This window comes from Duganella sp. GW821-FHT07G03 (genome assembly GCF_059418605.1).
Map to the genome: position 1 here is coordinate 57059 of NZ_JBWKQE010000007.1, position 55470 is coordinate 112528.

At 62.9% G+C, this 55470-nt stretch carries 56 protein-coding genes, 3 tRNA genes, 1 other RNA gene and 1 riboswitch (2 of these 61 only partly in view); of the genes, 33 read left to right on the forward strand and 27 right to left on the reverse strand.

Annotation, left to right across the window (positions count from 1 at the left end; translation table 11 throughout):
* The 3 genes from AC07OK_RS11400 to AC07OK_RS11410 all read left to right on the forward strand — a co-directional run.
* A protein-coding gene (locus tag AC07OK_RS11400; protein ID WP_494690416.1) for a YncE family protein crosses the window boundary here: on the forward strand, nt 1–308 show its end. The gene continues 1384 nt to the left of window position 1, outside the view; the window shows 308 of its 1692 coding nt (coding positions 1385–1692); its start codon lies beyond the left edge, outside the window; it ends in the stop codon at nt 306–308.
* A gap of 12 nt (nt 309–320) precedes the next feature.
* Nucleotides 321–1445, forward strand: a complete 1125-nt coding sequence (locus AC07OK_RS11405; RefSeq protein WP_494690417.1) for a DUF418 domain-containing protein — start codon at nt 321–323, stop codon at nt 1443–1445.
* 105 nt (nt 1446–1550) lie between these two features.
* Nucleotides 1551–2675, forward strand: coding sequence for an acyltransferase family protein (locus tag AC07OK_RS11410; RefSeq protein ID WP_494690418.1), 1125 nt, complete (start codon nt 1551–1553; stop codon nt 2673–2675).
* Here the strand turns inward: AC07OK_RS11410 and AC07OK_RS11415 are convergent.
* Nucleotides 2672–3559, reverse strand: a complete 888-nt coding sequence (locus AC07OK_RS11415) for a winged helix-turn-helix domain-containing protein (RefSeq protein ID WP_494690419.1) — start codon at nt 3557–3559, stop codon at nt 2672–2674. The two genes, AC07OK_RS11410 and AC07OK_RS11415, sit on opposite strands and share 4 nt — an antisense overlap.
* Before the next feature lie 169 nt (nt 3560–3728).
* Between AC07OK_RS11415 and AC07OK_RS11420 the strand changes: the two genes are divergently transcribed.
* On the forward strand, nt 3729–4292 hold the full coding sequence (locus AC07OK_RS11420; protein ID WP_494690420.1) for a YceI family protein: 564 nt from the start codon (nt 3729–3731) through the stop codon (nt 4290–4292).
* Between the two features lie 151 nt (nt 4293–4443).
* Here AC07OK_RS11420 and AC07OK_RS11425 read toward each other — a convergent pair whose 3' ends face one another.
* Nucleotides 4444–5379 (reverse strand): DMT family transporter, encoded by a 936-nt coding sequence (locus AC07OK_RS11425; protein ID WP_494690421.1) that lies wholly within the window; start codon nt 5377–5379, stop codon nt 4444–4446.
* A gap of 112 nt (nt 5380–5491) precedes the next feature.
* Between AC07OK_RS11425 and AC07OK_RS11430 the strand changes: the two genes are divergently transcribed.
* Nucleotides 5492–6901 (forward strand): aminotransferase-like domain-containing protein, encoded by a 1410-nt coding sequence (locus AC07OK_RS11430; protein ID WP_494690422.1) that lies wholly within the window; start codon nt 5492–5494, stop codon nt 6899–6901.
* Here the strand turns inward: AC07OK_RS11430 and AC07OK_RS11435 are convergent.
* Nucleotides 6884–8986: a TonB-dependent receptor plug domain-containing protein gene (locus tag AC07OK_RS11435; protein WP_494690423.1), complete on the reverse strand. Its 2103-nt coding sequence runs from the start codon at nt 8984–8986 to the stop codon at nt 6884–6886. The genes AC07OK_RS11430 and AC07OK_RS11435 overlap by 18 nt on opposite strands.
* Nucleotides 8987–9323: 337 nt before the next feature.
* On the opposite strand from AC07OK_RS11435, the gene AC07OK_RS11440 reads away from it, so the two are divergent.
* Genes AC07OK_RS11440 through AC07OK_RS11450 form a run of 3 tightly spaced genes read left to right on the forward strand, consistent with a single transcriptional unit; the run spans nt 9324 to nt 13589 of the window.
* A complete protein-coding gene (locus AC07OK_RS11440) occupies nt 9324–10661 on the forward strand; it encodes a sensor histidine kinase (RefSeq protein WP_494690424.1) in 1338 nt (445 codons plus the stop codon).
* 13 nt (nt 10662–10674) lie between these two features.
* Entirely contained in the window at nt 10675–11052 is a 378-nt protein-coding gene (locus AC07OK_RS11445; RefSeq protein WP_494690425.1) for a response regulator, read from the forward strand.
* The gene (locus tag AC07OK_RS11450; protein ID WP_494690426.1) at nt 11049–13589 is read left to right on the forward strand and encodes an EAL domain-containing protein; all 2541 of its coding nucleotides are present in this window, start codon (nt 11049–11051) and stop codon (nt 13587–13589) included. Before AC07OK_RS11445 ends, AC07OK_RS11450 begins: the two co-directional genes overlap by 4 nt.
* A gap of 20 nt (nt 13590–13609) precedes the next feature.
* Here AC07OK_RS11450 and AC07OK_RS11455 read toward each other — a convergent pair whose 3' ends face one another.
* From AC07OK_RS11455 to AC07OK_RS11475, 5 genes are all read right to left on the reverse strand, one after another.
* Entirely contained in the window at nt 13610–14077 is a 468-nt protein-coding gene (locus AC07OK_RS11455) for a RidA family protein (protein WP_494690427.1), read from the reverse strand.
* A gap of 278 nt (nt 14078–14355) precedes the next feature.
* The gene (locus tag AC07OK_RS11460) at nt 14356–15114 is read right to left on the reverse strand and encodes a penicillin-insensitive murein endopeptidase (RefSeq protein ID WP_494690428.1); all 759 of its coding nucleotides are present in this window, start codon (nt 15112–15114) and stop codon (nt 14356–14358) included.
* Nucleotides 15115–15322: 208 nt separating this feature from the next.
* Complete coding sequence (locus AC07OK_RS11465; RefSeq protein ID WP_494690429.1) at nt 15323–15790, reverse strand: hypothetical protein; 468 nt, start codon at nt 15788–15790, stop codon at nt 15323–15325.
* A 7-nt stretch (nt 15791–15797) separates the two neighbouring features.
* Nucleotides 15798–16514 carry a hypothetical protein gene (locus AC07OK_RS11470; protein WP_494690430.1) on the reverse strand — a complete coding sequence of 239 codons (717 nt, stop codon included), beginning with the start codon at nt 16512–16514 and terminating at the stop codon, nt 15798–15800.
* Between the two features lie 338 nt (nt 16515–16852).
* On the reverse strand, nt 16853–18685 hold the full coding sequence (locus tag AC07OK_RS11475) for a sel1 repeat family protein (RefSeq protein WP_494690431.1): 1833 nt from the start codon (nt 18683–18685) through the stop codon (nt 16853–16855).
* Nucleotides 18686–18928: 243 nt separating this feature from the next.
* Here AC07OK_RS11475 and AC07OK_RS11480 point away from each other — a divergent pair, with 243 nt between their 5' ends.
* Both AC07OK_RS11480 and AC07OK_RS11485 read left to right on the forward strand, forming a co-directional pair.
* Nucleotides 18929–19201 carry a BrnT family toxin gene (locus AC07OK_RS11480; RefSeq protein WP_494690432.1) on the forward strand — a complete coding sequence of 91 codons (273 nt, stop codon included), beginning with the start codon at nt 18929–18931 and terminating at the stop codon, nt 19199–19201.
* On the forward strand, nt 19161–19454 hold the full coding sequence (locus AC07OK_RS11485; protein ID WP_494690433.1) for a BrnA antitoxin family protein: 294 nt from the start codon (nt 19161–19163) through the stop codon (nt 19452–19454). Before AC07OK_RS11480 ends, AC07OK_RS11485 begins: the two co-directional genes overlap by 41 nt.
* A 280-nt stretch (nt 19455–19734) precedes the next feature.
* On the opposite strand, the gene AC07OK_RS11490 is transcribed toward AC07OK_RS11485, so the two are convergent.
* Together AC07OK_RS11490 and AC07OK_RS11495 are read right to left on the reverse strand one after the other, a co-directional pair.
* The gene (locus AC07OK_RS11490) at nt 19735–21744 is read right to left on the reverse strand and encodes a di-heme-cytochrome C peroxidase (RefSeq protein WP_494690434.1); all 2010 of its coding nucleotides are present in this window, start codon (nt 21742–21744) and stop codon (nt 19735–19737) included.
* Nucleotides 21745–21968: 224 nt separating this feature from the next.
* A tRNA-Lys gene (locus tag AC07OK_RS11495) sits at nt 21969–22044 on the reverse strand.
* A gap of 150 nt (nt 22045–22194) precedes the next feature.
* On the opposite strand from AC07OK_RS11495, the gene AC07OK_RS11500 reads away from it, so the two are divergent.
* The gene (locus AC07OK_RS11500; RefSeq protein ID WP_494690435.1) at nt 22195–22467 is read left to right on the forward strand and encodes a DUF6447 family protein; all 273 of its coding nucleotides are present in this window, start codon (nt 22195–22197) and stop codon (nt 22465–22467) included.
* A 121-nt stretch (nt 22468–22588) separates the two neighbouring features.
* On the opposite strand, the gene AC07OK_RS11505 is transcribed toward AC07OK_RS11500, so the two are convergent.
* The 10 genes from AC07OK_RS11505 to AC07OK_RS11550 form a co-directional block, all read right to left on the reverse strand.
* Nucleotides 22589–22664 (reverse strand) — tRNA-Lys (locus AC07OK_RS11505).
* A 29-nt stretch (nt 22665–22693) separates the two neighbouring features.
* Nucleotides 22694–22769 (reverse strand) — tRNA-Lys (locus AC07OK_RS11510).
* A gap of 57 nt (nt 22770–22826) precedes the next feature.
* A complete protein-coding gene (gene ybgF, locus AC07OK_RS11515) occupies nt 22827–23582 on the reverse strand; it encodes a tol-pal system protein YbgF (protein WP_494690436.1) in 756 nt (251 codons plus the stop codon).
* Between the two features lie 107 nt (nt 23583–23689).
* Nucleotides 23690–24220, reverse strand: coding sequence for a peptidoglycan-associated lipoprotein Pal (gene pal, locus AC07OK_RS11520; RefSeq protein ID WP_494690437.1), 531 nt, complete (start codon nt 24218–24220; stop codon nt 23690–23692).
* A 29-nt stretch (nt 24221–24249) separates the two neighbouring features.
* A complete protein-coding gene (tolB, locus tag AC07OK_RS11525) occupies nt 24250–25524 on the reverse strand; it encodes a Tol-Pal system beta propeller repeat protein TolB (protein WP_494690438.1) in 1275 nt (424 codons plus the stop codon).
* Nucleotides 25524–26408, reverse strand: a complete 885-nt coding sequence (gene tolA, locus AC07OK_RS11530; protein WP_494690439.1) for a cell envelope integrity protein TolA — start codon at nt 26406–26408, stop codon at nt 25524–25526. The genes tolB and tolA overlap by 1 nt, the downstream gene beginning before the upstream one ends.
* Nucleotides 26409–26456: 48 nt before the next feature.
* Nucleotides 26457–26894, reverse strand: a complete 438-nt coding sequence (locus AC07OK_RS11535; RefSeq protein WP_217945598.1) for an ExbD/TolR family protein — start codon at nt 26892–26894, stop codon at nt 26457–26459.
* A 15-nt stretch (nt 26895–26909) separates the two neighbouring features.
* Nucleotides 26910–27602, reverse strand: coding sequence for a protein TolQ (gene tolQ, locus AC07OK_RS11540; RefSeq protein WP_116989447.1), 693 nt, complete (start codon nt 27600–27602; stop codon nt 26910–26912).
* A 9-nt stretch (nt 27603–27611) separates the two neighbouring features.
* The gene (ybgC, locus tag AC07OK_RS11545; protein WP_494690440.1) at nt 27612–28025 is read right to left on the reverse strand and encodes a tol-pal system-associated acyl-CoA thioesterase; all 414 of its coding nucleotides are present in this window, start codon (nt 28023–28025) and stop codon (nt 27612–27614) included.
* A gap of 198 nt (nt 28026–28223) precedes the next feature.
* Entirely contained in the window at nt 28224–28973 is a 750-nt protein-coding gene (locus AC07OK_RS11550; protein WP_494690441.1) for an SDR family oxidoreductase, read from the reverse strand.
* Nucleotides 28974–29135: 162 nt separating this feature from the next.
* Nucleotides 29136–29261, forward strand: a riboswitch (ZMP/ZTP riboswitch).
* A 98-nt stretch (nt 29262–29359) separates the two neighbouring features.
* Between AC07OK_RS11550 and glyA the strand changes: the two genes are divergently transcribed.
* The 16 genes from glyA (at nt 29360) to AC07OK_RS11630 (ending at nt 42715) form a co-directional block, all read left to right on the forward strand.
* Nucleotides 29360–30607: a serine hydroxymethyltransferase gene (glyA, locus tag AC07OK_RS11555; protein ID WP_217945594.1), complete on the forward strand. Its 1248-nt coding sequence runs from the start codon at nt 29360–29362 to the stop codon at nt 30605–30607.
* A 56-nt stretch (nt 30608–30663) separates the two neighbouring features.
* Entirely contained in the window at nt 30664–31134 is a 471-nt protein-coding gene (gene nrdR / locus AC07OK_RS11560) for a transcriptional regulator NrdR (protein WP_043479966.1), read from the forward strand.
* A gap of 105 nt (nt 31135–31239) precedes the next feature.
* Nucleotides 31240–31794 carry a type IV pilus modification protein PilV gene (pilV, locus tag AC07OK_RS11565; protein WP_494690442.1) on the forward strand — a complete coding sequence of 185 codons (555 nt, stop codon included), beginning with the start codon at nt 31240–31242 and terminating at the stop codon, nt 31792–31794.
* Entirely contained in the window at nt 31791–32732 is a 942-nt protein-coding gene (locus AC07OK_RS11570; RefSeq protein ID WP_494690443.1) for a PilW family protein, read from the forward strand. The genes pilV and AC07OK_RS11570 overlap by 4 nt, the downstream gene beginning before the upstream one ends.
* A 3-nt stretch (nt 32733–32735) precedes the next feature.
* Nucleotides 32736–33242, forward strand: a complete 507-nt coding sequence (locus AC07OK_RS11575) for a pilus assembly PilX family protein (protein WP_494690444.1) — start codon at nt 32736–32738, stop codon at nt 33240–33242.
* A 9-nt stretch (nt 33243–33251) separates the two neighbouring features.
* Entirely contained in the window at nt 33252–35414 is a 2163-nt protein-coding gene (locus tag AC07OK_RS11580) for a pilus assembly protein (RefSeq protein ID WP_494690445.1), read from the forward strand.
* Nucleotides 35411–35866 (forward strand): type IV pilin protein, encoded by a 456-nt coding sequence (locus tag AC07OK_RS11585; protein WP_494690446.1) that lies wholly within the window; start codon nt 35411–35413, stop codon nt 35864–35866. The genes AC07OK_RS11580 and AC07OK_RS11585 overlap by 4 nt, the downstream gene beginning before the upstream one ends.
* 10 nt (nt 35867–35876) lie before the next feature.
* Complete coding sequence (locus AC07OK_RS11590) at nt 35877–36434, forward strand: GspH/FimT family pseudopilin (protein ID WP_494690447.1); 558 nt, start codon at nt 35877–35879, stop codon at nt 36432–36434.
* 7 nt (nt 36435–36441) lie between these two features.
* Entirely contained in the window at nt 36442–37539 is a 1098-nt protein-coding gene (gene ribD / locus AC07OK_RS11595; protein WP_494690448.1) for a bifunctional diaminohydroxyphosphoribosylaminopyrimidine deaminase/5-amino-6-(5-phosphoribosylamino)uracil reductase RibD, read from the forward strand.
* Between the two features lie 10 nt (nt 37540–37549).
* On the forward strand, nt 37550–38185 hold the full coding sequence (locus AC07OK_RS11600) for a riboflavin synthase (protein WP_494690449.1): 636 nt from the start codon (nt 37550–37552) through the stop codon (nt 38183–38185).
* Between the two features lie 87 nt (nt 38186–38272).
* The gene (locus tag AC07OK_RS11605) at nt 38273–38950 is read left to right on the forward strand and encodes a cupin domain-containing protein (protein ID WP_494690450.1); all 678 of its coding nucleotides are present in this window, start codon (nt 38273–38275) and stop codon (nt 38948–38950) included.
* Nucleotides 38951–39535: a TetR/AcrR family transcriptional regulator gene (locus tag AC07OK_RS11610; protein WP_494690451.1), complete on the forward strand. Its 585-nt coding sequence runs from the start codon at nt 38951–38953 to the stop codon at nt 39533–39535.
* A gap of 210 nt (nt 39536–39745) precedes the next feature.
* Complete coding sequence (gene ribBA / locus AC07OK_RS11615) at nt 39746–40855, forward strand: bifunctional 3,4-dihydroxy-2-butanone-4-phosphate synthase/GTP cyclohydrolase II (RefSeq protein ID WP_494690452.1); 1110 nt, start codon at nt 39746–39748, stop codon at nt 40853–40855.
* Between the two features lie 26 nt (nt 40856–40881).
* Nucleotides 40882–41370, forward strand: a complete 489-nt coding sequence (gene ribH, locus AC07OK_RS11620; protein WP_494690453.1) for a 6,7-dimethyl-8-ribityllumazine synthase — start codon at nt 40882–40884, stop codon at nt 41368–41370.
* Nucleotides 41371–41454: 84 nt separating this feature from the next.
* Nucleotides 41455–41925, forward strand: a complete 471-nt coding sequence (nusB, locus tag AC07OK_RS11625) for a transcription antitermination factor NusB (protein WP_070272937.1) — start codon at nt 41455–41457, stop codon at nt 41923–41925.
* A 250-nt stretch (nt 41926–42175) separates the two neighbouring features.
* A complete protein-coding gene (locus AC07OK_RS11630; RefSeq protein ID WP_494690454.1) occupies nt 42176–42715 on the forward strand; it encodes a hypothetical protein in 540 nt (179 codons plus the stop codon).
* Between the two features lie 87 nt (nt 42716–42802).
* On the opposite strand, the gene AC07OK_RS11635 is transcribed toward AC07OK_RS11630, so the two are convergent.
* Nucleotides 42803–43693: a transglycosylase SLT domain-containing protein gene (locus AC07OK_RS11635; RefSeq protein ID WP_494690455.1), complete on the reverse strand. Its 891-nt coding sequence runs from the start codon at nt 43691–43693 to the stop codon at nt 42803–42805.
* A 493-nt stretch (nt 43694–44186) separates the two neighbouring features.
* Here AC07OK_RS11635 and ubiD point away from each other — a divergent pair, with 493 nt between their 5' ends.
* Together ubiD and ffs are read left to right on the forward strand one after the other, a co-directional pair.
* Nucleotides 44187–45671, forward strand: a complete 1485-nt coding sequence (gene ubiD, locus AC07OK_RS11640; protein WP_494690456.1) for a 4-hydroxy-3-polyprenylbenzoate decarboxylase — start codon at nt 44187–44189, stop codon at nt 45669–45671.
* A gap of 15 nt (nt 45672–45686) precedes the next feature.
* Nucleotides 45687–45785, forward strand: an RNA gene (ffs, locus tag AC07OK_RS11645) — signal recognition particle sRNA small type.
* A gap of 55 nt (nt 45786–45840) precedes the next feature.
* On the opposite strand, the gene AC07OK_RS11650 is transcribed toward ffs, so the two are convergent.
* Nucleotides 45841–46494, reverse strand: coding sequence for a DUF2987 domain-containing protein (locus tag AC07OK_RS11650; protein ID WP_494690457.1), 654 nt, complete (start codon nt 46492–46494; stop codon nt 45841–45843).
* A gap of 162 nt (nt 46495–46656) precedes the next feature.
* Between AC07OK_RS11650 and dnaX the strand changes: the two genes are divergently transcribed.
* Genes dnaX through AC07OK_RS11670 form a run of 4 tightly spaced genes read left to right on the forward strand, consistent with a single transcriptional unit; the run spans nt 46657 to nt 51351 of the window.
* On the forward strand, nt 46657–49164 hold the full coding sequence (dnaX, locus tag AC07OK_RS11655) for a DNA polymerase III subunit gamma/tau (RefSeq protein WP_494690458.1): 2508 nt from the start codon (nt 46657–46659) through the stop codon (nt 49162–49164).
* A 37-nt stretch (nt 49165–49201) separates the two neighbouring features.
* Nucleotides 49202–49528 (forward strand): YbaB/EbfC family nucleoid-associated protein, encoded by a 327-nt coding sequence (locus tag AC07OK_RS11660; protein ID WP_020705779.1) that lies wholly within the window; start codon nt 49202–49204, stop codon nt 49526–49528.
* An 18-nt stretch (nt 49529–49546) separates the two neighbouring features.
* The gene (gene recR, locus AC07OK_RS11665) at nt 49547–50137 is read left to right on the forward strand and encodes a recombination mediator RecR (protein WP_116989468.1); all 591 of its coding nucleotides are present in this window, start codon (nt 49547–49549) and stop codon (nt 50135–50137) included.
* Nucleotides 50134–51351, forward strand: a complete 1218-nt coding sequence (locus AC07OK_RS11670) for a CaiB/BaiF CoA transferase family protein (protein ID WP_494690459.1) — start codon at nt 50134–50136, stop codon at nt 51349–51351. The genes recR and AC07OK_RS11670 overlap by 4 nt, the downstream gene beginning before the upstream one ends.
* On the opposite strand, the gene AC07OK_RS11675 is transcribed toward AC07OK_RS11670, so the two are convergent.
* From AC07OK_RS11675 to AC07OK_RS11695, 5 genes are all read right to left on the reverse strand, one after another.
* A complete protein-coding gene (locus AC07OK_RS11675; protein ID WP_494690460.1) occupies nt 51348–52019 on the reverse strand; it encodes an FkbM family methyltransferase in 672 nt (223 codons plus the stop codon). The genes AC07OK_RS11670 and AC07OK_RS11675 overlap by 4 nt on opposite strands.
* Nucleotides 52016–53032 carry a phytanoyl-CoA dioxygenase family protein gene (locus tag AC07OK_RS11680; protein WP_494690461.1) on the reverse strand — a complete coding sequence of 339 codons (1017 nt, stop codon included), beginning with the start codon at nt 53030–53032 and terminating at the stop codon, nt 52016–52018. The genes AC07OK_RS11675 and AC07OK_RS11680 overlap by 4 nt, the downstream gene beginning before the upstream one ends.
* A gap of 11 nt (nt 53033–53043) precedes the next feature.
* Nucleotides 53044–54120 (reverse strand): radical SAM protein, encoded by a 1077-nt coding sequence (locus AC07OK_RS11685; protein WP_494690462.1) that lies wholly within the window; start codon nt 54118–54120, stop codon nt 53044–53046.
* Nucleotides 54107–55027 carry a hypothetical protein gene (locus tag AC07OK_RS11690; RefSeq protein WP_494690463.1) on the reverse strand — a complete coding sequence of 307 codons (921 nt, stop codon included), beginning with the start codon at nt 55025–55027 and terminating at the stop codon, nt 54107–54109. Before AC07OK_RS11690 ends, AC07OK_RS11685 begins: the two co-directional genes overlap by 14 nt.
* A 69-nt stretch (nt 55028–55096) precedes the next feature.
* A protein-coding gene (locus AC07OK_RS11695) for a putative bifunctional diguanylate cyclase/phosphodiesterase (protein WP_494690464.1) crosses the window boundary here: on the reverse strand, nt 55097–55470 show its 3' end. Its footprint extends 1816 nt past the window's final position; the window shows 374 of its 2190 coding nt (coding positions 1817–2190); its start codon lies off the right edge, out of view — the gene reads right to left on this strand; its stop codon occupies nt 55097–55099.

Below are 55470 nucleotides of genomic sequence, written 5' to 3' on the forward strand. Positions count from 1 at the left end.
CGGGTACATTAAACCTGAGCGGTGCCCTGGTCTCACTGAGCCAGTCGCCGGAACTGGAAACCTTGGCGCTGTCGGCTACGCCGGGTGGCTATCCCGACTACAGCGCCAGCTATTCGTCCAGCTACAAGCGCTACACGGGCGAATTGATGTTGTATGCCGGCGACCTGGCCTTGCCGGTGCTGGACGGGCAGCAGAGTTATGCCCGCAATATATTCCATAGTGCGGCAGGTAATCACGTAGCGCTTGTGCAAACGGGCGGGGCGGGACAAAACTCCAGCGGTCTGAAGTTCTACCTCGTGTATCGCTAGGCAGCGGACGTCGTGAAGAGCACTGTGGCTGCGGCCGCCGGCGGCTTGGGTGAGCGCATTGATGCGATCGACATCTTGCGCGGGGTGGCGTTGTTGGGCGTGTTGTCGGTGAACCTGGTGTCGGAATTCCGGGTGTCGATTTTCCAGCAGTTCCTGCCGCCCGATCCGGGCCTGGGCATGCTGGATACCTTAGTTGAAGGACTGGTCCGCGTCGGCTTCGAGATGAAGGCCTTCGCCGTGTTTTCCTTCCTGTTCGGCCTTGGGCTGGCGGTGCAGTTCGAGCGCTTGTCCCGGACCGGGCGGCCGTTCTACTGGCTGGCGCGGCGGCTGGGCGTGCTGCTGGTGTTCGGCCTGGTGCACCTGCTGCTGGTCTGGAACGGCGACATCCTGACCGAATATGCGCTCGGCGGCCTGCTGGTGCTGCCCTTGCTTGCGGCGCCGGCCTGGGCGCTGGCGGTGGCGGCGGCAGGCATGTTCGCGCTCTACCTGTTCATCGGCGTGGTGCCGGTCGGCATACCGTGGCCGGAGCCGGCGTGGTTTCAGCAGCACGTCGCGCTGGCCAACCAGGTCTACGCCTCCGGCAGCTATGCCGAGATCTGCCGCTTCAGCATGAGCGAACTGCCGCATCTGCTGCCCTTGCACCTCTACGTCATCCCGAGGACGCTGGCCTTGTTCCTGCTGGGCGCCCTCGCGTGGCGGACCGGCGTCATGCAACGGCCGGGCGAGCACCAGCGCCTGTGGACCGGTGTCGCGGTGATCGGCGTGGCGGCGGGCACTGCATTATGCGTCCTGGATGTGGCCACCGGCGTCGGCCAGTCGCTGCTGGCCGCCGGCTATGCCGCGACGGTGATCCTGCTGACACAGCGCGGCTTGTTGCGCAGCTTCGCGCCGCTGGGCCGGATGGCCTTCACCAACTATATCGCCCAGTCCCTGATTTTTGGAGGCATCTTCTTCGGCTACGGGCTGGGGCAGTTCGGCAAGCTCGGCGCCGCGCCAGTGTTACTGCTCGGTATCGGCGTGTATGTGGCGCAGATGGCCTTGAGCGCCTGGTGGCTGCGCCACTACCGCTTTGGTCCGCTGGAGTGGCTGTGGCGGACGCTGATGTATGGGACCTTGCAAGCCATGCGGAAGCGGTGATGCTTTAAAGAAATACGCACATTCCCACCAAGCTGGCGCCATCAAGCCGCCAACCTCGGCTATCATGGCGGCCGGTCGGCATACGCTGAATGTTTAGGGATGGAGATGAATGCAGCAAGGGGAGGGGCTGGCGCGGAAGTAGCGGTCCAGCCGCAGTTTGGTTTGATTAATCTGTTGAAAGCTGGTGCAGCGCAGTTGATCGTTTTGCATCATTTGGCATTTTATGGGCCGATGTCCGATCACGTCCGGCCGCTGTTGCCGGCATTGATAGATTGGCTGAGCGGCAGTGCGCGCATTGCCGTGCAAGTATTCCTCGTGATCAGCGGCTTCCTGGTGGCGAAATCGCTGTCGCCCGCCGGCCAGTCCGGCCTGTCCGATCCCCTGGGGGCGATCTGGCACCGCTACACCAAACTGGCGCCGCCGTTCCTGGCGGCCACCCTGCTGGCCGCCGTCGCTTCGGCCTGGGCCGGTAACTGGATGACGCATAGTTCGGTCTCCGCGCCGGCCACCCTGAGCCAGCTGAGCGCCCACGCGCTGCTGCTGCATGGCGTGCTTGGCTACCCATCCTTGTCGGCCGGCGCCTGGTATGTCGCCATCGATTTCCAATTGTATGCAGTCACGGCCCTGGCGCTGTGGCTGGCCGGCCGCGCCACCGGCCGTCGCCGGATGCTGTGGCTGATGCCGGCCCTGACCGCCTTGGGCGTGACGCTGTCGCTGCTGTATTTCAACCTCGATGCCGACTGGGATAACTGGGCGCCGTATTTCTTCGGCAGTTATGGCCTGGGCATGCTGGCTTGGTGGGCCAGCGATCGCTGCCGCGCGCCGGGCGTCGTGGCGCTGCTGCTGGCCATGGCCTTGGTGCCGGCGTCGGCCGCCTTGTTCCTGGACTTCCGCAGCCGCATCGCGCTGGCGCTGGTGGTCGCTTGCCTGCTGTATCTGTTTGGCCGCGCCGAAACGGTGGCGACCGGCCGCGCCTGGGCCGTCGTCAACGGCCTGGGGCGGATATCGTATTCGGTGTTCCTGATCCACTTCCCGGTCTGCCTGATGGTCAACGCGGCGTTCAGCCGTTTTGTGCCGGCCGGCCCGGCATGGCAGGGCTTGGGCATGCTGCTGGCCTGGGCCGGCAGCCTGGCTGCTGGCGCCGCGTTCTTCCGCTGGGTGGAGGCGCCGCTGGGCCGCGCAGTCCAGTTCGCTACCGGCAAGATCGGCCTGCGTCCGCTGGCCGCCTAGTTCAGCGTCGTCTTCAGCGCTTTGGTGACGGCGTCGGCGATGTCGTCCTGCACCATCAACAGGTCGTCGACCGGCTTGTCATAGGTTTCCGACCAGATGATGAAGCCGTTGTCGGCCTTCATCAAGCGCGCCGCGACCCGCATGGTGTTGCCGGATTTGCGCACGCTGCCATCCAGGATGTAGACCACGCCTAGCTTGCTGGCGACGTCGGCCACCGCCATCTGCTTGTCCTTGTAATAAAACGTGGCGCTGGGCGCTGGCACTTTCATGCCGGGTATCTTGCTGAACCTGCCGATCAGTTCTTCGGTCATGCCGTCGGCAAAGGTTTCGTTGCCCATGCCTTCGGTCAGGTCCGCAAACGGCAGCACGGCGATGGATTTCTGCGCCAGCGCCGCTTGAGGCGCCGGGCGCGGTTCGTTCGCCAGCGTGTTGTGCAGCCAGAAAACGATGCCGACCACGATGGGGATGCACGCCGTCAGCAGGAAAACCAGCCGGCTGCGCGAGGCATTGGACGGCGGCGCAGGGCGGGGCGGGGCCGGGATGGCTGCCGGTTCGCTCCACGGGCCCACTGCGGCCACCAGGCGGTAGCCCTGGCGCGGCACGGTGACGATGTAGCCGGGTTGCTTGGGATCGTCGCCCAGCACCCGGCGCAGCGACGCAATCGCCTGGTACACCGAATCCGGGGTGACGATGACGCCCGGCCAAACCTGGCTCAGCAGCTCGTCGGCGCTGACGAGCTCGCCGGGACGACCGGCCAGGCAAAGCAGCAGGCGCATGGTGCGCTGATCGAGCCGCGTGGTTGCGCCGTCCCGGCCGATCTCGCCCAAGGCGGGATCGACGCACCAGTCGCCGACGCGTAGCTTGGCAGCCGCTGAAGTTTCCATTGTGCTCCGATATTTTTGTGTTTTTGACAGGCTTGGATTATAGCGCGACCGCCAGCGGCGGCTCTTCAGGGAATTTCAGAACGATTTCAGGCCGATTTCAGGCCAATTTCAGGACTTTTGGCCCGGCCGCCTGCATTGTGGTGGCTCCCCACACATGAAGGAGTACCCGATGAAATACCTGTTGCTGCCGCTGTTCTCGCTGTTCACCCTGCCGGCTTTCAGCGCCGAGACGCTGACGATCGACCCCGACCACAGCGCCGTGGTCTTTAGCTGGGACCATCATGGTTATACCAACCCGGTGGCCCGTTTCGAGAAAATTGAAGGCAAGCTGCTGCTGGATGAGGACCTCAGCAAGTCCTCGGTCACGCTGAAGCTGGCGGTGGACGGCATCCACACCGCCGTCGCCGCCCTTGACCGGCAACTGGTGAGCGCGGAATTTCTCGACGCCGCCGCCTTCCCCGACATCACGTTCCAGAGCACCAAGATCGTCAAGGGACCGATGGATAGCCTCAAAATCAGCGGCAACCTGTCGGTCCACGGCGTGACCAAGGCCGTGGTCCTCGACGGCAAGATCAACAAGATCAAGCGCGACCCGATGGGCAAGGAGACCGTAGCCGGCTTCGAAGCCATGGTCAAGCTGAACCGCGCCGATTTCGGCGTCAACAAGTATTTCCCGAACACGGCGCGGGAACTCACCGTCCACATCACCCTGGGCGCGAACTCGGCAGGCTAGGCGACACAACTAGTGAACTGTAACGTTTAAATCGGTAGCGCCTGCCGCGCAGGCAACGCGCATGGCGGCGTTGCAAATGCTCGCAATAGCTCGCTATTGCTGCGCTTTGCGCCTTGCCCTGCGCGCCGCCTGAGCGTCCTTCGCTCCCAATTTAACCGTTACAGTCCACTAGCGGCCGGCGTTGGTACAGATTGTTCAGCACCAGCGCCGCGCCGGTGCACGCCGCTCCCAGCAGCTGGCCGGCCGCGATCGGCGTGCCGGCCAGCGCTTCCACCGCGAAGGCGGTCAGCGGCACCACGTCAAGGAACAGCACGCCATTGGTGGGCGTGATGATCTTGTTGCCCAGGTTCCAGCAGAGCACCGCCAACACGCCGGCGACCAGCACCATGTAGGCCAGGTAGGGCAGCAGGGCGGGCAGCGCCGTGATGGCGGGGCGGGGGATGTAGCCCAGCGCTTGCAGGGAAAAATCGGCCAGCAGGATGGTGGTCAGGCCCAGGCCGGTGGTGATCGCCGAATAGCGATAGCCGCTCCAGCCGGGAAAAAACGATGCGCCCAGCGTGTAGAGCGCCCACGACGCCGCGCCCGGCAGCAGAAAAGCCGCCGAGTCGCTGGCGACGCCCTGCTGCAGCAAGCTGCCCGGCGCGCCGCCGGACACCACCAGCAACACACCGTAGAACGACAGCCCGATACAGCCGAACGCCACCGCGGATGGACGCTTGCCGCGGATCGCCCAGTTCAGCACCAGCGTCAGCATCGGCGTGGTCGCGATCATCGCCGACGCGGACAGGGCGCCGGACTGTCCGGCCAGCTGCTGGCCGTGAAAGATGAAGAAGCCGTAGCCGCAAAAGCCGCAGGAACCCAGCGCCCAGGCCAGCACATAGCGCTCGCCGCGCAGCTTGAGCGCCGCGCCGCCTTCCTTGTAGAACAAAATCGCCAGCATGATGGCGGCCGCCGCGCCGTAGCGCAACGCCGTGAAGTTAAACGGGTCCATGCGCAGCAGGGCCTGCCCCATCACCGGGAACGATACGCCCCACGCCAGCGCGGCGGTCAGGCACAGCGCCATGCCCTTCAGATATTCCGTACGCACAGCCTACTCCAAGAGTTCAGATGCCGTCGATTCTAGGATGTCGTCCGTCGCTCGCATAAGGTACAGATTGGGTACAATACTCGATACTGTACTGGTACAAGGAGCATGACAGATGCACCGATTCCACCGATCCGCCGTTTCCGGCCACAGCGTGGTGGCGCAGGTGGTCGACTATTTTGCCGCGGCGATCGCGGCGCGCGAGCTCGCGCCGGGAGCCAGGCTGCCGTCGATCCGAAGCTTCGCGCTGGACAGCCAGGTCGCCAAGTCGACCGTGGTGGAAGCCTATGACCGGCTGGTGGCGCAGGGGCTGGCGGTGTCGCGGGCCAAGTCCGGCTTCTTCGTCTCCACGCCGAGGCGGTTGCTGGAGATCGGCCGCGCGCCCAGCACGCCCCAGCGCAAGGTCGATGAATTCTGGATGCTGCGCAACGCCTTGCAGCTGCCGAGCCACGCCCTGCGTCCCGGCTGCGGCTGGCTGCCGCCCGACTACCTGAACGATGAAGGCATACGGCGCGTGCTGGGCACGCTGCGGCGGGAACCGGGCGACGCGCTGACCTCCTACGGCGAACCGGCTGGCTACCGCGCGCTGCGCCAGCAGTTGCAGCGCCATCTGGGCGGGCGCGGCATCGAGGCGCCGGTGGAGGGGATCGTGTTGACCGACAGCGGCAGCCAGGCGCTCGACCTCGCCATCCGCCTGCTGGTGCAGGCGGGCGACACGGTCTTCGTTGACGACCCCTGTTATTTCAATTTCCAGGCCAGCCTGCGCGCGCACCGGGTCAAGGTGGTCGGCATTCCGCTCACGCCAAGCGGGCCGGACATGCAGCAGTTTGAACTGGAACTGGCCCGGCATAGGCCCCGGCTCTACATCACCAACGCGGTGCTGCAAAATCCGACCGGCATTTCCTTTGCCGCCGCGGTGGTGCACCAGATATTGCTGCTCAGCCGGCAGCATGGCTTCGACATCATCGAGGACGACACCTTTGCCGACCTGGAAGAGCGCCCCGCGGTGCGGCTCGCCGCGCTGGACCAGCTGCAACGCGTGATCTACATCGGCAGCTTTTCCAAGACCTTGTCGGGCGCGACGCGCTGCGGTTTTCTGGTCGCCAAGGCGGAGTGGATAGAGGCGGTGCTGGACTTGAAGCTGGCCACCACTTTTGGCAACAACGAACTGTCGGCCCAGCTCATTTGCAAGCTGCTGCTCGACGGCAGCTACCGCAAGCACACCGAAGCGATCCGGCAGCGCTTGCGCAAGGCCGCGGTGTCGGTGCGCAAGCGGCTGCGCGACTGCGGCCTGGAGCCGTGGGCCGAACCGGCGGGCGGGCCGTTTCTATGGGTGCGGGGCGGGCCGGACATGGATGCGTCGGCGATCGCTAGCGCGGGACTGGCGTCCGGCATACTGTACGCGCCGGGCAATGTGTTCAGCGTCAGCAACGGCGCCGGCCATTGCCTGCGCTTTAACGTGGCTTACTCGCATGATCCGCGCATCTACGCGTTTTTGAAAAAACAGTTAAAGCTTGACGCTTAGCTGCAGCGCCAGCGCGCGCGGCGATACCGGGATATCGAAGGGCAGCGCCAGCCCCGGCGCCAGGCTGGGTTCGCGCGCGTCGGCGTTGAACAGGTTGCGCGCGGTGGCGGAGACGGTCCAGCCGTGCGGCAGCGGGTGGGTGAGGGCGGCGTCCATGGTGCGGTAGTCGGCAATCGGGGCGCGCGCGTCGCCGGCCGCGCGGCGCCGGCCGGCGACCCAGTTCAGCTGCGGACTGAATTGCCAGCCTGGGCTGATGGTCCAGTCCAGGCGGGCATAAGCATGGTGGCGCGGCGCATAGCCCGGATCGTTGCCGGTGGCCGCATCGCGCGCGTTCTGGCGCGCGTAGTTCGCCAGCCAGCGCAGGTTCTGGTTCAGCTCCCAAGTCATTTCGACTTCGCCGCCGTTGCCTTCCGTTCCGCCGCTGTTCTGGTAGGTCGCGCCCGGCGCCGGCGCCGGGTTCGCCACTGAGCGGATCAGGTCCTTCAGCGTATAGCGGAACAGGCTGAGGTTGACGGACAGGTCGGCGCGCGCCTGCCATGCCAGCGCGGCCTCGGTGGTGGCGATGCTCTCGGGCCGCACCTGCGGGTTGCCCATGTTGACCGGATTGATGCCGGTCTGTTCGTTGAAACTGGGCGAACGGAAGGCGCGCCCATGCAGCAGCTTGACCGTGACGTTGAGGTCGGCGTCCCACACCAGCGCCAGGCGCGGATTGGTGGTGCCGCCGAAGTCGGAATAGTCGTCATGCCGCACGCCGGCCGTCAGCGCCCAGTCGCGGGCGAACTGCCACTCGTCCTGGACGTAGACATAGTTGATCTTGCGGCGCTGGGGCCGGATGTGCGGCTGGATCAGGCCGTAGTCGATCACAGGGCCGGTCGGTACCGGTATCCCTGCCGGACTGATCAGGAAGTTCTTCAGGGTCTCGACCTGGTACAGGTAGAGGTCGTCGTGGCCGGCGCCCAGGCGCAGTGCATGACGGTTCATGCCGCTGTAGGTGGCAAAGGCCGAGCTGCGCAGATTGCGCTCCCAGCGGCCGGGGCCGCCGAGCAGGCCGTCCGGGAACAGGTTGGCGCCGATGCGCGCGCCCGCCGGAAACAGCCCCAGGCCGTCGGGCGTCTGTTCGGTGTAAAACATATAGCTCAGCGATCCGCCCACGCTCCAGTCGTTGGCAAAGTCGGGCGCGGTCCACGACAGCTCGCTGGTAGCATAGCCGCTGCGCGCGTGGTGGTCGGGATCGAGCGCCGAATTGACACCGAGGCCGGTGCCGACATTGCTGCGCCACTTCAGGTTGGTGCGCCAGCGCCAGCGCTGCCAGGACAGGTCGAGACTGCCGTCGTAGGCGTCATAGCCGGTGTTCATCGGGCCGGGGGCCTTGCTGACGTGGGTGCCGAAGCGGCGGTCGTTCAGGGTTTGCGCATCGGCTTCGACCAGGGTGCCGGCGCCGTCGGTACGGCCCACTTGCAGAAAAGCCGCGATGGACAGTTGGTCTTGCTTGTGGCCGTATTCCAGCCAGGCGTCGCGGGCGTCGAACGAGCCGATCCGCGCACCCACGCGCAGGCCCGGCATCTGTTCGGCCGTCTTGGTGATGATGTTGATGACGCCGGCAAACGCATCGGCGCCATACAAGGCCGAGCCGGGTCCGCGGATGATTTCGATGCGCGCCACATTGGTCAGCGGCATGCTGGCCCACATATTGCCCTTGTCGCCGTTGAAGTCGGTGTTCATGCGCAGGCCGTTGAGCAGGAACAGCACCTGGGGATTGGTGACGCCGCCCGCGCCGATGCCGCGGATGAAGTAGTTGGGCGCATACATGGTCGGCACGCGCGTGACGTGGATGCCGGCCACCGCTTCCAGCACGTGGTCCAGGTCGCTTGCGCCCATGGCGGCGATATCCTCGGCCGTGACCACCGAGGCGACGGCCGGGGCGCGGCGCAGCGGCTGGGCCGATCCGGTGGCCAGGCTGATGGCGGAGCGGTCCATGCCGTACAGGGCCAGGTCTTCGTCCTCGGGCTGGGTTGCGGAAAACGACGCTGGATGCCAGGCTGTCAGGGCCAGGGCGACCAGCCAGGCTGGGCGGCGGTCTGTCATGCGGGGGCGCAGGGTAAGGAAGGGTTTCATCTCGAAAGTCGAACGGCAGCGGAAACTCCACAATACACGGCGCTTTGCGCTTTAACAATTAAGTGTTGTCAAAGTGCATCAGGAAGTTATCCTGGTTGTTGCTTGCGCGGGAATGAGGAATTGTCGCGCTTGCACGTTACGTTGTAGTGCGTCGGCGCGGCCGAATCCTGTTATATTCAGTTTCTCTCTCCTCCTTGCCACCGGCCTGTTCGTTATCCAGCGCTGTTCGGCGCCAATCTGCGAGCCCGCTCGGCAGTCATGTAAGCCGCTACACCCATGCTGAGTTGCAGTGCCCTGGAAGGCGTTCATGCATACGACAGGATTTGGCAAAGGTGGTTACGACCGCCTCGAGCTTTTGGCCGGCCATACGGAATACACACGGCAGGCCAGCCTGCTCAAGACCGGCGCCTTGCAGGATGCGATCTTCAATAGCGCATATTTCTCCAGCATCGCCACCGATGAACGGGGCGTGATCCAGATTTTCAACGTCGGCGCCGAGCGCATGCTGGGCTATAAGGCGCTGGATGTTCTGAACCGCATCACGCCAGCCGATATTTCCGACCCGCTGGAACTGATCGCGCGCGCCGCCACGCTGAGCGAAGAACTGGACACGCCGATCGCCCCGGGCTTCGATGCGCTGGTGTTCAAGGCTTCGCGCGGCATCGAAGATATTTACGAGCTCACGTATATTCGCCAGGACGGCAGCCGCTTTCCGGCCATCGTCTCGGTGACGGCGCTGCGCAATGCGCATGACGACATCATCGGCTACCTGCTGATCGGGACCGACAACACGACCCGCAAACGCTTCGAGCGGGCGCTGGAGGATAAGAATATCGAGCTGGAGCACGCCAGCCGCATGAAGTCGGAATTCCTGGCCACGATGTCGCACGAACTGCGTACCCCGCTCAATGCCATCATCGGTTTTTCCGAAGCGCTCAAGGACGGCCTGATGGGCGAGACCACGGCGCTGCAGCACGAATCCATCGACGATATCTTCACCAGCGGCCAGCACCTGCTATCGCTGATCAACGACATCCTCGACCTCTCCAAAGTCGAAGCCGGCATGATGGCGCTGGAGCTGGAGGCGGTCGACTTGCGCAGCCTGCTGCAGAACAGCCTGACCATCGTCCGGGAAAAAGCGGCGGCCCAGCATATCGGGCTTGAACTCGACATGGGCGACATGGGCGAAGAGCTGGGTATCGTGCAGCTTGATGTGCGCAAGACCAAGCAGATCGTCTACAACCTGCTGAGCAACGCCGTCAAATTCAGCGCCAGCGGCGGGCCGGTGCAGCTGCGCGCGCGCCGCGTGCAGCGCGACGCGGTCGGAACGCTGGAAGGCGATTGGCCCATGCACCGCTTCCCGCTGGCTGACAATGAATACAGCGACTTCGTTGAAATCTGCGTCAGCGACCATGGCATCGGCATCTCGCCAGACAATATGGGACGGCTGTTCCAGGCCTTCAGCCAGATCGACAGCAGCCTGGCGCGTAAATTCGAAGGCACCGGACTTGGCCTGGCCATGGTCAAGCAGTTGGCTGAGTTGCAGGGCGGGGCGGTGGCGGTGGCCAGCGCGGAGCGCAAGGGGTCGCGCTTCGCGGTCTGGTTGCCGCTGCGCGCGGCGCCTCACTTCGCCGATCCGGCATGAAGCGAGGTTCCCCATGGCCAGGATATTGGTGATCGAAGACAACGCGGCAAATATGAAACTGGCGTCGTTATTGCTGCGCAATGCGCACCACAGCGTGTTGTGCGCGGTCGACGCCGAAGCGGGGCTGATGGTCGCCCGCAACGAGTTGCCCGACCTGATACTGATGGATATCCAGCTGCCCGGCATGGATGGCCTGGCCGCCACCGCCATCCTGAAGCGCGACCTGGTGACGGCGGGCATCCCGGTGATCGCTTTGACGGCGATGGCGATGAAGGAAGACCAGGAGAAAAGCCGGCAGGCAGGGTGCGACGCCTATATCGCCAAGCCCTTGGGCTATCGCCAGCTGTATGCGATGATCGACGCCTTGCTGCCGCTGGGGAGCAAGGCATGAACCCCGCTGCCCCCACCATCCTGATCGTCGACGACGAAGCGCAAAACCGCCGCCTGCTGGCGGTGCTGCTGCGTCCCGAAGGCTACCAGACCGAAAGCGCCGCCAGCGGTGAGGAAGCGCTCAATGCGGTGGCCCATTCGGCGCCAGACTTGATCCTGCTCGACATTATGATGCCCGGCATCGATGGCTATCAAGTCGCCAGCATCCTGAAGGCCAATCCGGCCACCGCCAACATTCCCATCATCATGGTCACCGCGCACGGCGAGCGTGGCGCCCGGCTTGCCGGGCTGGAGGCTGGCGCGGAGGAATTCCTGACCAAGCCGGTCGATCGCACCGAATTGTGGCTGCGGGTGCGCAACCTGTTGCGCCTGAAGACTTTTGGCGACCTGCAGCAGCACAGCTTTGTGCTGGAGCAGCAGGTGGCGGCGCGCACGGCCGATCTGCAGCGCTTCCGCACCGCGATGGACGCCACCGCCGACGCCATCATGCTGGTGAGTCGCGACTCGCTGCGTTTCGTCGAGGTGAACGCCACCAGTTGCAGAATGCTCGGCTACACCCGCGAGGAAATGCTGGCGCTGGGGCCGGTAGCGCTGGGCGCGGTCACGCGCCAAGAACTGACACAGGTGTACGATACCGTGATCGCCGGGCAGGCCAGCACGACATTGAGCGAAACGGCGCTGCATTGCAAAGACGGTACGCTGATCCAGGTGGAGGTGAGCCGCCAGGCCATGTTGTCCGGGAACGACTGGATCATCGTCAGCGTGGTGCGCGACATCACCGAACGCAAGCAGGCGCAGCAGCGGCTGCAGCACCAGGCCAACCACGACGCCTTGAGCGGCCTGCCGAACCGCACTTTTTTCTACGAGACGCTGCGCAAGACCATCGCCCTGGCCAGCCAGCAAGGCTGGAAGGTGGCGGTGATGTTCATCGACCTCGACCACTTCAAGAACGTCAACGACACCCTGGGCCATGCCATCGGCGACGAACTGCTGATCCAGTTCAGCAATCGCCTGATGACCTGCGTGCGCATGCGCGACACCATCGGACGGCTGGGCGGCGACGAGTTCGGATTGATACTGGTGATGGAGCAAGGCCACCAGGGCGCGGCCCAGGTCGCCACCAAGATCCGCGACGCGCTGCATCCGCCGTTCAACTTGCAGGGCTATGAAGTGATCATGACGGCCAGCATAGGCATCACGATCCACCCGGACGACGGCGACGATCCCGACGCCTTGATCAGGTATGCCGACACCGCCATGTACCAGGCCAAGCACGCCGGCCGCAACACCTACCGTTTCTTCACCGCGCAAATGAATGTCGACGTCCTGCAACGCCAGGACCTGGAGAGCGCGCTGCGCAAGGCCATCGAGCGCGAGGAATTCGAGCTGCACTACCAGCCCAAGGTATCGCTGACCACCGGCGCGGTGGTCGGGCTGGAAGCGTTGCTGCGCTGGGCCAGGCCCGGTCATGGACTGGTGGCGCCGGCGCTGTTCATCCCGGTGCTGGAGGAGAGCGGCCTGATCGTTCGGGTCGGCAGCTGGGTCATCGCGACGGCCTGCCGCCAGATCAAGCAGTGGAGCTTGGGCGAGGTCGGGCCGGTCCAGGTCTCGGTCAACGTGGCCGTGCGCCAGTTCGTCGAAGGCGATCTGGAAGCCGATGTCGCCCGCGCCCTGGCCGACAACGATTTGCCTGCCGGGCTACTGGAACTGGAGCTGACCGAAACGTCGCTCATGATGAACACCAAGCGTACCATCGTCTGCCTGCGCAACCTGCGCGAGCGTGGCGTCAAGGTGTCGATCGACGACTTCGGCACCGGCTACTCCAGCCTGGCCTATCTGCGTCGTTTCCCGATCGACAAACTGAAGATCGACATCGCCTTCATCCGCGACGTGACCAGCAGTCCCGACGATGCCGCCATCGTGCTGGCCATCATCACGATGGCGCACAGCCTGAACCTGCTGGTGATCGCCGAAGGCGTCGAGACGCCGGCCCAGCAAGCCTATCTGCTGCGCCACCAGTGCGACCAGATCCAGGGCTACCTGATCAGCCGCCCCTTGCCGGCCGCGCAGGTCACCCAGCTGATGATGCTGCGCAAAACGCTGGATCCGCTGGTGAGGCCGCTGATGGCGCGGCAGACCTTGCTGATCGTGGACGACGACCCGTTTATGCGCGAACTGCTGGCAACCGAACTGGGCGGCGAGCAATATAGTGTGCTGCTGGCGCAATCGGCGGCGCAGGCGTTCGAGCTGCTGGCTCAGCATGAAATTCATGTCATCCTGTGCGACCAGAGCATGCCGGAGATGGCGGGCACGGAGTTCCTGGACAAGGTGAAAGCCATGTATCAGGACACCTTCCGGATAGTCCTGTCCGGCGAGACCAATCTGGAGGACATGATGGCGGCCGTCAACCGGGGCGCAGTGGACCGCTTCTACACCAAGCCGTGGGACCACGAGGCGCTGTTGGGCAGCATCAGGCAGGCGTTCCTGCACCCGCGCCTCAAGCCCGCCATATCAGGCGTAGAAGTGGCTGGCTCTTGAGGCGGCCTGGAATCATCGGTCTATTTCGCCGCAATTGCCGAAATTTCCACTAGCGCGTCCTTGGGCAGGCGCGCCACCTGTACCGTGGCGCGTGCCGGCGGCTTGTCCTTGAAGTAGGTCGCGTAGACGGCGTTCAATTTGGCGAAATCGTTTAGATCTTTTACATACACGGTGGTCGCGACCACGTCATCCAGGGTCATGCCGCCCGCCGCCAGCACGGCTTTCAAATTATCCAGGACTTGTTTGGCCTGTTCTTCAATTGCGCCAGGTATCAATTGATTGGTCTTGGGATCGATGGCCAGCTGGCCGGCCAAGTACATCGTTTGGCCGAGCTTGATCGCCTGGGAGTAAGGGCCGATTGCGTCTGGCGCCCCCTTGGTTGCGATGGCTTCCTTGCCGGTACCGGTCTGGGCCGACGAACTTGCCATTGCCAGCGCGATACAGCCGCCGCACAGCACTTTTAAAGAGGTGAGCATGATGTGACGCATTTCGTTTCTCCTTTGATGGACAGGTGCTGCGGATTGATGTCGAAGCGACAATGTGAGTTATACCTAGATTGGACCTGAAAAGCGAGGGGAAGTGCGATGGCTTGTCACCCATGCCGATGTGCCAGGACCACATGCCAAGCTTGCGAGGGCGCCAGCTGCTTCCACCAATCCCCGCTGATGAGATTTCCGTTCTGGCTTTAATTAAAATGTGTGAAAGTAGTGCCCCATTTGATGACGATTGCCTTGCCAGAATTTTCGCGCGTAGCGGGGGGCGTCATCTAGGTCGACGGCTTGCGGTAGGCGTCGAGTGGGCGGCACGGAAGTGAGAAGTCCACGTGATAGTGTTCATCGTGCCTGACCCACGGCGTGGTTTTCATGAAGGGCAGGGTGGTGCGCAGATCGCGACCACGGGATGTCTGGAACAGTCGTGTCGCGAGTTCTTTTTGGAAGATCACCCGTGCAATCGTCACGTGGTGTTTTTTTGCTGCGTCGGCTAACTGGTGTAGGTGCTCGGCCATGGCTTCAAAGTCGATATGCAGATTGCCCAGCACGCCGTTCGCGTCAAATTCAAGCCCGTAGCCAAACTTATTCATCGCGGTCGACGGCAGCAACGCGGGCTGGTTATTGCCGTCGAGGACCGGCACCATGAAATCGACCGATAGTCCGGACTGGTGAGTGTGATGCGGCTTAAATGGACCGCCGGCGGCCAGTCCTGTTTCGCCGTACATGAAGCGTTTGTCTGGTGCGGCCAGGTACACAGCATCGTAAGCGGCAACCACGATGTCGCGGACGCTTTGATGCACGTAGGTCCGCCCCAGCGCGACTCCGATACTGCTGTAGGGAACAAAATTCTTGCCCTGCACAGGGAGCTGCACGCCGTCTTGCAGACGGCCGTTCGCCGGGGTGCCGTAACACGTGCTGGCATTGGCGAGCGCCAGCGGAAGTGCAAACAGCACGGTGGATATCAGAATAAAGCACCTGAGTTGCGTGCGAGGTCGTCTGGCCCAGGCAGCGGTAAAGGGGGGATTCGCTGCCATGGGCTTGGATTCCAGTTCTCTGATGCGCCGATTAGATGTTTGCGCGTTGGCTTGCTTACTCACGGGGGCGGTCCCTATCGGTTGCAAATACTGGTGAAGTCGTCCTCGTTTCGATGAATGTGGGCATGGGACACATTGCATTGACTGGTATTGTCATCAATTTGTCTGCACATGGAACTATCTCATCAGAGCGGCCAGGTCGCACTCATCAGCGTGATTCAGGTTGAGGATTGCCGTCTATCTTGAAGCGCCGATGAAATTTGAACGGACGGTGTACGCCGCGAGGTTCGGAAAATGGGAGCGCGAAGGTTTGCTTATTCAACAGCTCCAAGGTCCAATCCGTGCCGCCGAAAAAGAGAAAACGAATTTTGTTAGGCGGTTGCAGCTCGAGGAGCGAAAAAACTCCGGTTGCATACATTGATCCTAACCACGCGGAATCCACCACCTCGAAGTTGGTGTCGAGCAGGTAAATACGAAGCGTTTCCTCGTGCATTATGTTGTCGGTAACTAGGACGAGTAGAAAATCTTCCCACCTTAGGGCCGCCTCAAGCACAGCGCCGTCAACAACCTTGCCAGTTGGCTTTCCGCCCACGACCAGCTCACTCTGTGGCATCCCCTCGCTGAAGGGCGAACCGATCAAGCGAATCGAAAATTCGGAAGTGGAAAGTCGTTTCACGCAAATCCTACCAAATAAAGCTGATGCCGAAAGCCGCTAGCGTGCCGCCGACAAATGCCCCCACTGTGACGCAAATGGGAGCGCCGGGCCCGCATGCGAGGCCGGCCAGCGCTCCTCCTGCAATGCCGCCCCCAACACCCGCGCTGGCAGAAACGAGCTCCTTCCCTGCGGCGGAGAGCTTGTCCGTCGAAGTTGCGATATTGTATGCCGAGATGGCGACCGAAATAACTATGAGGCCGCGCCCTGCATATGAAAGACGGGACATGACCGCGCTAACTTTTGTGTTGGACTGTCCGGCAGATCGTACTATCGATGCATAAACGATATCTTTTTTTGACGAGGGCAGATTTTTAAATATCGCACTCTCTCCAAAATTCAGCATGGTATGGCGAGCCACCAATTCATTCAACGAGTAGCCTTTGATTTTGAGCTTTTCCGCCATAGCTCTGCCTACTGGCGTACTTCGCCTGCGGAAGACTTCCATGATTAAATTTCTGGTTTCCTGCGCCTGCTTTGCGGCGTCAGTCCAACTGATTTTTCCTAACAGCGCATCACTTTCCAGTTTTTTTGCCATCGCCTTTATTTCGCGGGCATAGGCAAGACGCGTTGTGGAGTCGACGGTTACATGTACGCCGATATTGCCTATTTGACTCTCCAGAGCCTTCATTGATTGTTCGAACGAGGCCCTATCTTCGGCATCTTTCACGGCTGTGGCGGAAGTCATATGTGGCACCTTTTCCTAGTGAGAGTTCTTAGGATAGGTAGTTCAACGCAGTTCAGGTTGTGGGGGCTCAACTGAGCGCTGTTTGATTTCTTACAGGAATGAACTCAGAGCCACGGAGTTCGAATCCGCGGATCGCGGTCCGGTTTTGACGGTCAGGACGGAATGAGTGATCGCGCGAGTGCGTTATTGCGAGGCAGGGCTTTTTGATTGATTGCGCGGAAAGACGGCTGGTCTATTTCTGGCCGATGTGGCCGCTGTCAAACGAACTATGGAAACGCCGCCGATTGCGCATATTGGGACGGCGCCTTCGGCGCAGTCCCAATTCGGCACGTGGCTATTTATATGCCGGCTAGGGCGGCAATTTCTTGATATATTTTTTTTGAGCGCTCCAGATCTGATTCCGAAAGTTTATTTGCTAGCTCATCGTGAAGGCGTGTCGCGGTCAGATAGCCATTTTTAGACGAGTAGTCAAAATATGCGAGCGCTCTTGCTTTATCGGCGGTAACGCCCAATCCATCGCGAAATATTAATCCTAGACCATACGGCGCGATCACTTGTCCTGATCGGAATGCTTCTTCGAATAATCGTTTTGCTTCTTCATAATCACGCGGGACTCCCAATCCACGCAAATAGAGAAAGCCGAGATTCGTTTTCGCGGAGGGATTGCCTTTAAGCGCTGCTTTCTTAAAGAGGCGTGCGGCCTCTGGATAATCTTGCGAGCTCCCTCGCCCTAGCGCATACATTTCCCCTAACTTGTTATCGGCAGAGGTCAAACCAAGCAGCGAGGCTGCATTGAGATATTTCTTTGCTAAACCAAAATCCTGGACGATACCAACGCCATCAAGGTAGGCACTTCCCAAGACAAAATTCGCTATCACGTCGTTTGTTACAATGGCTCGTTGCGCGAGAGCGACCGCGCCGACAGCATCTTTCGGTGTTCCAGCGCCAAATAGTTTTAGTTCAGCGAGTCGGGCCATTCCAGGCGGGAAGCCAGCATCGCTGGCTTTGCCGTAATATGTTGCGGCCTCGGAAAAATCCTTCCGTACTCCGTAGCCATTTTCGTAAATGATTCCAAGGTAAGTATTTGCGCTGGCGCTCTCTTGTGCTGCTGCTAGTTTGAAGTATTCTGCAGCCTTGATATAATTTTTTGCAGTGCCGAGTCCGCTGAAGTAAAGAAATCCAAGCCCAAGTTGCCCGCGAGGATCTGCATTCTCCGCAGCCTGGGCGGCGAAATTAAACGCGTCAGTAAATCGACGTTCCCTGAATGCCGTAAGGCCTAAGACGACGGGGCCGTCCGATTGTGAAGTGCTCTCTCTAAATTCAGACAAGGTTGTTGGCGTCCTGCTCGTCGCTAGGGTGACTGCTGGAACCTGCGGTGCCGGATTTTCCGCAATGTAAGGTTGCTGGCGCGGAGTGAACGCGGCAATTTGTTGCCGAATATTTTCGAGCCGTTCGGATGAACTAGGGTGGTCGGAAAGGAAGCTAATTGCCCTGGAGGTGAGGCGTTGCCACAGGCGAGTCGCGCCATTGGGATCGAAGCCCGCAGCGTACATCCAGCTGACGCCGAGCGCATCGGCTTCGCGCTCTTGGTCGCGGTCAAATTTATATGACACCAGCGTTGAGCCAAGTGCCGCCGTGTTCTGGCCAACATTGGACTGCGTTCCGGTGCGTTTCGTAATCTTGTAATCGAGGGCAAGTCCCAAGAGGAAGGTGGCGGCACCTATCGCAGCATCCCTGTCTTTCTTTTCTTGTAAATGCCCCTTTACCAAATGGCCCATCTCATGCCCCACAACTGCGGCCGCCATGCTCATATCGGAACCAATAAGCTGAAGCATACCAATATTGAATCCAATGACGTTCGTGCCAGACGCGTTGCTGGCAAAAGCGTTTGGCATATTCCCGTCAATGATCAAAAGAGTAGGATTGATGCCAGCGTTGGTGGCCAGCCGGTTTTTGACTTGGACAATGCTACGGATCTGCTCTATTGAAACGACGGCAACAATATTCCGATCTTTGTCGAGTAGTCTGATCCGCTGGGAGGGCAAGCTGCAAATTTGGTCCGCGTCCCAGTTAGCCGCACTTGTCGGCACTGACAGAGGCAGCAGGAGCAAGCCGACTACTAGGGCTACTAGCCAGGAGGGAATGCTACGGCGCATGTTAAACGTTAGCATTTCGACTCCTGTTCCGCTGAGTTGTTGAGTTGTAACAATAGACTACGTCGGCATTCGTAAATTTGGAAGGACAATGTGCCGATCAGGTTGCGCAAAAGTCATTGCAAGAGAGGCGTTATTTGAAGGGGCGCACTATGTTTGATAGGGCTGGTTTCAGCGATAGAATTGTTTCAGCCGCGAATCTAATATAAGGCATGATGAATACTGCTGGTATTCGATATTATTTGTTACTACAATAAATCCATGAGGCTTACCTTCGATCCCAACAAACGTGACAAGACGCTTGTTGAGAGAGGCTTGGATTTCGCTCGTGCCAAGGAAGTATTTGAAGGAATTACCGTGACAACCGACGACAACCGCGTCGACTACGGCGAGCTTCGCCATGTGACGGTTGGCTATCTCGACGGGCGGGTCGTTGTCGTCGTTTGGACGCCGCGTGGTCGGGCGCGAAGAATCATCAGTATGAGGAAAGCAAATGAGCGTGAAATCGCAAAATTCGACCAAGACGTGGGTTGACCCGGACGACGCGCCGGAACTGACAGACGAGTTTTTTGAGAAGGGCGTCTGGCGGATTGGTGACAAAATCGTGTCCCGCAATGAGGCGCAAGCGGCAGCAGGGCAACGGCGCGGCCGGCCTGCGGGAAGCGGGACTAAGGTCAGCACGACTATCCGGTTCGACGCCGAGGTGTTGGCGGCATTCAAGGCCACCGGCGATGGCTGGCAGACACGCATGAATGACGCACTGAAGGAATGGCTCAGATCCCGCTGAAATCTGGCTTGGCTCGCGGGGACGCCGGGAATTCGCATTCGTGGCTCAGCGCGCTGGGGAGGGTGCTCCCGCTGTGACCAGAGAGCGACCAGGAACAAGAAAGCCCACGAACCGAAGTTGGTGGGCTTTCTTGATAAATCTTGGTTGGCCGTGCGGGATTCGAACCTGCGACCAAGGGATTAAAAGTCCGCTGCCCAAACAGCTGAGCTAACGACCCCAAGGGCCGCGATGATACGGACCCTGCTGCGACATGGCAAGACCGGAAATGCGCGCTGAGCCCTTACAGCGTCTTCAGGTAGTCGAGCAGGTCGAGGCGGTCCTCTTTGCTCAGCGGCGCCACGGTTTGACCGTTCTTGACGGTGGCGGTCGTGCCGTATTCATGGCCGGCGTTGCTGTTGCCTGGGCGCCGGGTGTCGTAGGTGAAGCCAGCGTAGCCTTCGCTTTTCATTCCCACCTTGACGGGATCGAATTCGCGCGATCCGACCTGGAAAGTGCTTGGCCGGCACTCGGCATTTTTATCGTCGGGCGGACATGCAGCCGGCAGCAGCAGGTCGTACAGGGTCGGCACGGAGCCGTTGTGCAGATAGGGTGCTGTGGCCCAGATACCGTTCAGGGCGCGCGCTTTATAGGCATGCAGAGATGCATACGGGGCAATAGTGGTGTCGATGGTATAGCTGCCGTTCTTGTTTGATGGCTGGATCTCGTTGCCGAAGAAGGCTTTGGCCATATTGCGCAGCCATTCGGCCCAGCGCCGCAGGAAAGACTTGTCGGGATCGGGTGTTTCCAGCACGCTGGTGGTGGCCTTGGTCAGCAGGGCTGCGATCGGCGCTTTCGTGTTGAGCAGAATGTTGCCCACGCCGGCGCCCACATATTCGTTGCGCAAGATGCCGGAGTAGCCCTGGTATTTGACGCTGTTGTCGGCCATGGTGGGATCGGTCCCCACGTCCTCGACCTTCGCCATGTAAGCGACGATGCGCCGTGCCGGCGAGTTGCGCTCGATACCGGCGTGGCATTGAACGCAGTGCTGGTTGAACAGGCGCTCGCCGCGCTTGACCCTGGTCGTGTCGATAGAGGCGGTGCCGAACACCGTAGTCGGCCATTGTGGCGACTGCATCGAAGCAAGTCGGCTCTCAATGTGGCGCAGGTTCTCCACGTTGACGGAGGAGTCGAAGTGGAGAACCCGTTGTTTGAGGCCTTCGCCCGCCAGCAGCGCGCGCAGCGAATATTCGTTCGCTTCGTGCCAGTTAAGTTCGCCGAATACGCCGATCACTTCGCCGGCATTGCGTCCCAGCGGACCCAGGCCGGCGTTGTTGCCGAGACCGTTCCACTGCACCACGTCATGTTGGGGCACATCCCACAAGTAAGGATAGCTGACGGGCGCGTCGGCCTTGATGAACAGCTCCTTCTTCAGCTTGTCGATGTTGCCGGGGTTTTTTGCCACCCGCTGGATGACCAGGTCGCGCTCGGCCGAACTGAGTGTGTTGCCCGTTATCCCGGCCAGCGTCTCGGTGATTTCCTCGGCGCTGAGGATGTTGCGCAGGACGTCTTCGAGCTGCGTGCGGTTAAGCAGGTGTTCCAGGGTCCGGTTGTAGATGCGGCCGAACGCGTCCAGGCGTGCGTAGCCGTAGTCGGTCGCGCTATGGTTGATGATGTTGTAGCTGATTAAGCGCTGGGTGTAGACCCGGACGTCCTCGATCACCTTGTCGGCGCTCGCGTAATCACCGCGCGCCAGCACCGCCTTGACGAAGCGCTGCTGGACCGCCGGATCGTCCCGCACGGCTGTCATCGACATGGCTAGCTCGGTAAGGAAGCCGACCATATCGGCGCCGCTTGGTCCGCCGTCGATGCGCATGCCCAGGCCGCGGTAGTTGATCTGCGCCGTGTGGCAGGCAGCGCAGGTCAGTCCCATGTAGTTCTTGTTCAGGTAGCCGTCTTTGACGAAGCCGACCGGCAGTGCGTCGGGATTGGAGGCCGTGGCGCGCTGCGGCAGGTAGCGGAAGCGGTTCATGTTTTCGTTGGCCCTGAACAGGGTCATGCTGCCCAGCCGTTCGAGCACCATGAAGAAGTCGTACGGCAGCAGGTTCGAGCCCTGCGTGGTGGTGTAGAACCACAGGCTGTCCTCGGGCTTCCAATTTTGATCGAGATAGCTCACCTTGGTGAAGTTGTCGCCGAACACGTCCTGCGAGACCAGCGCGGCGCCCCTACCCGGATCGGAGTCCGATGCCTCGAAATGGGCGAACAAGGAAACGATGAGCGGCGGAACAGCGATCACCAGCAGCACGATGAGCATGATGCTAGCGAGCCAGTGCTTGCATAAACGACGAAAAATGGTCAAGTGGCCTCCGTGCGACGCGTTGGTTGTAAAAAAAGAAAGTTATCTCATACTACACTTGGATTGGGAGTGGGGAGGATGAAAATTTGATGTAGGTCGCGCGGGGGGGGGGGAGGGGGCAGAGAGCGAGCAGAAACAAAAAAGCCCACGAACCGAAATTCGTGGGCTTCCTTGATGAATCTTGGTAGGCCGTGCGGGATTCGAACCTGCGACCAACGGATTAAAAGTCCGCTGCTCTACCAGCTGAGCTAACGACCCAAGGGGCCAGCATCATAATGCGCGGAATGGAATCTGACAAGCTCCCAATGTCGCAGGAAGACGCAGGCGCCCTTGGCGAGGTGTGCCGGTTAGACATACAATCATGGCCGACTGGGATTTCCGGCCCGGATACGATAATCAAGGAAGAACATGACTTTACCGCAATACATTACAATCAATGGCACCTCCTACGCCTCCGCCAACCTGAACGATGCTGCCAGGATTCAGGCCGCCAACATCCTGGCTGTCGACGCTGAACTGGCCCGCTTGCAGCAACAAACTGCATTCGCCCAGACCGCTCGCAACGCCTATGCCAATGCCCTGATTGAAGCGGTCAAAGGTCGCGAGGCCGCTGCCCCTGCAGAGAAACCGAAAAAGCCGCGCGCCCCGCGCAAGCCGAAGGTCGATGCCGTAGCGGCGTAAGATTTTTTGTACGGCGCGAACGCGCTGCCGCTATTCAGCCGTTGGGGCGGCTGCATCCTTCATCGTGACCAGAAACAAAAAAGCCCACGAACGTAAATTCGTGGGCTTCCTTGATAATTCTTGGTAGGCCGTGCGGGATTCGAACCTGCGACCAACGGATTAAAAGTCCGCTGCTCTACCAGCTGAGCTAACGACCCAAAGGTGCAACACCTTGGTTTTCTTCGAGTGGTAGGCCGTGCGGGATTCGAACCTGCGACCAACGGATTAAAAGTCCGCTGCTCTACCAGCTGAGCTAACGACCCCCGAAGAAGCGAGATTATAGGGGGTAATGAGTCTTGCTGTCAAATACCCCCGGGTAATTATTTGCCGCCGAGGCGTTCTTTTGCCGTGACCGCTGCCGCCGAGTCAGGATAGGCCTTGATCAGATCCTGCAAGGTCTTCTTGGCGGCCTTGTCTTTCAGTTCGGCCTGGCAGCTGGCGATGTTGAGCATGGCTTCCGGCGCCTTCGGGCTGTCGGCGTAGTTCTTCAACACCTGCAGCTGGGCCGTGATCGCGCCCTTGCAGTCGCGCTGGGCGTAGTAGGAGCTGCCCAGGTAGTACTGCGCGTTGGCCGCATAGCTCGAGCCCGGATAGCGCGCCACGAACTCGCTGAACGCCGTGCCGGCCGCCTTGTAGTCGCCGGAGGTGAAGATCTTCCACGCCGCTTCATAGGTGCGCTGCTCGTTCGGGTCGACCTGGGCGGTCTTGCCGTCGATGGTCACTTCGCGCGGCTCCAGCTTGCGCAGGCGCGCGTCAAGGTCGACGTAGAAGTCTTTCTGGCGCTTTTGGGCGTTGGACAGCTCGTTGCTCAGCACTTCGATCTGGCCGCGCAGCTTGGCCACTTCCTGCAGCGTCATTTCGTTTTGCGAGACCAGGTCCAGCGTGCTCGATTTGTCGGATTTGGTGTCGATACGGGCGTTCAGCTCGGCGCGTATGGCTTCGACCTTGGAGCGCAGGTCCAGCAGCGCCTTGCGGGCTTCGTCGTCGTCGAACAGCCCGGCATGGGCTTGCAGCGGCAGCCAGGTCAGCGCGGCCAGCAGGGCGGCGCTCAGGCCGGATTTGGAGAGTTTCATCATGTCGGGCGCTTTCACACAAATCTAAAAGGAAACGGGGCGGGGCGCAGTGTTACCCGCGCGCCGCCCCGTATTATGCCTGTGACCCGGCAAAAGGGTAGTGCTTTGTATTACTTGTAGACGATGTCTGCACGACGGTTTTGCGCCCATGCTTCTTCGTTCGAACCGGAGGCTTTAGGCTTTTCTTTGCCCAGCGATACGGCTTCGATTTGCGACTCTGGCACGCCCAGCGTGGTCATCGCCTTGCGCACGGCTTCGGCGCGCTTCTGGCCCAGGGCCAGGTTGTACTCGGCGCCGCCGCGTTCGTCGGTGTTGCCTTGGATTAGGATCGAGCGGGCCTTGTTCTTGGCCAGGTAGGCGGCGTGGTTTTCCACCACTGGCTTGCCGTCGTCGCGCACGACGTAGCTGTCGAAGTCGAAGTACACGCTGCGGTTGGCCAGCACGCCTTTAGGATCGTCCAGCGGATCGAGCGATTTGGTTTCGACCGGAGCGACGGTACGGGTGTCCGGCTGCGGCTGTGGTTTCTGTTCGACTTGACGCTCTTCCACTTTCGCTGGCTCAGCGATCTTGACCGGAGTCGAGCAAGCGGACAGGATGGCGGCGGTGGTGACGATAAAGGCTAAGCTGCTGAGTTTACGCATTTGATTCTCCTAGTGATGAAGGCTAAAAATTACTGCATGAATGGACCCCAGGTGGGCTCCTTGATGTTGCCCGCCTGAGTGGTCAGGCGTTGTTTTACACGTCCATCCACCGACACCACAGCCAGCGATTTGCGGCCTCCGGCTTGCGTGGCGTACATGATGTATTTGCCGTTCGGGGCAAAGCTTGGGTACTGGTCGTCGGTGCTGTCCGACAGGCGCTGTTCCTGGCCGCTGGCCAGGTCCATCACGTACAGCTGGTAGTTGCCGTCGCGGCGGGAGATGTAGGCCAGGGTCTTGCCGTCGGCCGACACGCGCGGGCTGATGTTGTAGTTGCCGGCAAAGGTGACGCGCTTGGCTTCGCCGCCGTCGCCGTTCATGCGGTAGATCTGCGGGCCGCCGCTGCGGTCGCTCATGAAGTAGATGCTGCCGTCCGGCGCGAAGTTGGCTTCGGAATCGATGCCGGCGCTGTTGGAAACGCGCTTGAGGTTGCCGCCGTCGGCGTTGACGGTGTAGATCTGCGTATGGCCGTCCTTGGACAGCGACACCGCCAGCTTGTTGCCGGTCTGCGCCCACACCGGCGAGGAGTTGCTGCCTTTTTCGTTGGCGATGACGGTGCGCGCGCGGGTGATCAGGTTCTGTACGTAGACCACCGGCTTCTTCTGCTCGAACGACACGTAGGCCACCTTGGTGCCGTCCGGCGACCACGACGGCGAGATGATGGGCTCGTTCGAGCGCAGCGCCATCTGTTCGCCGTCGCCGTCGGCGTCGGCCACCAGCAGCTCGTAGTGGCGCTTGTCGTATTCTTTCACGTAGGCGATGCGGGTGGAGAAGGCGCCGCGGATGCCGGTCAGCTTGAGGAACACGTCGTCGGCGATGTTGTGCGCGGTCAGGCGGGTGAACTGCGGCGCGCGCGACACGTTCAGCTGCGACAGCTCGCTCTGCTTGACGGTGTCGAACAGCTTGTAGCGCACTTCGTAGTCGCCGCTGGCCGCCTTGGCCACGGTGCCCACCACCAGCGCGTCGGCGCCCTTGGATTTCCAGGTGCCGTAGTCGATGTTGCTCATGCTGGTGATCACGCCGGCGTCGATCAGCTTGAAGGCGCCGCTGCGCTCCAGGTCGGCCTTGATGATGGCGGATATCTGTTGCGGGGCGATGTTCTCGTCGGCGAAGCCGGCCACGGCGACCGGGATCTGGTTGCTGCCGACGCCGGAGATCTCGATCCGCATCTGCGCCGAGGCGCCGCTGGCGGCCAGCGCCAGCGTGGCGGACAGGATCACTTGGTTCAGTTTATTCATGGTGCTCATCAGTGCATATCCTTCATGTTGAAATCGGCGACAAACTCGCGCTCTACCGTACCATCTTTTTTCTTGGGCAGTGGTGACGATTTGGCAATCGCGTTTTCAATCGCGCTATCGTAAGCGGCAGAGCCGCTGCTCTTCATCTTGCGCACGCCGATGATTTCACCGGTCGGCAGTTGGGTGATCTGGTAGGTCGCGCTGAGCGTATCGTCGACCGCGCCATAGACCAGGTTGCTCTTGATCTTGGCCCGGATCGCCGCCTGGTAGCCGCCGTCGACCTTGCCGCCGGTCGAGGTGGCGGCGGTGCCGGTGCTGCCCTTGGCGGCGTTGCCGGTGATGCGGCTCATCTCGGCGGCGTAGGCTTTGTCGCGGGCGGCCTTGTCGGCTTTCTCGGCTTTTTCCTTGGCGGCCTTGTCGGCCAGCGCGGCTTTCTTCTTGTCCTTCTCGGCCTGTTCCTTCTCGTCCTTCAGCTTCTGCTCGGCTTCCTTCTTGTCGGCCAGTTTCTTGGCGTCCAGCTTGGCCTGCTTCTCTTCGGCTTCCTTCTTCAGCTTGGCTTCCTTGGCGGCTTCGAGTTTTTCCTGTTCGAGTTTTTTCTTCGCCTTCAGGCGTTCCAGGGCGATGTCCGGTTCCTTCGGCGTCGGCGGCGCTTCCACCGGTTTCGGCGGGGCGGTCTTGACCACCGGGGTCGGCTCCGGTTCGGGTTCCGGCTCGGGCTTGACCTGTGGCGGGGCCGGCGCGGCTTCCTGCACCTTCATGTCCCAGATCTCGGCCTGCACCGTGGTCGGCTCGTTGTTCTGCCAGCTGACGCCCACCCACAGGAACAGCAACAGCACGGCGTGCATCGCCGCCGCCAGCGCGATCGAGCGCCAGCCTTCATTTTGTCGCGGCACTTTGTAAGGGCCGCCTGCCGTTGCGGGTTTCATCGTATGCACTGTGATTTACTTGGTGGACAAGCCGACCCGGGTGATGCCCATCTTCTTCGCTTCCGAGATCAGCTGGATCACGTCGTCGTACTTGCTTTCCTTGTCGCCGGCGATCAGCACAGGGTAGTCGGGATGGTCGGTGTGGATGGTGCGCAGCTTCTTGACCAGCGCGTCGCGGTTGGGCGCGGTTTCCGGCGCCTCTTCACCCTTGCCCTTGACGCCGATCGACAGCGCGCCGTTGGGCTTGATGATCACCTGCACATAGTCGCTCGGCGGCTTGGTGGAGCGCTCGGCGCTCGGCAGGTCGACCACGCTCGGGTCATTGGCCGAGGGCATGACCATGAAAATAATCAACAGCACCAGCATCACGTCGATGTAGGGCACGACGTTGATCTCGGACTTGAACTTGCGGCCGCGGCCGCCGCGCATGCTGCTGGAAAAAGAGGAAGCCATGATTGCTCTGCCTTCTTAACGCGACTGACGTTGCAGGATGTTGGAGAACTCTTCGACGAAGCTTTCGAATCGGATCGCCAGGCGGTCGATATCGTGGGCGAAACGGTTGTACGCCACCACGGCCGGGATCGCCGCGAACAGGCCGATGGCGGTGGCGATCAGCGCCTCGGCGATGCCGGGGGCGACCGCGGCCAAGGTGGCCTGCTGCACATTGGCCAGGCCGCGGAAGGCGTTCATGATGCCCCACACGGTGCCGAGCAGGCCGATGTACGGCGACACCGAACCGACCGAGGCCAGGAAGGCCAGGTGCGATTCCAGCACGTCCATCTCGCGCTGGAAGGCGGCGCGCATGGCGCGGCGGGCGCCGTCGAGCACCGCGCCGGCGTCCATGCTTTCGCGCGCGGCGGTGTAGGCGGCCTTGCTCTTGATGAACTCACCCATGCCGGCTTCGAAGATGCGCGCCAGCGGGCCGCTGTTGGCGCGGTCCTTGCCGGCGTTCTGGTGCAGCGCGTGCAGGTTGCCGCCGGCCCAGAAGGTTTTCTCGAATTCGATGGTCAGGCGGCGCGCCGAGCGCACCGCGAACATCTTGCTGAAGATGTAGGTCCAGCTGGTCAGCGAGATGACGAACAGCAGCGCCATGATCAACTGCACGATCAGGTGGGCGTTGGTGATGAGGGACAGGAAAGAGAGGTCTTGGGTGACGTTCATGTATGTGGTTCAGTCTGTTTTGATGGTACTACGCATTTTTTCTGCAACCGACGGTGGCACGGCGCGCGGACTGAGGTCCGAACCGACGCAGCCGACCTTGACTCGGGCGGTGTTCAGCAACTGCTCGCCGCACCACGCTTGCTGCACGAACTGGATGGAGGCGCGGCCTAGCTTTTCGATACCAAGTGTTAATTTTAGTACATCGTCCAACCTGGCAGGCGCATGATACTCCGCACTGACGCTTTTGACGACGAACATGGCGTCGTGTTCCTGCAGCAGGGCGTGCTGCTCGACGTGGATGGCGCGCAGCCATTCGGTACGGGCGCGCTCAAAGAATTTGAGGTAGTTTGCGTAATAGACGATACCGCCGGCGTCGGTGTCCTCGTAATAGACCCGTACGTTCCAGATAAACTCTGCTGGCATGTTGTTTTGACTACTAGTGAGAGTGAGCAACATTCTACGCGATTTTATTGTTGTCGTTGAAGCTGCGACAGAGTAATTGCCGTGAATTCCAAAATATTGCACAGACGATAGTAAAGCGTTTTCCCTGCAACTTGCCAAGGCTTGTAACAACCGCTTACGAATCGCTTCAGGGATGAAGCGATTCGCCAGCCCTGATTTTTACAGGTTGCGCTTGATCACCAGCGGGCCGTAGCCTTGGCAAGTCGGCATCATTTCGATGCGGTTGATGTTGATGTGGGCGGGCAGGGTGGCGATCCAGTAGGCGGTGTTGGCGATGTCTTCCGGCGTCAGCGGCTCGGTGCCTTCGTAGACCTTGGCCGCGGCCGCGTCGTTGCCTTTCAGGCGGACGTTGGAGAACTCGGTGCCGCCGCACAGGCCGGGCGCGATATTGGTGGCGCGCACGCCGGTGCCGACCAGGTCGGCCCGCAGGTTCAGCGTGAACTGCTCGACGAAGGCCTTGGTGGCGCCGTACACATTGCCGCCCGGATAAGGCGTATCGCCGGCCGCCGAACCGATGTTGATGATGGTGCCGCTGCCGCGCGCCACCATCGCCGGCAGCACGGCGCGGGTCATGGCGACCAGGCCGCTGCAATTGGTGGCGATCATGGTGTCCCAGTCGTCCAGCGACGATTCATGCGCCGGCGTGACGCCCAGCGCCAGGCCGGCATTGTTGATCAGCACGTCGATCTGCGCCCATTCGGCCGGCAAGCCGTCCAGTGCGCCTTTGATCGAGGCCTTGTCGGTCACATCCAGCACGACCGGGTGGGCGGCCGCGCCCAGCTCGGCCGACAGCGCCTGCAGACGGTCGGCGCGGCGGCCGCTGATCAGGACCTTGTGGCCGTTCTGGACGAAAGTGCGGGCCATGGCGGCGCCGAAGCCGGCGGTGGCGCCGGTGATGAAGACGATCATGATCTATCCTTACGGTATGTGTAGAAAGAGTGGAAACGGTGGTCAAGTGTAGCCGAAATGGCAGTATGGCTTATCTCTCCTATCAAAATCGGCATAAGATTGCCTTTTAGGTAATCATTTCCTTGCTCAAAGCTGGCGCATAAATTACAATCAGGCTTCCATTACGTCTCACGTAACTGGCGAAAAGCTCCGGTCATCACCATTTTGGTGCGTGGCGATCGGTTGGCGAAAGGTGGGCATCCACCGGGAAACGTGAGATTTCATCAGCCGTTCGCCTGGGCAGCCATCGATGGAAATGCACGAAGAGGCTGCCTGTCCGCTATCGGCTTCCCTCATTCGATCCAACCTGCCAGTAACAAGTTACTCAATTCATTTGGAGTTTTTACATGTTCGCAAAAGATCACACCCTCGCCAACGTTGACCCGGAATTGTTCGGCGCAATTCAAAAAGAAAACACCCGTCAGCACGATCACATCGAACTGATCGCCTCGGAGAACTACACCTCGCCAGCCGTCATGGAAGCGCAGGGTTCGCAGCTGACCAATAAATACGCCGAAGGCTACCCAGGCAAGCGCTACTACGGCGGTTGCGAGTACGTCGACGTCGTCGAGCAACTGGCGATCGACCGTGTCAAGCAGCTGTTCGGCGCGGAAGCGGCCAACGTGCAGCCTAACTCGGGTTCGCAAGCCAACCAGGGCGTGTTCTTCGCCGTGCTGAAGCCAGGCGACACCATCATGGGCATGTCGCTGGCCGAAGGCGGCCACCTGACCCACGGCATGCCGCTGAACATGTCCGGCAAGTGGTTCAACGTCGTCTCCTACGGCCTGACCGCCGAAGAAGACATCGACTACGTCGCCATGGAAGCGCTGGCCAAGGAACACAAGCCTAAGCTGATCATCGCCGGCGCCTCGGCGTTCTCGAAAAAGATCGACTTCGAGCGTTTCGCTGCCGTCGCCAAAGCTGTTGGCGCTTACTTCATGGTCGACATGGCGCACTACGCCGGTCTGATCGCTGCTGGTCTGTACCCTAATCCGGTGCCGCACGCCGACTTCGTCACCTCGACCACGCACAAATCGCTGCGCGGCCCACGCGGCGGCATCATCCTGATGAAGGCCGAGCACGAGAAGATCATCAACTCGGCGATCTTCCCAGGCATCCAGGGCGGCCCGCTGATGCACGTCATCGCCGGCAAGGCAGTGGCGTTCAAGGAAGCGCTGACGCCTGAGTTCAAGGCTTACCAGCAGCAAGTCGTCATCAATGCCGACGTGCTGGCCAAGACCCTGATCAAGCGCGGCCTGCGCATCGTCTCCGGCGGCACCGAGTCGCACGTGATGCTGGTGGACCTGCGTCCGAAGAACCTGACCGGCAAGGAAGCGGAAGCGATCCTGGGTGCGGCGCACATGACCTGCAATAAGAACGGCATCCCTAACGATCCGCAGAAGCCATTCGTGACTTCCGGCATCCGCCTGGGTTCGCCTGCCTTCACCACCCGTGGCTTCAAGGAAGCGGAAGCGGAACAAGTCGGCAACCTGATCGCCGACGTGCTGGACAACCCGCACGACGCCGCGACCATCGACCGCGTGAAAGCGGCCGTGAAGGTTCTGGCTGACAAGTTCCCTGTCTACGCCAAGTAATTAGCAGTACCGCGACGCCGGCGTGTGCCGGTGTCGCGTCATCGAATAGCGCCAATATGAAATGTCCGTTTTGCCAGCATGAAGATACCCAGGTTCTCGATACGCGCGTATCCGAGGAAGGGGATTCCATACGCCGGCGCCGGCGCTGCGGAAAATGCGATAAACGATTTACCACGTATGAGCGCATCGAACTGGTGATGCCGTATGTGGTCAAGAAGAACGGCAGCCGCACCGAGTATGCGGCCGCCAAGTTGCGCGGCAGCCTGACGCTGGCCTTGCGCAAGCGCCCCGTGGCGGCGCCCGCCGTGGACGCGGCGATCCTGTCGATCGAAGAAAAGCTGCTGACCAGCGGCCAGCGCGAAGTCGACACCGGCTACATCGGCGAGCTGGTGATGCAGGAACTGAAGCGCCTCGACAAGATCGCGTATATCCGGTTTGCATCGGTCTATAAAAACTTCGAGGACCTGGCCGAGTTCCAGGACGCGATTGCCGAAGTCGGGCAGGAACGCAAGCCACGCAAGGCTTAGTTACTCGCCGGCCTACGGCTGGCGCACCTTTGATACACCTCATATCCTCTGCAGTAGTCGCTGCTAACTTCTAGCACTGTCCTTGTCGACTTGCGGAGGTGTGCCATGCGCACACGCGCCTATATGCCTGGCTTTACGCTGCTGGAGATCCTGATCGCCGTGCTGTTGCTGGCGGTTGGCATCGTCGGCGGCGTGGCGATGCAGCTGGCGGCCCTGCGCATGCGGCATCAGGCCGCGCTGTTGTCGCAGGCGACTTACCTGGCGGCTGGCCTGGCCGAACGCATGCGCGCCAACGCCGCGCAAATGCACCTGGCCGATGGCGCCAATCCCTATCTGATGCTGGACTACGATGCGCTGGCCGAACCCGATCCGCCGGCGCCGTCGGCCCTGTGCTACGGCGGCGCGTGCGACAGCGCGCAGTTGGCGCTGTTCGACCTGTATGAGGTGAAAATTCAAGTCGGCCAGTACTTGCCTGCGGGTCGCGTACTGGTTTGTCGTGACGGCAGCGGCAAGCTGGCCTGGACTTGCGGCGGCGCTGCCGGCGCGCCGGTGGTGGTCAAGGTCGGATGGCGCAGCAAGAATCCCGACGGTACGCTGCGCAAGGATGCCAGCGGGGATGTCGCGCCGGCCGTCGCCGTGGTGGTTGGAGCGACGCGATGAGCGCGCGCGGATGGACCGTGGTCGAGTTCGCCATCGCCGTGGCGCTGGGTCTGATCGTAACCCTGCTGGCCAGCGGCTTGCTGCTGTCGGCCGGCAGCAACTACCGCAATCACAGCGAGAACGCCGGACTCAACGACAGTGGCCGCCATGCGCTCGACATCATGGCGCGGGCGATACGGCAGGGCGCCTATGTCAACTGGGACAGCACGGCCGCGCCGGTGGAACTGGAAGCCGATGCGCCGGCGTCCATCGCGGGGCTGGACGCGCGCAGCATCAGCCGGGGCGGCGCGGATATCGCCGCGACCTTGCCGGCCGTGGCGCACGGCAGCGATGTGCTGGCCTTGCGCTTTTCCGGTTCGGGCGTGGGCGGCAATGGCGATGGTTCCAGCCTCAATTGCGCCGGCTTCGGGGTTGCCGTTCCTGACGCGGCCGATGCGCGCGGCTGGAGCATCTTCTATGTCGCGGACGACGGCGCTGGCGTGGCGGAACTGCGCTGCAAATACCGCGGCGCGTCCGGCTGGGGCTCAGACGCCATCGTGCGCGGCGTTGAATCCTTCCAGGTGCTGTATGGGCTCGATACCGATACGCCGGCCGATGGCGTTCCCAATGCGTATGTCAACGCCAGCCATATCAATGCGATGGATGCCGCGCTGGTGTTGTCCGGCGCCACGCCGGGCGAGCGTTTGCGCGACTTCCATCGCAAGACATACTGGAAGCGCGTATGCAGCGTCAGGGTGGCGCTGCTGCTGCATGGTGAGAGCAATACCCGCGCGGACATGGCGACGACCCGGTTCGATCTGTTCGGCCCCGCGTATTCCGCTGCGCATGGCGACGATGAAGGCGTGCGCATCGTGGAGGCCACGCTGCCGCCATCGCAGCGCACGCGGGCGCGCCGGGTGGTCGGCATGACGGTGGCCTTGCGTAATCGGAGCGGCTAGCTCATGGCGGCGCAACGGCAGCAAGGGGTGGTTGTGTTGATGTGCCTGATGATGTTGATCCTGGCGATGCTGCTGGGCGTGTCGGCGGCGCAAATGAGCTTGCAGGGCGAGAAGGCGGCGCGTGGCGAGCGCGATCGGGATGTGGCGTTTCAGGCGGCGGAGGATGCCTTGGCGGATGCGGAACGCGATATCCAGAGCGGCACGGCGGAGGCCAGTGCTTGCGACAGGGCGCCCGTCTGGCTGCGGGTGGATTTGTCCGGGGGCGAGGACGGCGGCGCCTGCACGCTGGGCTACGGCGACCATACCGGCGCGGCGATGCTGACGGCCGAAGGCGTACTGCCGTTCAAGCGGCCGCGCTATGTAATCGAACGCATGGAGTGCCATCAACCGGGCGAGGATGCGTCTGCCGGCGGCGCGGCCGGCGCTTGCTACCGCGTGACGGCGATCGGTTTTGGCGCCAGGCCCGGCACGGAGCTGGTTTTGCAGACGGTGTTCGTCAAGCCGGAGTGAGGAGGGGATATGCACATTGCAAGCGGTGCACCGCTGCCCGGACATGGCCGGCGGCGGTGGTGGGCGTGGCTAGCGATCGCTGCGCTGTTGATGTTGCTGCCGATGCTGGCGGGCGGGGTGCGCGCAGCGCCGCCGGTGCTCACCATTGCCAGCGATCCGTTGAGCGCCGCGTGCCGTGTCGGCGCGCGGATCGCCGGCCCTTCGCTGTTGCTGGCGTCTATGGGCGCTGCGACGCCAGCCGGATCGGCCGGCGATCTGCTGAGCACCATGCTAGACGCGAGCGATTGGGGCGGGCATGTTGAGCGCATCGCTTTGCCACCGGCAGGCGTTGCCTTGCCGGACGCTGCCGCTGCGTTGTGGGATGCCGGCGCCATCCTGACCGGCGAGCCGGGGCGCGCACCGATGCCGGAACCTGCGGCGCGCAAACTCTACACGTCCATCGTGCAGGCGGAAGGCAAGCTGGAAGGCGTTCCCTTTGCATGGCCCGTCTTGTCGGCGGCGCAGCAAGCCTTGCTCGATCAGGCGCCGCCGCCGCATGCAGCCGCTGTCGATGGCCTGGGCGAGCGTCGCCTGGCCTACCTGCGCGGCGACCGCAGCGATGAAGGCAGCTTGTTCCGCCGCCGCAGCAGCGTGCTCGGCGATTCGATCAACAGCGCGCCGGTGCTGGTCGGACCACCGTCGGGCGCGGCGCGGGATGCTGGCTACCTGGCTTTCCGCGAGCGCCACAAAGCCCGCCGCACCGCGGTCTACCTTGGCGCCAACGACGGCATGCTGCACGCCTTCGACGCCAACACGGGCGGCGAACTCTACGCCTATTTGCCCAACGCCCTGATGCCGGTGCTGAACCGTCTGCCCAGCCTCGACTATGTCCACCGCGCCTACGTCGACGGCCCGTCGTTCAGCGGCGACGCCCTGATCGGCGGCAATTGGCGCACGGTCCTGGTCGCGGCCATGGGCGGTGGCGCACAAGGTGTGTTCGCGCTGGATATCACCGATCCCTCCGCGTTGAACGAAAACGCCGCGCTCTGGGAATTTACCGACCGCGACGATCGAATGATGGGCAACGTCACCACGCTGCCGCAGCTTGCCAAGGTACGCGTCAGTCGTGGCGCCGATGTGCCCATCTACCGCTACTTCGCCATCGTCTCCAGCGGCCTGAACAACTACGCCAGCGACGGTCATGCCAGCGGCGCGGGCAAGGGCGCCTTATTCCTGCTGGCGTTGGACAAGGCGCGCGATGCGCCGTGGACGCTCAACGTGAACTACTACCGGCTTGTCACGCCCATCGCAGAGCCATCGCTGGCCAACGGCCTGAGCGCACCGGTGCTGGTCGCCGACCGCGATGGCGCGTTGAGCTACGCCTACGCCGGCGACCTGCAAGGCAATCTGTGGCGTTTCGATTTCAATACCTGGCCAGGCGCGGCCGCCAAGGCGCTGTTCGTCGCTCGGGATGCCGACGGCAGGCGGCAGCCGATAGCGCAACAACCCATGTTGGCCTACGCCTCCGGCGGCGGCTACTTGATATTGTTTGGCACGGGGATGCTGTTCGACCGGGCCGGCCTGGCGCCTGGAACTTTTAGCACGCAATCGTTCTACGCCATCCTTGACAGCCTGTCCGTGCCGATGGACGCCGTTGCCGGCCGCCGCCAGCTGACCGAACGCGTGCTGGAGCCTTCGACGGCGGACTTGTTCGGCATCAGCGGCGCGCAGATCCCGCCCGGCAGCAAAGGCTGGTATGTGGACTTTATGCTATCCGCGCGCACGGGTGAGCGCAGCATCAGCAGCGGCAAGCTGGTGGGCGGCGAGGTCGCGTTCAACACGCTGCTGCCGGGAGCTGACAAATGTGATGCCGCGCGCAGCCGCACCTACGTGCTGGATGCGCTGAGCGGACTGGCGGATGGCCGCAGCAAGGCGAGCAGCATGCCGACCGCGCCTATCGTCGGCGTGCTGCAATCGACCTATACGGCCGTGCCGTCATTGGTGCCGCAATCAACACGCGCTAGCCCGCCCGATCCGACGGGGCGGGTTGCAGTCGACAAGGACTATGCCGTGGTCAACGCGTCGGCGCGTGAAGCGACCGTGGTGGGCCGCGTCCAAGTGCGCTCGCGGTCCGGCCGGCTCAGCTGGCGCGAGGTGGCCAACTGGCGTGAGCTGCACGAGGCGATCAAATGAAGCCGGCGCGCCAACAAGCCTTCAGCATGATCGAATTGCTGATCGTGCTGGTGATACTGGCCGTGCTTGCCGCGCAGGTGATGCCGGGATTTCAGCAGCACGTGATCCGTGCGCGACGTTCCGAGGCGCAGGCCGCGTTGCTGCAATTGATGCAGCAGGAAGAGCGGTTCTTCACGCAGGCCAACACCTACATCGCCTTCTCGTCCAGCATCACGGACCCGGAAGCCCGCCAGTTCAAATGGTGGAGCAGCAACGGCGCGCCGACCAGCGCCTACGAAATCGAAGGCAGGGCCTGTGACGGCGAACGGATCTCGCAATGCGTGCAGCTGATCGCCACGCCGGGCACCGCGCTGGTCGACGCTAGCTTTCATGACGACGATTGCCGGCAACTCAAGCTGACCAGCAGCGGCCTGCGCCTGGCGACCGGGCCGTCCGTTCACTGCTGGCCATGAGGACCGCACGATGCGAGACCATTCCTTCAGCACCGCTTTCAGTCTGATCGAATTATTGATCGTGCTGTTGTTGGCGATAATACTGCTCGGTGTCGCCGTGCCGAACTACCGGACCGCGCTGGAGCGCCAGCAGTTGCGCATCGCCGTCAACGACCTGGTGGCGGCCATCAACCTGACCCGCTCGCACGCCATCGCCCGCGGCGGCCAGGTTCTGCTGGTGCCGCTGGAGCCGGGCGGCGCCGCCTGGCGCCTGGGCTGGACGGTCTTTATCGACGAGAATGGCAACCGTCGCCCCGACCCCGGCGAGTTGCTGTTGTTCCGCCATGGCCCGATCGCCGAGGGCGTCCGAGTCGCCTCGGTTTTTTCGTCGGGCGCAACGCCGCAATATCTTGCTTATAATGCTGCTGGGCGTGCCTGCAGCGCCAGCAACAGCCTGGCCGCGCGCTGGGGCACGCTGTCGCTGACGCAGGGCGACAGCACGCGCAACATCAAAATCAATATGCTGGGCCGGGTGCGCGTGTGCGATCCGGCGGTGGACGGGGCAAGCTGCACCAGCGCCATAGACTAAGGACAACGTGAACATCAGCAACGATCTCGAAGGCATGACGCTGGCGCTGGAGTGGGCCGCCCAAGGGCTGTACACGACCTCGCCAAATCCGCACATCGGCTGCGTGATCGTGCGCGACGGGCTGGTGATCGGCGCCGGCGTGACCCAGCAGGCCGGCAGCGACCATGCGGAAATCCAGGCGCTGAAGGATGCGGTGGCGCGCGGCCACGACGTGCGCGGCGCCACCGCCTACGTGACGCTGGAACCGTGCAACCACCACGGCCGCACGCCGCCGTGCTCGGACGCGCTGGTGCGTGCCGGCCTGGGCCGCGTGGTGGCGGCGATGGAGGACCCGAATCCGCTGGTGGCCGGGCAGGGCATGGCCAAGCTGGCCGCCGCCGGTATCGAGGTCAGCACCGGCTTGCTGGCCGAACAGGCATACGAACTGAACATCGGCTTCTTCTCGCGCATGACGCGCGGGCTGCCGTGGGTGCGCATGAAGACCGCCGCCAGCCTGGACGGCATGACGGCGCTGCACAACGGCGTCAGCCAATGGATCACCGGGCCGGAGGCGCGCGCCGATGGCCACGCCTGGCGCGCCCGCGCCTGCGCCATCCTGACCGGCATCGGCACCGTCAAGGCCGACGATCCGCAGCTCAACGTGCGCGCGGTGGCAACGCCGCGCCAGCCGCGCCGCATCGTGGTGGACAGCAAGCTCGACATCGATCCTGCGGCCAAGGTCTTGCAGGGCGGCGGCACCTGGATCGCGGCGGCGGTGGCCGATCCCGAAAAGGAGGCGGCGCTGCGCGCGGTGGGCGCGGAGATCATCCTGCTGCCCAATGCTTCCGGCAAGGTCGACCTGCCCGAGCTGATGCGCGAACTGGGCCGGCGCCAGATCAACGAGCTGCACGTCGAAGCCGGTGGCAAGCTCAACGGTTCCCTGATCCGCGAAGGCTGCGTCGACGAGCTGCTGGTCTACCTGGCGCCGATGCTGCTGGGCGACGCGCAAGGCATGTTCGCCTTGCCGGCCTTGACCGACCTGTCGCTCAAGCAGCGGTTGAAATTTCACGAGGTTAAGCAGATCGGCGAAGATTTGCGTATCCTTGCACGATTCACTCATCATTAAGAGCACTCACATGTTTACTGGAATTGTCGCCGCTATCGGCAAAATCGAATCCGTCACGCCGCTGGAAGGCGGCTCGTTCGCGGGCGTGCGCCTGAACATCAACGCCGGCGGCCTGCCGCTGGCCGACGTCGCGCTGGGCGACTCGATCGCCATCAACGGCGCCTGCATGACCGTGGTGGAAAAGGACGCCAGCAGCTTCCGCGTCGACGTCTCGCGCGAAAGCCTGAACTGCACCGTCGGCCTCGACACGCTGACCGAAGTGAACCTGGAAAAGGCGCTGACGCTCAGCGAGCGCCTGGGCGGCCATCTGGTGTCCGGCCACGTGGATGGACTGGGCGTGGTGCGCAAGTTCGAGGGCGTGGGCGAATCGTGGGAGCTGGTGATCGAAGCGCCGCACGAGCTGGCCAAGTTCCTGGCCTTCAAGGGCTCGATCGTCGTCAACGGCGTGTCGCTGACGGTCAACCGCGTGACCGATATCGGCACCGGCAAGGACCTGGTCTGCCAGTTTTCGATCAATCTGATCCCGCACACCATCGCCATGACCACGCTCAAGCATCTGGTGGTGGGCAAGCAGGTCAACCTGGAGATCGACCTGATCGCCCGCTACGTCGAGCGCATGGTCTCGGTCGGCGCCGCCGGCAAATAAGGCCCCGCAACGCCCGCCGTGACGGGCGTTGACACCGTCTCCAGCCTCGGCTAGTATGCCTACCAACTAGTCGGTAAAGGAGATTTCATGAACATCAACTCGGATTACAGCAAACGCGCCTTGGTGCAGTCGCTAGACTTGCCTTGGGTCGATTCGCCCGCACAGGGCATACAGCGCAAGATGCTGGAGCGCGATGGCGGCGAGGTGGCGCGCGCGACATCCATCGTGCGTTATGCGCCGGGCAGCAGTTTCCCCAATCATCTGCATGAACTCGGCGAGGAAATCCTGGTGCTGGAGGGGGATTTCTTCGATGAATCCGGCAGCTACGGCGCGGGCGCCTACCTCAAGAATCCACCGGGCTCGTCGCATGCGCCGGGCTCGGTCGGCGGCTGCACGCTGCTGGTCAAGCTGCGCCACATGGATGCGCAGGATACGCAAGCCGTGCGCATCGATAGCGGCGCGACGGCATGGCTGCCGGGCCTGGTGCCGGGACTGTCGGTGATGCCCTTGTCCGAATTCGGCGCCACCCATACGGCGCTGGTGCGCTGGGCGCCCGGCACGCGCTTCAATCCGCACCGGCACTACGGCGGCGAAGAGATCTACGTGCTGGATGGCGTGTTCGAAGACGAGTTCGGCAGCTATCCGGCCGGCACCTGGCTGCGCAGTCCGCACCTGAGCGCGCATCAGCCGTTCAGCCGCGAAGGCTGTATCATCCTGGTCAAAGTCGGGCATCTGCCGATTGCCGATCACAAAGAGAACCAGTAAATGAAGCATTTTTCCGAGATGTCCGAGTCCGCGCTGCGGGTGGTGGATGCAGCCGAGGGCCTGATCCAGGAGCGCGGCTACAACGGCTTTTCCTACGACGATGTGGCCAAGCTGGTCGGCATCAAGAAGCCCAGCATCCACCATCACTTCGCGACCAAGGGCGATCTGGCGGCCGCGGTGGCGCAGCGCTACACGCACCGCTTCCGCGAGCAGCTGCTGCGCATCGAGGTCCAGCACGCCAAGGCTGCCGATCGCCTGACAGCCTACGCCACGCTGTTCGAAAACACCTTCGCCGCCGAACAGCGCCTGTGCGTCTGCGGCATGCTGGGGGCGGAGGCCAACTCGCTGCCGGAAGGCGTGGCGCACGAGGTCAGCCGCTTCTTCGAGGCCAACACCGATTGGCTGGCGATGGTGATCGCCGAAGGCCAGCGCGCGCAGCAGTTGCGCGCGCAGCCGCAGGCGCGGGCGCTGGCGGAAGCCTTCCTCGCCACGCTGGAGGGCGCAATGATCGTGGCCCGCTCGGTGCGCGGCGCGCCCGGTCCGGCCGGCGTGGCGCAAACCTATCTGTCGACCTTGCTTGCCTGAGTGGCCGGGCTGTACAAGCCAACTGATTGGTAGGTTCGCGTGTCGGATTTTGGCGCCGTTGCCCCGCGCCGCGCTGGAATATTGACAAGAAATTCAGAGGACATGCTCCAAAGCCGGTCATTTGGCGGATAAAAGCGGGCTTTTGCGGTGGGGCGGGCGTAAATCCTTTAAAATAGCGCCCTGTTCTAGCTCCGCTACAAAGGATTAAAAATGTCAATTTCCAGCACCGAAGAAATCGTCGCCGAATTGCGCGCTGGCCGCATGGTGATCCTGGTCGATGAAGAAGACCGGGAAAACGAAGGTGACCTGGTGCTCGCGGCGGACTTTGTGACGCCTGAAGCCATTAATTTCATGGTCAAGCATGCGCGCGGCCTGGTCTGCCTGACCCTGACCGAAGAGCGTTGCGACCAGCTGAACCTGTCGATGATGTCGGCCCGTAACGGCACCGCCTTCGGCACCAATTTCACCGTGTCGATCGAAGCGGCCGAGGGCGTGACCACCGGCATCTCGGCGGCCGACCGCGCCAAGACCATCCAGGTCGCCGTCGCCAAGGACACGCAGCCGTCGGACATCGTCCAGCCCGGCCACATCTTCCCGCTGAAGGCGCAACCGGGCGGCGTGCTGATGCGCGCAGGCCATACCGAAGCCGGCTGCGACCTGACCGCGATGGCCGGCCTGACGCCAGCCTCGGTGATCTGCGAGATCATGAAGGACGACGGCACCATGGCGCGCCTGCCGGACTTGCTGGAATTCGCCAAGGAACACGGCCTGAAGATCGGCACCATCGCCGACCTGATCCACTACCGCAGCCGCAACGAGTCGCTGGTCGAGAAGATCGGCGAGCGTCCGCTCAAGACCGCTCAGGGCGATTTCCGCATGATCGCCTTCCGCGACAAGCCGAGCGGCTCGGCCCACCTGGCGCTGGTGCACGGCGACATCGAGAAGAGCAAGGAAACCCTGGTGCGCGTGCACCAGCCGGTGTCGATCCTGGATATCCTGGAATCGGAAGCGACCACCCACTCGTGGAACCTGTCGTCGTCGCTGGCGGCGGTCAAGGCGTCCGAGCGCGGCGTGATCGTGCTGCTCAACTGCGAAGAAACGGCGGAGCAGTTCTTCGCCCAGTTCGACGCGCTGGGCAAGCCGGAAACCAAACCGAAAGGCCGCGCGGCCAGCATGGACCTGCGCAGCTACGGCATCGGCGCGCAAATCCTGCGCGAAGTCGGCGTCTGCAAGATGCAGCTGCTGGCCAGCCCGCGCAAGATGCCGTCGATGACGGGCTTCGATCTGGAAGTGACCGGCTACATGGCCAAACCACACTAATTCAACCAACACACAAGAGGCACTCCATGACTGTAGGAAGCTACGAAACCAATTTGTCCGGCGACGGACTGCGCATCGGCATCGTTCAAGCCCGTTTTAACGAAGATGTCTGCCACGGCCTGCTGTCGGCCTGCCTGGCCGAACTGAAGCACCTGGGCGTGACCGATGAAGACGTGCTGCACGTGGCCGTGCCGGGCGCGCTGGAAGTGCCGCTGGTGCTGCAGAAGATGGCCGAGTCGCAGCAGTTCGACGCGCTGATCGCGCTGGGCGCGGTCATCCGTGGCGAAACCTACCACTTCGAGCTGGTCTCGAACGAATCGGGCGCCGGCATCACCCGCATCGGCCTGGATTATGGTATTCCTATCGCTAACGCCATCCTGACCACCGAGAACGACGAGCAGGCCGAAGCCCGCATGGCCGTCAAGGGTGCCGATGCGGCGCGCGTGGCGGTGGAGATGGCCAATCTGACCATCGCGCTGGAAGAGTTGAGCCAGGACCAGGGCGACGACGAGTAAGCACAAGTAGGAAACGGCGCAGTGTGCCGGTATGCGCCGGCGCACTGAGCCGGATTTTGACAGTATTTAAGAACAGGTATAACCATGACAGATAAAATTTTGCACGCCAACCCTAGCAAGAACCGTACGCCGCGCCACCGCGCGCGTGAGTTTGCGTTGCAGGGTTTATATCAGTGGCTGCTGAACAATGAAGACGCATCCACCGTGGTCAACAACATCCGCGCCGCGCACGGCTTCGACAAGGCCGACGGCGACCACTTCACCGTGCTGCTGTACGGTGCGATCAAGGATTCGGTCGCGCTGCGCGAAAGCTTCGCGCCGCTGGTCGACCGCGGCATCGGCGAACTATCGCCTATCGAGCACGCCGTGCTGCTGATCGGCGCGTTCGAGCTGAAGAACAACCTGGAAATCCCTTACCGCGTCGTCATCAACGAAGCGGTCGAGCTGACCAAGTCCTTCGGCGGTATCGACGGCCACAAGTACGTCAACGGCGTGCTGGACAAGCTGGCCGCCCGCGTCCGCCCGGATGAAGTCGCCGCCGACAAAAAACGCTAAACAGCGTCCAGTACTGTCTCAAGCCACCCAAGGTATCTTGTGGTGGCTTTTTTTATTTGGGTTTGACGGGGAGGGGGCCGCGCTGCAGAATCGGTTGATTTAAATTCAATGTCGAGGGCGCATCATCGAACTGCATACCCTGAACCGGGCGCCGGCCTGGCGTCGCCGTGGCTGGCTGGCGCTGATCGCCGGCGCGCATTTGCTGGCGTTTATCGGCTGGCGCGCGCCTGAGCGGCTTCTGGCGGCTTCTGTGGGCCGCCATGAGGCCATCACGTATATCCTGGCGCCGGTGCGGCCGCCTGCGCTCAAGGCGGCTGCCCAGCCCAAACCAGTCCGGGAGGCGGCCGCGCCGCGCATGACCTTGCTGCCGCCCGTGCCGCAAGCGCAGCCAGTTCAGCCGCCGGAGCAAGCCCCGCAAGCCATCACGCAGACCACGCCGCCGCCGGATCCGTTTGCGCAGCCGCCCGCCAAACCGGCCGAGGATTTGATGCAGCGCTCGCTCAAGAGCGCCGCCGCGGCAGACCGGCAGCTGCGCAAGGAAGCCTGGAATCCGCGCGACAAGAAGATTGCCAACGACACGACGGCGCTGGCAGCCAAGCTGGGCGGCGCCTATGCCGGCGACAACGGCACCACGCTTGAGAACTTCACCACGCCCGACGGCCGCCTCATGACGCGCGTGCGCTCGGCCGGTGGCAGTTATTGCGCGGTGATGGAGTCCAATGCGCTGACCGGTGGCCGCGACCCCTTCCGGGACGGCGTCAGAACCAAGGTCAGCACCTGCCCGCGCTGATGCGTCAAACGTAAAAAAGCCCGCCGGCACTGAGCGCGATCTTGAGCGCGTTCAGGCTGGCGGGCTTTTCTTTGTGTGGCTCTTAAATCAGAGACCGGCGATCTGGGTACCGCTGACCGACTTGTCTACCACCGCGACCGGCGGGGTAGGCTTGGCTGGCGCTGCCGCCATCATTGGGGTGATGGTCGGCACTTTCTTGCCTGCCGAAACTTGCTTCAGGCGCTGGTACTCGGCCAGCACTTTCGAACCGTAGCCGTCATCGTGTTCGAACGCTGCGGCGCCGACATAGATCTTCAAACCTGCTTCGACCGAACCGCCACGGGTGACGTAGTCCTTCAGGATCAGCGAACCGACACGGATGTTGGCCACTGGATTGAGTGCCGCTTGCAGGCCGCCCATTTCCTGGAATTTGTCGTGGTGGATCTTCGACATCACCTGCATCAGGCCTTGCGCGCCGACCGGGCTTTCCGCGAACGGATTCAGGCCCGATTCAATCGCCATCACCGCCAGGATCAGCAGCGGGTCGAGTTTGATCTCGCGCGCCGTCAGGTAGGCGGTGGACACCAGCATGTTGGCGGCGTCGCCCGCTACGCGGTAACGCTTGGACAGCCAGGAGGTGACCCATTGCTGCTGCTTCTGCGTGCCCAGCAGGGCTTTTTCTTCGGCGGTCAGCGGTGCGGTGCTGGCGGCCGGGGTGGAAGCCGGGGTTTCCATCAGCGCCGACAGGGGAGGCGCCATGACGGCAACGGCTTCGATTTCCGGTTCGTGGTTCAGGCTGTTGCTCAGCGCCTTGGCCAGGTCGGGACGGACAAACAGGACTGCCATCACTACTAAAGCGGTCACACCCAGAATGGTCAGAGTGTGTTGGGCGGTGGTCAGCACGCCTTTTGCCGAAACGCGAGTCGTGGAAATCCACGCTGCTGGCTGGCGAGCCATGGTGCGGGCAAACTGCGTTGCACCGATAAAACGATTGTTCATAGAATTCCCCTGGAATGTCCGTAAAAGCGGGTCCCCGCCAGCGTCGAACGCAGCTAACCGGGTGCTAATGCCGTGCATCAGAAATATCATCGTCCGTCGCCGCTGGGAGCGCGCGTTGGACGCCGTCATTGCTTGCTAGAGCTGATGTTTCCCTGTGGTATTCGATCAGTCGCAATACAACTTCTTTCGGGGGTAAGGCAGACGCCTTTTGAAAACACTCCTTAAAATGTCATGTGGAGCCCCGACTCCGTGAATGAATAAGCAACACATTTATGTGGTCCGCGTTTCCGGGATATCCCGTGCTGAACCGTGTTCTCTTCAAGTAGGGCAAATTGTAGAAGCCGTTTTATATCAAGTCAATACTAACGCCGAGCAAAGCTATAACTTTTAAATCTTACTTTTTTGCTTGTGTTGCGCCTAAAACCAATAAAATCAACTACTTGACCTGTCTTTTTAAACAGTATGCTGCGTTGTAAGAAAAAATTAAAAAACGATGAAATATTCTGATTTGCGAGATTTTATTTCTCAACTGCAACGAATGGGCGAACTTAAGCCCATTTTGGTGCCCGTTTCACCATATTTGGAGATGACCGAGGTCTGCGACCGCGCCTTGCGGGCCGCCGGCCCGGCTTTGCTGTTCCAGAATCCGACCGGACACAGCATGCCGGTGCTCGGCAATCTGTTCGGCACCGAGCGCCGCGTGGCGCTGGGCATGGGCGCCGACAGCGTCGGCGAGCTGCGCAAGATCGGCCACGTGCTGGCGCGCCTGAAGGAGCCGGAGCCGCCGAAGGGCTTCAAGGATCTGATGGGCATGGGCTCGCTGGTGAAAGCCGTGTGGGACATGGCGCCCAAGGAGTTGCGCGGCGCCCCGTGCCAGGAGATCGTGTGGGAGGGCGCCGACGTCGACCTGTCGAAGTTGCCTATCCAGCATTGCTGGCCGGGCGATGTGGCGCCTTTGATTACCTGGGGCCTGGTGATTACCAAGGGGCCTAATAAGAAGCGCCAGAATCTCGGCATTTATCGCCAGCAGGTGCTGGGGCCGAACAAGGTCATCATGCGCTGGCTGGCCCATCGCGGCGGTGCGCTGGACTTCCGCGAGCACGCCATACAGAGCAAGGGCCAGCCGTATCCGATCTGCGTGGCGCTGGGCGCCGATCCCGCTACTATATTAGGCGCGGTGACGCCGGTGCCGGACAGCCTGTCCGAATACCAGTTCGCCGGCCTGCTGCGCGGCAGCCGCACCGAGCTGGTCAAGGCGATCGGCAGCGAGCTGCGCGTGCCGGCGTCGGCCGAGATTGTGCTGGAAGGCCATATCTATCCTGATGAAAACCATCCGAGCGGCTACGAGCATGCGCTGGAAGGCCCGTACGGCGATCACACCGGCTACTACAACGAGCAGGACTCGTTCCCGGTGTTCACCATCGACCGCATCACGATGCGCCGCGACCCGATCTATCATTCGACCTACACCGGCAAGCCGCCCGACGAGCCGGCCATCCTGGGCCTGGCGCTGAACGAGGTGTTCGTGCCGCTGCTGCAAAAGCAGTTCCCGGAGATTACCGATTTCCACCTGCCGGCCGAGGGCTGCAGCTACCGCATGGCGGTGGTGCAGATCAAGAAGCAGTACGCCGGCCACGCCAAGCGCGTGATGTTCGGCGTGTGGAGTTTCCTGCGCCAGTTCATGTACACCAAGTTCATCGTGGTGGTCGATGAAGACGTCAACATCCGTGACTGGAACGAGGTGATCTGGGCCATCACGACCCGCGTCGATCCGACCCGCGACACCACGCTGGTCGACAACACGCCGATCGACTACCTGGACTTCGCCTCGCCGGTGAGTGGCCTGGGCAGCAAGATGGGCATCGACGCCACCAACAAGTGGGCGGGCGAAACCACGCGCGAGTGGGGCACCACGATCAGCATGACGCCCGAGGTGAAGGCACGGGTGGATCAGATTTGGCAGGAGTTGGGGCTGTAGGTTATAATTGATCCCGGCGGGCCCCTGCGCATTGTGGCATGGCTAACCTGGTCAGGTCGGGAACGAAGCAGCCACGGCTATTAACCATAAGTGCCGCAGATCAGGCTCGCCTCCTTCGGGAAAATGAAAAAGCTGCCATGGGCAGCTTTTTTTATTTGGTCTTCTTCAGTTATTCGTCATCCAGCGCCGCCTCCAGCGGCCGTTCCGACGCCACCATCAGCGGGTTCTCCTTCAGCAGCGCGGCGTCCGGCTTGAGCTTGATGAGATTCTTCGCATCGGTGTTGTAGGCGGTGGCTCCCACCTTCAGCTGCGCTGGCTTGCTGAACTTGAACACCACCGTCTTCACGTTCGGGACGAACATGCTCATCGCCCCTGCAACCTTCTTGATGCCGGCGTTCATCTGGCCGATGCTGCCCATGACTTGCGCGTAGTTCCACTGAGTGCCCTCAGGCAGCAGCGCCAACACTTCCAGCGAGACCGCGGACTTTTCTTCCTTCGGCAGGCTGGTCATGATCTTGGTGTCGTCGGTCATCCATTTAGGATTGGGCACCAGGGCCATGCGGAAGTCGGCCGACAGCGGCGGCAACTGTTGACGTTCGCCGCCATGAACCACGGTCAGCACGACATCGGACGGCTTGTAGTTCTTGTTCTTGGGCTTGACGGCCAGGAAAACGCTGAGCTTGTCGCGCTCTGCGGCGGGCAGGGCGTAGAAGCGGTCGATGCGCGTATCCTCGACCAGCTTCTTATATGGCACCCATTCGCGTTCGTCGGCGTGGGCGGCGAGGGACAGCAACAGCAGCGGCAACAGGGCAAGTTTCTTCATAAATTTTCATGTTAAAAGAAAAACACATTGTAGGGCAGTCCGGTCCAATTACCCAATCCGGCCACGCCTTGTTACAATTGCCGTTTTGGCGACCCTGCGCCGCAACTTATTAGCTGAGCAGGATAGGCCCTTTGCACCCGCTATCTACGGTAAAATCCCAGCATGTCCTATCAAGTCCTCGCCCGTAAATACCGCCCCAAGAATTTCGAAACGCTCGTCGGCCAGGAGCACGTCGTGCGCGCGCTCACGCACGCCTTGCACAGCGGTCGCCTGCACCACGCCTATCTGTTCACCGGAACGCGCGGGGTCGGCAAGACCACCTTGTCGCGCATCCTGGCCAAATCGCTCAATTGCATCGGCCCGGATGGCACCGGCGGCATCACGCCGACCCCGTGCGGCGTGTGCGAAGCCTGTACCGCGATCGATGCCGGCCGCTTTGTCGACTACATCGAGATGGATGCGGCGTCCAACCGCGGCGTCGACGAGATGGCGCAGCTGCTGGAGCAGGCGGTGTACGCGCCGAGCAATGCGCGCTTCAAGGTCTATATGATCGATGAGGTGCACATGCTGACCAACCACGCCTTCAACTCGATGCTGAAGACGCTGGAGGAACCGCCCGAGCACGTCAAGTTCATCCTGGCCACCACCGATCCGCAGAAGATCCCGGTGACGGTGCTGTCGCGCTGCCTGCAATTTAACCTGAAGCAGATGCCGCCGGGTCATATCATCGGCCACCTGGATAACATCCTGGGGCAGGAGGGCATCACCTTCGAAGCGCCGGCCTTGCGTCTGCTGGCCGCCGGCGCGCACGGTTCGATGCGCGATGCGCTGTCGCTGACCGACCAGGCGATCGCCTACGCCGCCGGCGAGGTGACGCTGGATGCGGTGCAGGGCATGCTGGGCGCGCTGGATCAGTCTTACCTGATCCGTTTGCTCGATGCGCTGGCCGCGCAGGATGGCGCGGACCTGCTGGCCGTGGCCGACGAGATGGCCACGCGCAGCCTGTCGTACAACGGCGCCTTGCAGGACCTGGGCACCTTGCTGCACCGGATCGCGCTGGCGCAGACGGTGCCGGCCGCCTTGCCGGAAGACTTGCCGGAGTACGCCGACATCGTGCGCCTGGCCGCCGCCTTCGATGCGGAAGAGGTGCAGCTGTATTACCAGATCGCTGTACATGGTCGCAATGAATTGGGCCTGGCGCCGGATGAATATGCGGGTTTCTCGATGACCTTGCTGCGCATGCTGGCCTTTCGGCCCGGCGTAGGCGGGGCCGAGGGACAACCGGCCGCGGCGCCCGCGCTGTCGCGTCCGGCGGCGGTGGCTGCGGCACGCGCCGCGGCGGCGCCGCCTGCGCGCGCGGCTGCGCATATGCAGGCCAGCCACGCCAGCGTGACGCCGGCTGCGGTGGTCGCCGGTGCGGCGGCCGCGATGGCGCGCGCCGAGGCGCCTGCCCCGGCGCCGTACGCGGCTCCGGCTGCGCAGACCCCGCCTGCCAGTGCGATGCCGTCTGCACCGTTTGCACCACCAGCGCCGGCGCCGGTTGCTGCGGCGCCAGCGCAGGCCGCCGCTCCGGCAGCACCGGCGGCGCCGATTAGTACGGCGCGGGCCGCGATCAATGCGGCATTGGAAGCGGCACGTGCGGCATCCAAGCCGGGTGCGCGTTCGTCGTCGGCAAGCTCAGCGCCCGTTGCTGCGGCGCCAGTGGCGCCGCCGGCTGCGTCGTCAGCAAGTGCGGCGCCTTCCCCGCCGCAGATGCCGAGCGCGTCCTCGCAGCCACAGGCGCCGAGCGCCGCGTACACCCCGCCTGCCGCGCCGAGTGCGCCGGTTGCGGTCGCGCCTACGCGTTCTGCGCCGTGGGACGACATGCCGCCGGCAAGCACCATGGGCGGCGATGCGCAAGCGGCTGTCCTGGAAGCGCCGGTGCGCCAGGTCGCACCGCAACAGGTCGCGCCGCAAGCCGCGCCCGCCGCCAAGCCTGCCCAGCAGCAGGCAGACGAAGAGGATGACCTACCGCCCTGGGTCACTGAATTTTCCGACGACAGCGCGGTAGCGCCGGCCCAGGCCTACGCGCCTGCGCAGCCGCCATCGCACAGCCCGTCTCAGGCGCCGGCGCACGCATCGTCGTACGCGCCATCGCACCATCAGGCGCCGCCACCGCTGGCCTACGCCGACGAGGCGCAAGCCGTCGTCATGCCGGCCCGCGCCGCGCCGGCGCCGGCCAAGGCGCCGCACGCCTACGTCATCACGCCGGTGCCGGAACTGAACTGGGACGGCAACTGGCCGGCCGTGGCCGCCGCCTTGCCCTTGCGCGGCGTGGCCCAGCAGCTGGCCATGCAGGCTGAACTGATCGAATGCCGCATGGACGGCAACGCCGTGGTCTTCAACGTCCGCGTGCCGATCGAAACCTGGCGCACGCCCGGCAACGTCGAAAAGCTCACGGTCGCGCTGACCGAACGCTTCGGCCGTCCGGTGCGCGTGGATACCGAGCTGGGCGCCGTCTGGTACACCGCCAGCGCCGAGGCGCAGGCGCACCGGGAAGCCTGCCAGCGCGCCGCCGAGGACACCATCGCCAACGATCCCTTTGTGAACAGCATGATCCGCGAGTTCGACGCCTGGGTGGTGCCGGGTTCCATCACGCCGCCGCCCGCCGTATCGGCGGCGGCCAACTGATCACATCTTTAACTTTCAATCTACGGAGAACACCATCATGATGAAGAACCAACTGGCCGGCTTGATGAAGCAAGCACAAGCAATGCAGGACAACATGAAGAAGGCGCAGGACGCGCTGGCCCTGATCGAAGTCGAAGGCCAGTCCGGCGCCGGCCTGGTCAAGATCGTCATGACCTGCAAGAACGACGTCAAGCGCGTGTCGATCGACCCGTCGCTGCTGGCCGACGACAAAGACATGCTGGAAGACCTGGTCGCCGCCGCCTTCAACGACGCCGTGCGCAAGGCCGAAGCCACCTCCGCCGAAAAGCTGGGCGGCCTGACCTCCGGCATGAATCTGCCGGCCGGCTTCAAGATGCCTTTCTAAGGGCATTCGCCAAGCTCCATGTCCAAATCGCTGGAATTTCTGACGGAGGCGTTGCGCCGTCTGCCCGGCGTCGGCCCCAAGTCGGCGCAACGGATGGCGTTTCACTTGCTCCAGCATGACCGCGAAGGCGCGGACATGTTGTCGCGCGCGCTGCACCAGGCGGTGAGCGCCGTGCATCACTGCGCGCTGTGCAATACCTTCACGGAAGAAGACGTCTGCGACACCTGCAACGACGAGCAGCGCGACCGCCGCCTGCTGTGCGTGGTGGAGACGCCGGCCGACCAGCTGATGATCGAGCAGACGCTGACGTACAAGGGCCTGTACTTCGTGCTGATGGGGCGCTTGTCGCCGCTGGACGGCATCGGCCCCAAGGACATCCACCTGGAAAAACTGGTGGCGCGCGCGGTCGACGGCCTGGTCACGGAAGTGGTGCTGGCCACTAATTTCACCAACGAAGGCGAAGCCACCGCGCACTACATCAGCGAGATGCTGAAGGCGCGCGGCCTGCGCGTGAGCCGGCTGGCGCGCGGCGTGCCGGTCGGTGGCGAGCTGGAGTACGTGGACGCGGGCACCATCGCCCGCGCCATGCTGGACCGAAGGGCGACATGACTGACAAGAACACCGCCGGCCCACTCGCTGGCATCAAGGTACTGGAACTGGGCACGCTGATCGCGGGCCCTTTTTGTGCGCGCATGCTGGGCGAGTTCGGCGCCGAGGTCATCAAGATCGAGTCGCCCGACGGCGGCGATCCGATCCGCAAATGGCGGGTGCTGAAGGACGGCACCTCGCTGTGGTGGTCGGTACAGTCGCGCAATAAGAAATCGCTGACCCTGAACCTGAAGGACGCACGCGGCCGCGCCATCGCGCGCCAGCTGGCGCTGGAAGCGGACATCATCATCGAGAACTACCGCCCCGGCGTGCTGGAGAAGTGGGACATCGGCTACGAGCAACTGAAGGCCGTCAATCCCGCCACCATCATGGTGCGGCTGTCGGGCTTTGGCCAGACCGGGCCGATGAAGGACCTGCCGGGCTTCGGCGCCATCGGCGAATCGATGGGCGGGCTGCGTTACGTGTCCGGCCATGCGGACCGGCCGCCGGTGCGGGTCGGCGTGTCGATCGGCGATTCGGTGGCGGCCCTGCACGGCGTGATCGGCGCGATGATGGCGCTGCGCCACCGCGACGCCACCGGCGGCAAGCTCAAGGGCGAAGGCCAGATGGTCGACGTGGCCTTGTACGAATCCGTGTTCAACCTGATGGAATCGCTGGTGCCGGAGTTCGACCACGCGGGCGTGGTGCGCGAGCGTACCGGCGGCGCGCTGCCGGGCATCGTGCCGTCGAACACCTACACCACCAAAGACGGCGAGAACATCGTCATCGCCGGCAATGGCGACGCGATCTTCAAGCGCCTGATGCTGGCCATGGGCCGCATCGACATGGCCGGCGATCCGCAGCTGGAGCGCAACGACGGCCGCGTGCCGCGCACGCAGGAAATCGACGACGCGATTCAGGCCTGGTGCGACACCCAGGACATCGACAGCGCGCTGACCGTGCTGAAGGCGGCCGATGTGCCGGCCGGGAAAATCTACTCGGTGCGCGACATGATGGTCGATCCGCAGTTCATCGCCCGCGAGATGTTCGAGCAGCACCACTTCGCCGACGGCACGCCGGTCAAGCTGCCGGCGATCTCGCCCAAGCTGTCGGCCACGCCGGGCCACACCAAGTGGATAGGCCCGTCGCTGGGTCAGCACAACGACGAAGTCTTGCAGTCGCTGGGCTACAGCGCCGAGGACATCGCCGCCATGAAGCGGGACGGCGTGCTCTAACGCCGGTGCAGCGCCGAACTGCGCCAGGCGGCATATGGCTCGCTTGGCGGCACGTGCGCATCCGGACCGAGGTAGCAGTCATCGATGCCGAAGTCGTGGATGTGGCGGAAGCCGCGCGCTTCCAGGAATTGCCTGATGTCTTGCCGTACCGGCTGGCGGTTGTGCTCCACCGTGAGCACGCGCAGCCGGTAGTCGTCGAACGGAAAACTCTTCAGTATCGCCAGCTCCGAGCCTTCGGTGTCCAGGCTCCAGTAATCGATCACCGGCGGCGCGCTGCATTCATGCAGCACCGAGGCGATGGTGCGCGTCCGCTTGCGCACGGATGCCAGCTCGGGCCCGAATACGTGGTGCGTGTAGCGCAACATGGCCGGCGTATATTCCTGCAAGATCCCGCCCAGCATGTTCGCCCCTTCCAGGAATTCGACTTCGCCCTCGCGGTCGTAGAGGCAGCCGTGTATGCATAGACATAGTCGATTCTTTTGCAGCGCCTGGAAATAGCGGTCGTTGGGTTCGATGCAGATGCCGCGCCAGCCGTAGGCTGATTCCAGCAGCAGCGTGTTGCTGGAGCGGACGCCGTCGGCGGCGCCGGAGTCGAGGAAGTAGCCGTCGCGCATGCCGTTCAATACCGCTAGAACGAAGTGATCTTGCCCCAGTTGCGAGCTCATCATGGTCTCCTGGCGGATCGGCGCAGCGCGGCGGAACGCCAGTCGGAATAAGGTTCGCTTTCATTTGTTCGCGTCGCCGGCGGCGGTCGGTGGAAGGCGTCCTCGTGCCGGTGGCCGTACAGCATGGTGACGTTGATGCGGCGGCTTTCGTAGTCGTCGCGGAAGGTGCAGGCGGCGGTGCCGTGGAACAGGTCCGAGTTGAAGATGATGGCGCGGTTCTGCCGGTAGGGCACGTAGCGCGCCTGCGCGCCGACCTCGGCCAGGTAGCGTCGTATCAGGTCCGGCCGCCGGTTGTAGCTGATGAAGTCCCAGTCCGGCGGCGCTTCGACGTCGTAGATGTGCATGCCGCCGCTGGCCGGATCGAGATTGGCGTCGTCCGGCGTGATCCAGAAATTGACGTTGATGGCGGCGAAGTCGGCGTGCACGTCGTCGCCCGGCATATGGGCCGGATATTTGTAGGCCCACAATTGCGTCAGCGGATGGCGCTCGCCGATCAGGCGGGGCAGGGCGCGGCGCAGTTCGTGCGCCAGCTGGACCAGCAGCGGGCAGTTGAAGCCGTCGCGCTGCAAGGCCCCCAGGCGGCCGTGCGAATAACGCAGCGAGTTCCAGACGGTCGACTCCAGGCAGAAGCGGCGCAAGCTGTCCAGCGCGGCCGGCGCCAGGAAGTCGTCGACGACGACGATGCCGGGCGGGTTATTGCGATAGGCTAGTTCGACATCGGCGCCTTGCCAGCTGCCCGACCAGGTTTGCTGCACGGCCGGCGTGGCGCGCCGGTGGATGATGCGGTTGTAGATGCCGCCTATGCCGGCAAGTTCATCCGCTGTTGGGCGCTCGCGCTTGCTGATATGGCTGGCCGCCATCTGGTCGGCCAGCTGGCGGTAGCGCTGCACGATGGGGCTGTACTCGGCGCCCAGCACGCCCAGGCGCTGCAGGTAGCTGAATTGCTCGGCGTCGTGGCGCAGCTTGGCGACCGTGAGCGGAGGCTGCGGTGGCGCTGCTGGGTTCATCAAGGTCATGGCGGCGGCCCTCAGGCGGCTTCGGTGTTCAGTCTGCCCAGCGAGCCGGGGATGTGCACATCGTCCAGCCAGGCCGCCTGCAGCACTTCGGCGATCATCTCCTGCCAATGCTCCTCGATCACCTTGCGCACGGCGTCGTCGTGGTACAGGCGCTGGCACATCTGGCATTGGTGGGCGTACAGGCCTTCCCATTTGATGTCCGGATTGTGCGTGGCGGCCCAGGCGACCACCTTGGCCGGACCCTGGTGGTGTATCCACAGCTTGAGGAAGTCTTCCTCGGATTCGACGATGGCGCGCCGCAGGAAGCCCGGCTGGCCGGTGTCGGCGACATTGAGTTCCGGGATGACGCGCAGGCCCAGGCCGCAGCAGGAGCCGACGCGGCCGTCCGCCTGCAAGGTGTAGGTCTTGAGCACGCTGGAACAGCCGCCGCGTATCGCCGCCGCCTGCACGTCGCAGGCCACGCCTTCGGGATAGCGGTAGATGGTTTCGTGGTGCAGCGGCATCCAGGGGCTGCTGAGCACGGTCAGCACGGCGAATTGATCGGGCGGCAGGGCGGCGATCAGCGGGTGCTCCGTCAGCATTTTCGGCGTGATGTGGCGGTCCTGCTTCAGCTCCATCATCACGTGGGTGCGGAAGCGGCGCTCGCAGGCGGCCACGGTGGCCAGGACCACGCGCTCCAGCGGCACGAAGCGCACATGCTCGTCGCCGGTGCTGTAGTTGATTTCCGACAGGCCGGCATCGATCAGCGCGGCGATCTTTTCGCGCGCGGTCTCCAGGCTGGTGGCCCAGTGGGCGTTGGTGACCAGGCGTACCGGCAGCCGGTGATCGGCGGCGCGGCGTATGCCTTGCAGCAGGGTTTTCCATTCCAGCGTGGCCTCGCCGCCGGTGAAGACGACGTTGCTGAACTTGAGCTGCTTGGCTTCGTCGATGGCGGCCAGGATGGGCGCCAGCGCCAGCCGGTTGCGCTCGCGCGGGCTGGAGAGGGTGCCGCAGTCCGCGCACTCGGCCGGACAGGTGAAGGTCGGCATGATGGACAGCGTGTGCGCACGCCGGCGCAGCAGCGGCGCTTCCGAGTCAGCGGGCGACATTGAATTCCGCCTCGGAGAGGGCGAGGATGCCGCGCGACTCCAGGATCTGGGCGTACTGCACCAGCGCCTCGATCGTGACGCGCACGTACTCCTGGCCGCGATAGGGATCGTATTCGCGGCCACTGGTGCCACTGTCGGTTCCTGTATCGGTGCCGGTGTCGGTCCCCGTATCGGTCCCCGTATCGGTGCCGGTGTCGGTCCCGGTATCGGTGCCGGTGTTCGTTCCGGTGTCCGTACCTGTGCCGGTGCCGGTACCCGTGCCGGTACCCGTGCCGGTGCCCGTGCCCGGCTGGGGTCCGGGGTCCGGGCCCACCTCGGTGCCCTCGTCGGTGCCGGGGCCGGTGCCGATGGTGTCCGAACTGTGTTCAAAGTTTTGCGTGCTGTTCGAGTCGTTGATGGTGCGGTGGTCGGTCGGCACCAGGAAGCCGTTGGCGAAGATGGGACTGCTAGTGAACAGCATCGCCTGCTCCATGCCGCCGAGGGCGAACGGCGACTCCTTTTCGATGCCGCCGCGGACCAGCGCCAACACGATGTGATAGTCGCCATGCTGGATGACGGCATGGCCGAACGCGGTCATGAACTCTGTGCGGGAGGGCGTGGTGTGCTGGTGATCGGCCGCATAGTCGCGCAGCCAGCGCCGCATGTGACGGTTGGCCAGGATCGCATACACCAGCTGGTTGCTGACCGAGGCGCGCTGCTCCGGCAGCTTTTCACCGATGGCAAAGTCCGCCAGCACCTGGGCCGGATCGGTGATGAATTGCTCACGCAGCAGGTAGTCGCGCGACATGGCCTTGAACAGCGCGTCGACCCGCCTGGACGCGGCGGCCGCGCGCAACACCAGCGGATGGCGGTGATGGTGCCGCTCGGGTGTGAACACCAGGCGGAAGGAATGTTCTTGCTCGTCCATGTGACCTCCTTGGCTCGGACAACTGCCTGACCATCTTAGGCAGCTGAGCCGACCGGGAGGCGAGGGACGTCAAAGCTGGGCGCGGAACTTTATCGCATGACCATCGTCGCTGGCCGCCAGACCGTTCATCGTGAACTGGTTGCCGAGCATGAGGTCGATCGATTCGGGCGGCGATGGATGGCCGAGGTAGTAGCCCTGCGCCAGGTCGCAGCCGTATTGTTCCAGCAGCAGCAGCTGGGCGCCGGTCTCCACGCCCTCGGCCACCACCGCCATTTTCAGGCCGTGCGCCATGGCGATGATGGCGCGCGTGATGGCGGCGTTCTCGGAATCCTGCGGCAGGCCGCTGATGAAGCTCTTGTCGATCTTCAGCGCGCGCACGTCGAAGCGCTTGAGGTAGTTCATCGACGAGTAGCCGGTGCCGAAGTCGTCGATCGACAGGTAGA

Bases quoted from the DNA above. Each gene is read 5' to 3' on its own strand.
- AC07OK_RS11575 (WP_494690444.1), top strand. From the start codon at position 32,736: ATGGCGGCGCAACGGCAGCAAGGGGTGGTTGTGTTGATGTGCCTGATG.
- AC07OK_RS11680 (WP_494690461.1), bottom strand. From the start codon at position 53,032: ATGACCTTGATGAACCCAGCAGCGCCACCGCAGCCTCCGCTCACGGTC.
- AC07OK_RS11605 (WP_494690450.1), top strand. From the start codon at position 38,273: ATGAACATCAACTCGGATTACAGCAAACGCGCCTTGGTGCAGTCGCTA.
- AC07OK_RS11550 (WP_494690441.1), bottom strand. From the start codon at position 28,973: ATGATCGTCTTCATCACCGGCGCCACCGCCGGCTTCGGCGCCGCCATG.
- ybgC (WP_494690440.1), bottom strand. From the start codon at position 28,025: ATGCCAGCAGAGTTTATCTGGAACGTACGGGTCTATTACGAGGACACC.
- AC07OK_RS11455 (WP_494690427.1), bottom strand. From the start codon at position 14,077: ATGCGTCACATCATGCTCACCTCTTTAAAAGTGCTGTGCGGCGGCTGT.
- AC07OK_RS11440 (WP_494690424.1), top strand. From the start codon at position 9,324: ATGCATACGACAGGATTTGGCAAAGGTGGTTACGACCGCCTCGAGCTT.
- AC07OK_RS11445 (WP_494690425.1), top strand. From the start codon at position 10,675: ATGGCCAGGATATTGGTGATCGAAGACAACGCGGCAAATATGAAACTG.
- AC07OK_RS11430 (WP_494690422.1), top strand. From the start codon at position 5,492: ATGCACCGATTCCACCGATCCGCCGTTTCCGGCCACAGCGTGGTGGCG.
- AC07OK_RS11610 (WP_494690451.1), top strand. From the start codon at position 38,951: ATGAAGCATTTTTCCGAGATGTCCGAGTCCGCGCTGCGGGTGGTGGAT.
- AC07OK_RS11675 (WP_494690460.1), bottom strand. From the start codon at position 52,019: ATGATGAGCTCGCAACTGGGGCAAGATCACTTCGTTCTAGCGGTATTG.
- ribBA (WP_494690452.1), top strand. From the start codon at position 39,746: ATGTCAATTTCCAGCACCGAAGAAATCGTCGCCGAATTGCGCGCTGGC.
- AC07OK_RS11410 (WP_494690418.1), top strand. From the start codon at position 1,551: ATGAATGCAGCAAGGGGAGGGGCTGGCGCGGAAGTAGCGGTCCAGCCG.
- AC07OK_RS11420 (WP_494690420.1), top strand. From the start codon at position 3,729: ATGAAATACCTGTTGCTGCCGCTGTTCTCGCTGTTCACCCTGCCGGCT.
- AC07OK_RS11690 (WP_494690463.1), bottom strand. From the start codon at position 55,027: ATGGACGAGCAAGAACATTCCTTCCGCCTGGTGTTCACACCCGAGCGG.
- AC07OK_RS11485 (WP_494690433.1), top strand. From the start codon at position 19,161: ATGAGCGTGAAATCGCAAAATTCGACCAAGACGTGGGTTGACCCGGAC.
- AC07OK_RS11585 (WP_494690446.1), top strand. From the start codon at position 35,411: ATGAAGCCGGCGCGCCAACAAGCCTTCAGCATGATCGAATTGCTGATC.
- AC07OK_RS11650 (WP_494690457.1), bottom strand. From the start codon at position 46,494: ATGAAGAAACTTGCCCTGTTGCCGCTGCTGTTGCTGTCCCTCGCCGCC.
- ribH (WP_494690453.1), top strand. From the start codon at position 40,882: ATGACTGTAGGAAGCTACGAAACCAATTTGTCCGGCGACGGACTGCGC.
- AC07OK_RS11460 (WP_494690428.1), bottom strand. From the start codon at position 15,114: ATGGCAGCGAATCCCCCCTTTACCGCTGCCTGGGCCAGACGACCTCGC.
- AC07OK_RS11600 (WP_494690449.1), top strand. From the start codon at position 37,550: ATGTTTACTGGAATTGTCGCCGCTATCGGCAAAATCGAATCCGTCACG.
- AC07OK_RS11570 (WP_494690443.1), top strand. From the start codon at position 31,791: ATGAGCGCGCGCGGATGGACCGTGGTCGAGTTCGCCATCGCCGTGGCG.
- AC07OK_RS11535 (WP_217945598.1), bottom strand. From the start codon at position 26,894: ATGGCTTCCTCTTTTTCCAGCAGCATGCGCGGCGGCCGCGGCCGCAAG.
- tolQ (WP_116989447.1), bottom strand. From the start codon at position 27,602: ATGAACGTCACCCAAGACCTCTCTTTCCTGTCCCTCATCACCAACGCC.
- nusB (WP_070272937.1), top strand. From the start codon at position 41,455: ATGACAGATAAAATTTTGCACGCCAACCCTAGCAAGAACCGTACGCCG.
- AC07OK_RS11500 (WP_494690435.1), top strand. From the start codon at position 22,195: ATGACTTTACCGCAATACATTACAATCAATGGCACCTCCTACGCCTCC.
- AC07OK_RS11580 (WP_494690445.1), top strand. From the start codon at position 33,252: ATGCACATTGCAAGCGGTGCACCGCTGCCCGGACATGGCCGGCGGCGG.
- AC07OK_RS11470 (WP_494690430.1), bottom strand. From the start codon at position 16,514: ATGACTTCCGCCACAGCCGTGAAAGATGCCGAAGATAGGGCCTCGTTC.
- AC07OK_RS11450 (WP_494690426.1), top strand. From the start codon at position 11,049: ATGAACCCCGCTGCCCCCACCATCCTGATCGTCGACGACGAAGCGCAA.
- AC07OK_RS11415 (WP_494690419.1), bottom strand. From the start codon at position 3,559: ATGGAAACTTCAGCGGCTGCCAAGCTACGCGTCGGCGACTGGTGCGTC.
- AC07OK_RS11635 (WP_494690455.1), bottom strand. From the start codon at position 43,693: ATGAACAATCGTTTTATCGGTGCAACGCAGTTTGCCCGCACCATGGCT.
- pal (WP_494690437.1), bottom strand. From the start codon at position 24,220: ATGCGTAAACTCAGCAGCTTAGCCTTTATCGTCACCACCGCCGCCATC.
- ubiD (WP_494690456.1), top strand. From the start codon at position 44,187: ATGAAATATTCTGATTTGCGAGATTTTATTTCTCAACTGCAACGAATG.
- ybgF (WP_494690436.1), bottom strand. From the start codon at position 23,582: ATGATGAAACTCTCCAAATCCGGCCTGAGCGCCGCCCTGCTGGCCGCG.
- pilV (WP_494690442.1), top strand. From the start codon at position 31,240: ATGCGCACACGCGCCTATATGCCTGGCTTTACGCTGCTGGAGATCCTG.
- dnaX (WP_494690458.1), top strand. From the start codon at position 46,657: ATGTCCTATCAAGTCCTCGCCCGTAAATACCGCCCCAAGAATTTCGAA.
- AC07OK_RS11435 (WP_494690423.1), bottom strand. From the start codon at position 8,986: ATGACAGACCGCCGCCCAGCCTGGCTGGTCGCCCTGGCCCTGACAGCC.
- recR (WP_116989468.1), top strand. From the start codon at position 49,547: ATGTCCAAATCGCTGGAATTTCTGACGGAGGCGTTGCGCCGTCTGCCC.
- AC07OK_RS11660 (WP_020705779.1), top strand. From the start codon at position 49,202: ATGATGAAGAACCAACTGGCCGGCTTGATGAAGCAAGCACAAGCAATG.
- AC07OK_RS11480 (WP_494690432.1), top strand. From the start codon at position 18,929: ATGAGGCTTACCTTCGATCCCAACAAACGTGACAAGACGCTTGTTGAG.
- AC07OK_RS11490 (WP_494690434.1), bottom strand. From the start codon at position 21,744: ATGCTCATCGTGCTGCTGGTGATCGCTGTTCCGCCGCTCATCGTTTCC.
- nrdR (WP_043479966.1), top strand. From the start codon at position 30,664: ATGAAATGTCCGTTTTGCCAGCATGAAGATACCCAGGTTCTCGATACG.
- tolB (WP_494690438.1), bottom strand. From the start codon at position 25,524: ATGAGCACCATGAATAAACTGAACCAAGTGATCCTGTCCGCCACGCTG.
- AC07OK_RS11475 (WP_494690431.1), bottom strand. From the start codon at position 18,685: ATGCTAACGTTTAACATGCGCCGTAGCATTCCCTCCTGGCTAGTAGCC.
- glyA (WP_217945594.1), top strand. From the start codon at position 29,360: ATGTTCGCAAAAGATCACACCCTCGCCAACGTTGACCCGGAATTGTTC.
- AC07OK_RS11685 (WP_494690462.1), bottom strand. From the start codon at position 54,120: ATGTCGCCCGCTGACTCGGAAGCGCCGCTGCTGCGCCGGCGTGCGCAC.
- AC07OK_RS11670 (WP_494690459.1), top strand. From the start codon at position 50,134: ATGACTGACAAGAACACCGCCGGCCCACTCGCTGGCATCAAGGTACTG.
- AC07OK_RS11590 (WP_494690447.1), top strand. From the start codon at position 35,877: ATGCGAGACCATTCCTTCAGCACCGCTTTCAGTCTGATCGAATTATTG.